The organism is Streptomyces sp. NPDC030840 (assembly GCF_055572015.1).
The window spans coordinates 173,014-227,932 of record NZ_JBVIEE010000007.1 but is presented as its reverse complement, the minus strand read 5'-3'; the positions used below and the strand labels follow the sequence as shown (position 1 = coordinate 227,932).

Genomic DNA, 54,919 nt, shown 5'->3' with positions numbered 1-54,919 from the left:
GGCCGAATGCAGCCCGACGACAAGGACGCCGTGATGCGCCGGTTCGCCGCCGGGGAGACGGATGTCCTCGTCGCGACCACCGTCATCGAGGTCGGTGTGAACGTGCCGAACGCCACCGCGATGGTGATCATGGATGCCGACCGCTTCGGTGTCTCCCAGCTCCACCAGTTGCGCGGCCGCGTCGGCCGTGGCTCGGCCCCCGGCCTGTGCCTCCTGGTCACGGAGATGCCCGAGGCGAGCGCGGCCCGTCAGCGGCTCAACGCGGTCGCCGCCACCCTCGACGGCTTCGAGCTCTCCCGCATCGACCTCGAACAGCGCCGCGAGGGCGACGTCCTCGGCCAGGCCCAGTCCGGCGCCCGCACTTCCCTGCGCATGCTCGCCGTCATAGAGGACGAGGAGATCATCGCGGAGGCGCGGGAAGAAGCGTCGGCGGTGGTGGCCGCGGACCCCGAGCTGGAGCACCTGCCGGGGCTGCGCACGGCGCTGGACGCGCTGCTGGACGAGGAGAGGGAGCAGTATCTGGACAAGGGGTGAGCCCTCTCAGCGCACCGTCCGCTTCAGGCCGCCCGGGCGTTCGAGGACTCCCACGACCCACCCGCACCACCTCGGGCTCCGGTCACCCCCCGCCCCTGCCAGACTGGATGCGTGACCGCCCCCACGACCAAGGACCCGAGATGACCCGCGTGATCGCCGGCGCGGCCGGCGGACGCCGCCTGGCCGTCCCGCCGGGCCAGGGCACCCGCCCCACCTCCGACCGGGCGCGCGAGGGCCTGTTCTCCACCTGGCAGTCCCTGCTCGGCGGCCCACTCGACGGCGAGCGCGTCCTCGACCTGTACGCCGGCTCGGGCGCCGTGGGCCTGGAAGCGCTCAGCCGGGGCGCGGGCCACGCCCTGCTCGTCGAGGCCGACGCCCGCGCGGTCCGCACGGTCCGGGAGAACGTGAGGGCACTGGGCCTGCCCGGCGCCGAGGTCAGAGCGGGCAAAGCGGAGCAGATCGTGCACACGCCGGCGTCGGCCACGCCGTACGACATCGTCTTCCTCGACCCCCCGTACCGGGTCACGGACGACGATCTTCGCGAGATCCTGCTCACACTCCGCACCGGGGGCTGGCTCGCCGCCGAAGCCCTCGTCACCGTGGAGCGCAGCACCAGAGGCGGTGAATTCCGGTGGCCCGACGGCTTCGAGGCGATCCGGGCCCGTCGCTACGGCGAAGGCACGCTTTGGTACGGTCGCGCCGCCTCTACGTGCGAAGACGCACGATGACCGGACCGGAGAGCGAGGGACCCAAGTTGCGCCGCGCCGTCTGTCCCGGGTCGTTCGACCCCATCACCAACGGACACCTCGACATCATCGCCCGTGCCTCCAAGCTGTACGACGTCGTGCACGTCGCAGTGATGATCAACAAGTCCAAGCAGGGCCTGTTCACCGTCGACGAGCGGATCGACCTGATCCGCCGGGTCACTTCCGAGTACGGCAACGTCGAGGTCGAGGCCTTCCACGGCCTCCTCGTCGACTTCTGCAAGCAGCGTGACATCCCCGCCATCGTCAAGGGACTGCGCGCGGTCAGCGACTTCGACTACGAGCTGCAGATGGCCCAGATGAACAACGGTCTCTCGGGCGTGGAGACCCTCTTCGTACCCACCAACCCCACCTACAGCTTCCTGTCGTCCTCCCTGGTCAAGGAGGTCGCGGCGTGGGGCGGCGATGTCTCGCACCTGGTGCCGCCGGAGGTCCTGCAGGCCCTGGACGAGCGTCTCAGGAAGGACTGAGGGAGACCGCACGGGCCTCCCGGCGCCTGACAGCCCGTCACCCGGTGTCGGCGGGGGCTCCTGTGGCCGTACAGTCGACCCGTCCGTCTCCAACACAGCTGTAGAGAGTGGCGAGCACAGGTGGACGTGCAGAAGAAGCTCGACGAGATCGTCGCCGCGGTCTCCAGTGCCCGGGCCATGCCCATGTCGGCCTCGTGCGTGGTCAACCGCGCCGACCTGCTCTCACTGCTCGAAGAGCTGCGCGAGGCCCTGCCCGGCTCCCTCGCGCAGGCCCAGGAGCTGATCGGCGACCGCGAGCAGATGGTCGAGCGTGCCCGCCAGGAGGCCGAGCGGATCATCGAGACCGCGCACGCCGAGCGCGGCTCCCTGATCTCCGACACCGAGGTCGCCCGCCGCTCCCAGAACGAGGCCGACCGCATCCTCGCCGAGGCCCGCAAGGAGGCCGAGGAGATCCGCGCGGAGGCCGACGACTACGTCGACTCCAAGCTCGCCAACTTCGAGGTCGTCCTCACCAAGACCCTCGGCTCCGTCGGCCGTGGCCGCGAGAAGCTCCTCGGCACCGGTCCCGGCACCGACGAGAACGGCTACGAGGACGAGGACGCCCCCGAGCGCAGCCACGACCCCGAGACCCTGCGCAAGGACGCCGACGCGTACGTGGACGCCAAGCTGGGTGCTTTCGAGGCGGTCCTCGCCAAGACCCTGGAGGCCGTCGGCCGCGGCCGGGAGAAGCTGCACGGCCGCATCGCCACGGACGACCTCGGCGCCCTCGCCCTGAACGACGACGGCACGCCCAGGCAGCACACCAGCGACGCCGACTACCTCGCCGACCTGGCCGCCCTCTCGGACACCCCGGAGCCCGCCCGGACCTCCCAGAGCCCGGCCCAGCCGCAGTACGCCCAGCAGGACGCCTACGCGTACCAGCAGCAGGACCAGTACGGCTACCAGCAGCACCAGTCGCACCAGCACCAGCCGCAGTACGGACAGCAGACCGACCCGTACGGCTACCAGGCCGACCCGTACGCCGCGTACCCGCAGCAACCCGCGTACGACCCGCACCAGGCCCAGCAGGGACACCACGATCACCAAGGGCATCAGAACCAGCACGGGCACCAGGGCCACGAAGAGCACCAGGGGCACCACGGCTACACCCAGCCCCAGCACCAGCCGACCACGCTCGACGAGACGAGCCTCTTCGACACGACCATGATCAGCGCGGAGCAGCTGCGCCGCTATGAGCAGGGCCGCTGACCGCGGATTGGGACCTGAGCGAAAGGTCCAGTATCCTGGCTGTTCGGTCGCGCGTACGTCCGCGATCAAACCTGCCCGGAACACCGCAGGGCAGCATCACCTCTGAGCTCCGAAGACCGAAAGCAGAATGGCCTTGAACGCCCGCCTCGACCACCGCAACCCCCTCGTGTTCGACACGCACGAGCTGGGCCGGCGGCCCGGTGCGCTGCAGCGCCTGACCCGTGAGGTCGACGCTCCCAAGGACCTCGGTATTCAGGGGGTCGTCGGAGTGCCGGAAGGCGCCCCGGTGGAACTCGAGCTCCGTCTGGAGTCGGTCATGGAAGGGGTGCTCGTCACGGGCACCTCCCGTGCCACGGCCAAGGGGGAGTGCGTAAGGTGTCTGGAGCCGCTGGAGCTGACGCTCGAAGCGGACTTCCAGGAGATGTTCTCGTACCCCGACGCCGACGAGCGGGGCCGCGTGATCGCGGAGCCCGACGCCGACGCCGAGGACGACGAGGACAGGCTCTTCGTCGAGGACGGCCTGTTCGACCTCGAACCAGTGCTGCGTGACGCGGTGGTGCTTGCCCTGCCGATGCAGCCGGTGTGCCAGGACGACTGCCCCGGCCTGTGCTCCGAGTGCGGAGCGAGGCTCGCGGACGACCCGGACCACCACCACGACGCCGTCGACATCCGTTGGGCGGCACTGCAGGGACTCGCCGGTTCACTCGAAGACGGCGAGAAGGACGAGATGAGCGGCGCCGAACCGGGCGTCGACGAGAAGCAGGAGAAGTAGCCGTGGCTGTTCCGAAGCGGAAGATGTCGCGCAGCAACACGCGCCACCGCCGGTCGCAGTGGAAGGCTGCGGTCCCCACCCTGGTTGCGTGCGAGCGCTGCCACGAGCCCAAGCAGCAGCACATCGCGTGCCCGTCGTGCGGCACCTACAACAAGCGCCAGGTCCTCGAAGTCTGAGCGGCCGGTGAGAGGTCTGATGTCTGACGCCAAGGCGGATACGAACGCCAGGAAGAAGGCGGAGAGCACGGCCTCGTCCCACACGCTTCTGGAAGGGCGGCTCGGCTACAAGCTCGAGTCCGCCCTTCTGGTGCGTGCGCTGACCCACCGTTCCTACGCGTACGAGAACGGCGGTCTGCCCACCAACGAGCGCCTGGAGTTCCTCGGGGACTCCGTGCTCGGCCTGGTGGTCACGGACACGCTGTACCGCACCCACCCCGACCTGCCCGAGGGCCAGCTGGCCAAGCTGCGGGCCGCGGTGGTCAACTCGCGTGCGCTGGCGGAGGTCGGTCGTGGTCTCGACCTGGGCTCCTTCATCCGGCTCGGCCGGGGTGAAGAGGGCACGGGCGGCCGGGACAAGGCGTCCATCCTCGCCGACACCCTCGAAGCGGTGATCGGCGCGGTGTACCTCGACCAGGGGCTGGACTCGGCGGCGGAGCTGGTGCACCGCCTGTTCGACCCGTTGATCGAGAAGTCCTCGAACCTCGGTGCCGGCCTGGACTGGAAGACCAGTCTCCAGGAGCTCACCGCGACCGAGGGGCTCGGCGTACCCGAGTACCTGGTCACGGAGACCGGCCCCGACCACGAGAAGACCTTTACTGCTGCCGCCCGCGTCGGAGGCGTCTCGTACGGCACCGGCACCGGCCGCAGCAAGAAGGAGGCGGAGCAGCAGGCGGCGGAGTCCGCCTGGCGTGCGATCCGCTCCGCGGCGGACGAGCGCGCGAAGGCGGCCAAGGAGGCCGCTGCCGACGACCCCGAGGGCGGCACGGCAGCCGTCGCCCCGGCCTGACGCCGAACTTCACGGAACCCCCGCCGGACCTCGGTCCGGCGGGGGTTCCGTGTACGGGCCGCGCGTCCACAGGTGAAGCCGAGCGGGCCGTCGGCCTGTTGACCGCCCCCGCGGGCGCGGGCGTCGGGCGGCGACCGGCGGTCGCGGCAGCCGCTGGGGGAGCGCGGCCGCGCCGCCGGCGCCCCCGACCACCGGGTACGCTGCGGGCGTCACCCCGTCACGCTTCCGGAGGACCCCGTGCCCGAACTGCCCGAGGTCGAGGTCGTACGACGCGGACTGGACCGCTGGGTGGCCCATCGCACCGTGGCCGACGTCGAGGTCCTGCACCCCCGTGCCATACGCCGCCACCTCGCGGGCCCCGACGACTTCGCCCACCGCCTCAAGGGCCACCGCATCGGCGAGCCCAGCCGTCGCGGCAAGTACCTGTGGCTGCCCGTGGAGGACTCCGGTACGGCCGTCCTCGCCCACCTCGGGATGAGCGGCCAACTGCTCGTCCAGCCGCACGAGGCGCCCGACGAGAAGCACCTTCGCATCCGTGTGCGCTTCGCGGACGCCCTTGCCACGGAACTGCGCTTCGTCGACCAACGCACCTTCGGCGGGCTCTCGTTGCACGACACCACGCCCGACGGGCTGCCCGACGTCATCGCGCACATCGCGCGCGACCCCCTCGACCCGCTCTTCGACGACGAGGCCTTCCACCAGGCCCTGCGCCGCAAGCGCACCACGATCAAACGGGCCCTGCTCGACCAGTCGTTGATCAGCGGCGTCGGCAACATCTACGCGGATGAGGCGCTGTGGCGAGCCCGCGTCCACTACGAGCGCCCCACGGCCGGTTTCACGCGCCCGCGCACCTTCGAACTCCTTGGCCACGTACGGGACGTGATGAACGCGGCCCTCGCCGTGGGCGGCACGAGCTTCGACAGCCTGTACGTCAACGTCAACGGCGAGTCGGGCTACTTCGACCGCTCACTCGACGCGTACGGGCGTGAGGGCCTGCCCTGCCGGCGCTGTGCCACACCGATGCGGCGGCGCCCCTGGATGAACCGCTCCAGCTACTACTGCCCGCGCTGTCAGCGGCCGCCGCGAACCTCGTCGTAACGCTCGCGTGCCCGCAGCACGTCCTCCATACGGCCTTCCACGCACTGGATGAGGGCCAGCAGACGCTCGGAGACCTCACGGCCCAGCGGGGTGAGCGTGTAGTCGACGCGGGGCGGATTCGTGGGCTGCGCCTCGCGGTGGACCAGCCCGTCGCGCTCCAGGGCGTGCAGGGTCTGCGAGAGCATCTTCTCGCTGACCCCGTCCACCCGGCGGCGCAGCTCGTTGAACCGGAACGATCCCTCGTGCAGAGCGCCCAGCGTCAGCGCACCCCAGCGCCCCGTCACGTGCTCCAGCGTTCCCCTGGAGGGACAGTCCTTCGCGAACACGTCAAAGGGGGAGGCACCCAGGGTGTCGAGTTCCATACGCACAGGATACTCGTCCGCAGCGCTAACCGACAGGTTGCACTAACCTCTGGTTAGTGCCCCTTTCCGGTCGGCGCCTTCGCGGTGGGGTCCTAGTACCCGAAGTCCTGGGTCCACCAAGGCCCGCCGGACCCCAGATGCACACCCACGCCCAGCGTCTTGAAGTCGCAGTTCAGGATGTTCGCCCGGTGGCCGGGGCTGTCCATCCACGCCTCCATGACGGCCGCCGCGGTCGCCTGTCCCCGGGCTATGTTCTCTCCGCCCAGGTCGGTTATCCCCAGTGCCGCGGCCCGGTCCCAGGGAGTGTCCCCCTCGGGGTCGGTGTGGTCGAAGAAGCCGCGCTCGGCCATGTCGTCGCTGAACGCCGTGGCCAGCTCGGTCAGCGCGCTGTTCGCGGCCACCGGGCTGCACCCGGCCTTCTCCCGCTCCACATTGACCAGGCGGAGCACCTCCGCCGCGGCCTTGGCCTCCGCGGAGACCGCCGCCGGGGCCTCCTTCTCCGACTTCCCGGGCTTCTTCGTGGCCTTGTCGGAGGGCGTCTTGGTCTTCTCCGGCTTGGTGGGCTCGGCCGGGGGCTTCTCGGAGGGCGTCTTCGACGGCGTGGGCGTCTGCGACGGGGAGGCGGACGGCGAGGTCTCGCGCTCGGAGTCGCGGCTCGCGGCCTCGTCGCCGCGGTCCGCGGTGCCGTCCGTGCCGCCCTGCTGGGACTCCGCGTTCGTCGGCGAACCGGCCGGAACGACGGTGTCGGCGCTGCCGCCACCGCTGACGGCGTACTTGTCGCCGCCGGGCAGCACCCCGGTGGCCACCGCGGCGGTGCCGATGGCGACGGCCGCGGACACGCCCAGCAGGCCGGTCTTCACGGGCGTCACGGTCTTCTTCTGTTTGCGGTGCGAACGCCCGCGGGGCGTCGTCTCGGCCTCAAGGACGGCGGCGAAGCCGTACAGGTTCTCGGGTCCGTAGCGCTCCGTGGTCGCGTTCTGCGTCTGCGCAACCCCCGTGGCGCGGCCCCTGGCGGCGCGGCCGGCGGCGGAGCGTCGGTGGCGTCCCATGTCCTGGCCTTCCTCGACCTTGCGGTCACTCTCTTCACGGAACTCACACGATCGAGTGAGTTTCATATGAGATTCGTTGGACCGGGACGGTACAGCATGGCGCAGGGGGACCGTGAGTCCTGAGAGACATTGGACCGTTAGCGTGCAGGCATGAGCGAGGATGTACGGCTGGTCGCCTGGGTGCGCGGACACGTCCAGGGTGTCGGTTTCCGCTGGTTCACCCGGGCCAGGGCCCTGGAGATCGGCGGCCTGAGTGGTTTTGCTCTCAATTTGGCGGACGGACGCGTCCAGGTGGTCGCCGAGGGGCCCCGTGAGGGTTGTCAAGGGCTGCTCGAGTGGCTTCAGGGCGCCGACACGCCCGGGCGCGTGGACGGTGTCACGGAGATCTGGGACACACCTCGCGGGGGCTACGACGGCTTCGAGGTCCGGTGAGCTCCAGACGTCGAAACGGCCGCCCGAAGCGGCCGGAAAATGCCCTTGGCACCCGCCCGGAACGGGAATGACCTGGTGGTTGCCAAGAATCGCTTGTCGTGGCAGGCTCCGCCGTGAAGAATGATCTCCTCACCTCCGGGGCCCCGTAGGAGCCGCAGCGCCGCCCGTCCGGGCCGCGCGCGCCCGGGCTGCCCGCCAACGCGGGGCGTGATCGTGTTGACCGTCAAACTTTTTGGTGAGACGCTGAAAGCCCCGCGCACCTTAGCTGTTTGGCATGGATGAACGGCAGTAAAACTCCACAGTGCCAAGCACCCGGGTGCGATTCCCTCACGAACCCACACCGCTTCGGTCAGCGGTCACTCAGTGTGGAGGACCATCCATCATGGCAAAGGCGCTTCTCGGTTACGTCGGCGGCTCCGACCCGCGACTCCTCGCCGAGATGCGACGGCTCCAGCAGCGTGTCCAGGACCTGGAATCCGAGCTCGTACGGATCCAGGCGGAGAACGACGCGCTGACGGCTGCCGCTTCTCACGACTCGCTTATCGAGAGCATCGACGCACACCAGGCGGAGCCTGCGCTCACCTGATCACTGCATCGACAACGACAGCAGTGGTTGGGCGGCTCACATCAACCGCTAAGTTGTCAGATCTGCAAGGGGCGCCTCTTCGGCGTCCCTTCTTTCTTGGCCCCCGCTCTCCGGCCCCCGCGTTCCCTCCCCACTCTCTTTAACGTTGGGTGTGCCCTGCGCGTTCATGGGCGAAACCGAGCGTTCATGGAGTGAGACAAGGCCGGAAGGTAGAGTCCAGCGGCGTGCACCTCAAGGCCCTGACCCTCCGCGGGTTCAAATCGTTCGCCTCGGCGACCACGCTGCGGTTCGAGCCGGGCATCACGTGTGTCGTGGGTCCGAACGGCTCGGGCAAGTCCAACGTCGTGGACGCGCTGAGCTGGGTCATGGGCGAGCAGGGCGCGAAGTCGCTGCGCGGCGGCAAGATGGAGGACGTCATCTTCGCCGGCACCACCGGGCGCCCCCCGCTCGGCCGCGCCGAGGTGTCCCTGACCATCGACAACTCCGACGGGGCCCTGCCCATCGAGTACGCCGAGGTCACGATCACGCGGATCATGTTCCGCAACGGCGGCAGCGAGTACCAGATCAACGGCGACACCTGCCGCCTCCTCGACATCCAGGAACTCCTCTCCGACTCCGGCATCGGCCGCGAGATGCACGTCATCGTCGGCCAGGGCCAGCTCGACTCCGTTCTGCACGCCGACCCCATGGGCCGCCGGGCCTTCATCGAGGAGGCGGCCGGCGTCCTCAAGCACCGCAAGCGCAAGGAGAAGGCGCTCAGGAAACTGGACGCGATGCAGGCCAACCTGGCCCGCGTCCAGGATCTGACCGACGAGCTCCGCCGCCAGCTCAAGCCGCTGGGCCGCCAGGCCGCCGTCGCCCGCAGGGCCGCCGTCATCCAGGCCGACCTCCGCGACGCCCGCCTCCGCCTGCTCGCCGACGATCTCGTACGGCTCCGCCAGGCGCTCCAGGCCGAGGTCGCCGACGAGGCCGCGCTGAAGCAGCGCAAGGAGGCCGCCGAGGTAGAGCTGAAGAAGGCACTCCAGCGGGAGGCGCTGCTGGAGGACGAGGTACGGCAGCTCACGCCGCGCCTGCAGCGGGCCCAGCAGACCTGGTACGAGCTCTCGCAGCTGGCCGAGCGGGTGCGCGGCACGATCTCGCTGGCCGACGCCCGGGTGAAGAGCGCCACCTCCGCGCCCGTCGAGGAGCGGCGCGGGCGCGACCCCGAGGACCTGGAGCGCGAGGCCGCCCGGATCCGCGAGCAGGAGGCCGAACTCGCAGCGGCTCTGGAGGCGGCCGAGCGCGCCCTGGAGGACACGGTCGCGCACCGGGCCGAGCTGGAGCGGGAGCTGACCGTCGAGGAGCGCCGGCTGAAGGACGTCGCCCGCGCCATCGCCGACCGACGCGAAGGCCTGGCCCGGCTGGGTGGCCAGGTCAACGCGGCCCGCTCCCGCGCGGCCTCCGCCCAGGCCGAGATCGACCGCCTGGCCGCCGCCCGGGAAGAGGCGCGGGAACGAGCCGTCGCCGCCCAGGAGGAGTACGAGGCACTCAAAGCCGAGGTCGACGGCCTGGACGCGGGTGACGCGGACCTCGCCGAGCAGCACGAGGCGGCCAAACGGGCGCTGGCCGAGGCGGAGTCGGCCCTGACGGCCGCCCGCGAGGCGGCCACCACCGCCGAACGCGAGCGGGCCGCGACCCGGGCCCGCCACGAGGCCCTGGCCCTGGGACTGCGCCGCAAGGATGGCACGGGCGCCCTGCTGACGGCGAAGGACCGTATCGGCGGACTGCTGGGCCCGGCCGCCGAACTGCTGACGGTGACCCCGGGCTACGAGGTCCCCCTGGCCGCCGCCTTCGGAGCCGCCGCCGACGCCGTCGCCGTCACGACCCCGTCCTCCGCCGCGGACGCCATCCGTCTGCTCCGCAAGCAGGACGCGGGGCGGGCGGCACTGCTGCTGAGCGGCGCCCCCGACGACGTGCCACCGCGGGAGCGCACCGACGGCCCCCCGTTCGCCGCCGACCTGGTGCGCGGACCCGCAGAACTCATGCCCGCCGTACGGCGGTTGCTGCGCGGCATCGTCGTTGTCGGCACCCTGGAGGACGCCGAGGACCTCGTCTACGCGCGGCCCGACCTGACCGCCGTCACCGCCGAGGGCGACCTGCTCGGCGCGCACTTCGCCCACGGAGGCTCCGCCGGAGCGCCCAGCCTGCTCGAAGTGCAGGCGTCCGTCGACGAGGCGGCGGCCGAGCTCGAAGAACTCGCCGTGCGCTGCGAGGAGTTGACCGAGGCTCAGCACCAGGCCACCGAACAGCGCAGGGAACGGGCCGCGCTCGTCGAGGAGCTGGGGGAGCGGCGGCGGGCGGCCGACCGGGAGAAGTCGGCCGTGGCGCAGCAGCTCGGCCGGCTCGCCGGGCAGGCCCGCGGTGCGGCCGGGGAGGCTGAGCGCAGCACCGCCGCGGCCGCCCGGGCGCAGGAAGCCCTCGACAAGGCCCTGGCCGAGGCCGAGGAACTGGCCGAGCGGCTCGCCGTCGCCGAGGAGATGCCGGTCGAGGAGGAGCCCGACACCTCCGTACGGGACCGGCTCGCCGCCGACGGTGCCAACGCGCGGCAGACCGAGATGGAGGCCCGGCTCCAGGTGCGCACCCACGAGGAGCGCGTCAAGGGGCTCGCGGGGCGTGCCGACTCACTGGACCGCGCCGCGCGCGCCGAGCGCGAGGCGCGGGCGCGGGCCGAACAGCGCAGGGCACGTCTGCGGCACGAGGCGGCCGTGGCCGAGGCCGTCGCGTCCGGTGCCCGGCAATTGCTCACCCACGTCGAGGTCTCCCTCGTCCGCGCCGATGAGGAGCGCACCGCCGCCGAGGCCGCCAAGGCGCGCCGGGAGCAGGAGCTGGCGCAGGCCCGCAACCAGGGCCGCGACCTCAAGGCGGAACTCGACAAGCTGACCGACTCGGTGCACCGCGGCGAGGTGCTCGGCGCGGAGAAGCGCATGCGGATCGAGCAGCTGGAGACCAAGGCGCTGGAGGAGCTGGGTGTGGAGCCGGCGGGCTTGATCGCCGACTACGGCCCCGACCAGCTCGTACCGCCCTCTCCGCCCGCCGAGGGCGAGGAGCTGCCCGAGGACCCCGAGCACCCGCGCAACCAGCCCAGGCGGTTCGTCCGCGCGGAGCAGGAGAAGCGGCTCAAGGCGGCCGAGCGGGCCTACCAGCAGCTCGGCAAGGTCAACCCGCTCGCGCTGGAGGAGTTCGCCGCGCTGGAGGAGCGTCACAAGTTCCTCAGCGAGCAACTGGAGGACCTGAAGAAGACGCGCGCCGATCTCCTGCAGGTGGTGAAGGAGGTGGACGAGAGGGTCGAGCAGGTCTTCACCGAGGCGTACCGGGACACGGCCCGGGAATTCGAAGGGGTCTTCAGCCGGCTGTTCCCCGGCGGTGACGGCCGGCTCATCCTGACCGACCCCGACAACATGCTCACCACGGGTGTCGATGTGGAGGCGCGTCCGCCCGGCAAGAAGGTCAAGCGGCTCAGCCTCCTCTCCGGCGGCGAGCGGTCGCTGACCGCCGTCGCCCTGCTGGTGTCGATCTTCAAGGCACGGCCGAGTCCCTTCTATGTGATGGACGAGGTCGAGGCGGCCCTCGACGACACCAACCTCCAGCGGCTGATCCGCATCATGCAGGAGCTCCAGGAGGCCTCCCAGCTGATCGTGATCACCCACCAGAAGCGCACGATGGAGGTCGCGGACGCGCTGTACGGCGTCTCCATGCAGGGCGACGGGGTGTCGAAGGTGATCAGCCAGCGGCTCCGCTGAAGGCGGGCGCCCGCAGAGCTGCTCGGTTTCCATTTCTTCAAACCTTGAACTCAAGGCTCTCACCTGCGCCTCACCGCTTGGGCAGACCCGCTTATTGACTTCGAAACTTGAAGGCATAGTCTCGGCAACGTTGGTTTTGCCTTCAGGTGTCACCACCTTGAAGGGCTCACCCCCACGCCGGCAGCGACGCCGGTGGCCCGAGGAGTACACGTGACCCGCACAGCGCAGGAATCAAGGTCTGGAGCCCGGGACGCTCATCCCGAGCATCTCTCCCACGTCATCTTCATCGCGGCGGCGGCCGCGATGGGCGGCTTCCTCTTCGGCTACGACAGCTCCGTGATCAACGGCGCCGTCGAGGCCATCCGGGACCGCTACGACATCGGCTCCGCGGCGCTGGCGCAGGTCATCGCCATCGCGCTGATCGGCTGCGCCGTCGGCGCAGCCACCGCGGGCCGCATAGCCGACCGCATCGGCCGCATCCGGTGCATGCAGATCGCGGCCGTGCTGTTCACCGTCAGCTCGGTCGGCTCGGCGCTGCCCTTCGCCCTCTGGGACCTCGCCTTCTGGCGCGTGGTCGGCGGCTTCGCCATCGGCATGGCCTCCGTGATCGGCCCCGCCTACATCGCCGAGGTCGCGCCGGCCGCGTACCGCGGCCGCCTCGGCTCCTTCCAGCAGGCCGCGATCGTCATCGGCATCGCCGTCTCCCAGCTGGTCAACTGGGCGCTCCTCAACGCCGCGGGCGGCGACCAGCGCGGTGAGCTGCTGGGCCTGGAGGCCTGGCAGGTCATGCTCGGCGTGATGGTCGTCCCGGCCGTGCTGTACGGACTGCTGTCGTTCGCGATCCCCGAGTCCCCGCGGTTCCTGATCTCCGCCGGCAAGGAGGCGCGCGCCCGCGAGGTGCTCGCCGACATCGAGGGCGAGGGCGTCGACCTGGACGCCCGCGTCGCCGAGATCAAGGGCGCCATGCGGAGCGAGCACAAGTCCACCTTCAAGGACCTGCTCGGCGGCGGCTTCCTCTTCAAGCCGATCGTCTGGATCGGCATCGGCCTGTCGGTCTTCCAGCAGTTCGTCGGCATCAACGTCGCGTTCTACTACTCCTCGACGCTGTGGCAGTCCGTCGGCGTCGACCCGACGGACTCGTTCTTCTACTCCTTCACGACGTCGATCATCAACATCGTCGGCACCGTGATCGCCATGATCTTCGTCGACCGCATCGGCCGCCGCCCGCTCGCCATCATCGGTTCCGTCGGTATGGTCGCCGGACTCGCGCTGGAGGCCTGGGCGTTCTCGTACGACCTTGTCGACGGCAGGCTGCCCGCCGCCCAGGGCTGGATCGCGCTGATCGCCGCCCATGTGTTCGTGCTCTTCTTCGCCCTGTCCTGGGGTGTGGTCGTCTGGGTCATGCTCGGCGAGATGTTCCCGAACAGGATCCGCGCCGCCGCCCTGGGTGTGGCCGCCTCCGCGCAGTGGATCGCCAACTGGGCCATCACCGCGAGCTTCCCGTCCCTGTCCGACTGGGACCTCTCCCTGACGTACGTGATCTACACGGTCTTCGCCGCGCTCTCCATCCCCTTCGTGCTCAGGTTCGTGACGGAGACCAAGGGCAAGGCGCTGGAGGAGATGGGGTAACGCGCCGGGCCGCCCACCGAACCCGGGGAGAGGGGCCAAGTCCCCGCCGCCCCTCTCCTCGTATCCTCCGCCGCCCCGTCCCGGCCACTGCCCGGGCCGGGGCGGCGTATTCAGTCCGGGATCAGGCCGAGATCAGTCCGAGAGCCGCGGCAGCACGTCCTCACAGAACAGGTGCAGGCTGCGCCAGCCCTCGTCGACCGGCATCCCGCCGGACAACGGATGCAGGACGAAGTTGTCCAGGCCCTGCGCCAGACACTCGTCAGGGGTGAGGATCCGGTACACGCCCTCGGCGCGCAGTTCGTCCACCGTCGTGGCGGACGACTTCACCGCCGAGCGGGTGTCCTCCGACTGCCACGAGGCGTACGTCCGCGCCTCGTGCAGGAAGTGCTCGCCGTACACCGCCCACGCCCGGTCCGGATCCTCGGCGACGTGCAGCAGCGGGGTCTCGGCCGCGGGTATCATGGTCCAGCCCTCGGTGCCGTACTCCACGAGCCGCTCCTTGTAGTACGCCTCCAGCTCCGGCAGGTGCGCGCTCGGGAAGAACGGCAGACCGAGACGGGCCGCCCGCCGGGCCGCCGCCTTCGACGAGCCGCCGACCAGCAGCAGCGGATGCGGCTCGGTGTACGGACGTGGAGTGACGCGGACCATGCGGCCCCGGTACGAGAACGGCTCACCCGTCCACGCCTTCAGCACCGTCTCGAGCACCTCGTCCTGGAGTCTGCCGCGCCGCTTCCACTCCACGTCGAACAGGGCGTACTCCTCCGGCCGGTACCCGATCCCGGCCACCGTCACCAGCCGGCCACCGCTCAGCAGGTCCAGCACGGCGATGTCCTCCGCCAGCCGCAGCGGATCGTGCAGCGGCCCGATGACCGCCGAAACGGTCACCGCGATCCGCCGGGTCGCCCCGAAGACCGCGCCCGCGAAGGCGAACGGTGACGGCAGCCAGTTGTTCGCGACCCCGTGGTGCTCCTCCGTCTGCACGGTGGTGATCCCACGGTCGTCGGCGTACGCGGCCATCTCGACGGCGGCCCGGTACCGGGCGCTCAGCGACGCAGGGGTCGCGCCGGGCTCGACGAGGTTGAAACGGACGACCGTGACGGGCATGGGGACCCCCTCGTGGCGTAGGTGGAGAGGGACGTTAGCTGACGGACAGTCAGGTTTCCATAGTCGCGATCGTGTGACTGTGGCGAGGGTGTGTCACGGCCCACCGCATGAGCCGTGACACACCCTGGGGACGCTGCTCGCGTACCCGACGGGATTCGCATACTGGTCCCGTTTTGAACCCTCCCCCCGTGAATGAGGGGATTCCTGGCTCACGCTGCTCGGCCGCTCAGCGAGCGATCGAGTCTCACGCGATCAGCACCAGCCGGGTTGGAACCAGCCCGGTGGGGCCTACAGCCCCGCGTGGACAACGAACAGCCGAGCCGGGCGTCACGCCATACTGGGTTGCGTTATGGAAATCCTCATCCTTGTTCTAGTCATCGCCGTGGTCGTGTTCGCCGCGATCGGCGGACTCGTCATCGGCAGCCGCAGAAAGAAGCCGCTGCCGCCGGCGCCCCCCACGACGCCCGACATCACCGCACCCCCGGCCGAGCCGCACGTCGGCGACGAGGCCGAGACGCCGCGCGACGAACCGCGCCGGACGATCGAGGAGGTGGATCTCCCCGACGGCTCGGCCGGTGTCGCCGTGGAGGAGCCGCCTTCCGTCGAAGAGCTCGTAGCTCCCGAGATCGAGATCCCCGAGCCCACCGCCGGCCGCCTGGTCCGGCTGCGCGCCCGGCTCTCCCGCTCGCAGAACGCCCTCGGCAAGGGGCTGCTCACGCTGCTCTCCCGCGAGCACCTCGACGAGGACACCTGGGAGGAGATCGAGGACACGCTCCTCACCGCCGACGTGGGCGTGCAGCCCACCCAGGAGCTGGTCGAGCGGTTGCGCGAGCGTGTGAAGGTGCTCGGCACCCGCACGCCTCAGGAACTGCGCGGGCTGCTCCGCGAGGAGCTTCTCCAGCTGGTCGGTACCGACATGGACCGCACCGTGAAGACGGAGCCGGAGACCAGCAAGCCCGGCATCGTGATGGTCGTCGGCGTGAACGGCACCGGCAAGACCACCACCACCGGCAAGCTCGCCCGGGTGCTGGTGGCCGACGGCCGCAGCGTCGTCCTCGGCGCCGCCGACACCTTCCGTGCCGCCGCCGCCGACCAGCTGCAGACCTGGGGCGAGCGGGTGGGCGCCCACACCGTGCGCGGCCCGGAGGCCGGCGACCCCGCCTCCGTCGCCTTCGACGCCGTCAAGGAGGGCAAGGAGATCGGCGCCGACGTCGTCCTCATCGACACGGCGGGCCGCCTTCACACCAAGACCGGCCTCATGGACGAGCTCGGCAAGGTCAAGCGCGTCGTCGAGAAGCAGGCCCCGCTGGACGAGGTGCTGCTGGTGCTCGACGCGACGACCGGTCAGAACGGGCTGATCCAGGCCCGCGTCTTCGCCGAGGTCGTCGACATCACCGGCATCGTGCTGACCAAGCTCGACGGCACGGCCAAGGGCGGCATCGTGGTCGCCGTCCAGCGCGAGCTCAACGTGCCGGTCAAGCTGGTGGGTCTGGGAGAGGGCGCCGACGACCTGGCGCCGTTCGAGCCGGAGGCGTTCGTGGATGCGCTCATCGGCGAGTGAGCGTGTGTACCAGCCGTACGAATTCGCGGAAGGACCCCATCACGTGATGGGGTCCTTCGCTGTTGTTCCCGGCGGGGCGAACGGTGCCGGTCGCGGCACTACGCCCGCGACCGGTGCGCCACATACGCCAGCGTGCCCAGCAGCAGGCGCGCGGCGGGTGGTTTCGTCGCCGAGTCCAGGGCGGGGGAGCGGAGCCAGCGGACCGGGCCCAGGCCCCCTCGGTCGGAGGGCGGGGCCGTGACGTACGTGCCCGGGCCCAGTCCGCGCAGGTCGAGCGAGGACGGGTCGTCCCAGCCCATGCGGTAGAGCAGCTCGGGCAGCTCGGCCGCCCCGCCCGGGGCGACGAGGAACTGGGCGCGGCCCTCGGGGGTGGCGATGACGGGGCCGAGGGGCAGGCCCATCCGTTCGAGCCGGACCAGGGCCCGGCGTCCCGCGGGGGCGGCGACCTCGATCACGTCGAAGGCGCGGCCCACCGGCAGCATGACCGAGGCGCCGGGGAACTCCGCCCAGGCCGTGGTCACCTCGTCGAGCGTCGCTCCGGCGGGCACCAGGGGCGCGAAGTCGAGGGGATGCGCGCCGGGCGTACGGCAACTCATCCGGCCGCAGGAGCACGCTCCCGCCGCGGCCCGCGCCCCGGGGACCACGTCCCAGCCCCAGAGTCCCGTGAACTCGGCCACGGCGGTGCATTCCGACGAGCGGCCGCGCCGGCGCGCGCCGGATCGCATGTCCCGAATGCCGCCGATCGTGAAGCCCATACCCCCTCCAACGGGTCCGGCGCGCCAGCGGTTACGAGACGAGACCGGATCGTGACGCTGTGCTTCCGGCCCCGTCCGGAGGGCGGCTCGTCCCGGTGGCGCTAGGTGGTGCTCCGGGTGGTGGGCTCGACGGCGCGCGCCTCTGAATGCATCGCTCCGCCCACCCCCGGCCGTCATGTGTCAAGTGAATCGCGTGAAGGCGACGATGAGTTCATTCGAAGGGGTGGCGAATGGTGGCGTTTCCGGATTGCCCATGGCTGGACGGGTGATCGTAGGATTACTGTGTGTGTACGAGTTCCCGGGGCGCATGCGCTCGTGGGTATGCCGGAGGCAAGTCGAGTTCCCGTTCGATGGGTGGCAGCGGCCGGAAGCGTGACCGCGGCGACCGGCATTCTGATAGGGCTTGGTGCACACAGCGCACAGCTTCGCGCACACAGCGCACAGGTGGTTTCAGGAATGGGGGCGTTCCAGTGGGCGGCAACGGCGGAGGCGGTACGAACGCTGACAAGCGCCCCAACGAGCTCCTGAGTTCGTGGTTCGTGCGGAGCGGCTGGTCCAAGGGTGAGCTCGCCCGCCAGGTGAACCGCAGAGCACGCCAGCTCGGCGCCAACCACATCTCCACGGACACCTCCCGCGTGCGCCGCTGGCTCGACGGCGAGAACCCGCGCGAGCCGATCCCCAGGATCCTGTCCGAGCTGTTCTCCGAGCGGTTCGGCTGTGTCGTCGCCGTCGAGGACCTGGGGCTGCGCGCCGCCCACCGGTCCCCGTCCACCTCCGGCGTCGACCTGCCCTGGACGGGCCCGCAGACCGTGGCACTGATCAGCGAGTTCTCGCGCAGCGACCTGATGCTGGCGCGGCGCGGCTTCCTCGGAACCTCGCTGGGCCTCGCTGCGGGCCCGTCCCTCATCGAACCGATGCAGCGCTGGCTGGTGCCCTCGCCCCCGGCCCCCCGCCAGGCGCCGGAGCCCGCCGGCGCCGCGCGTCGTCCGGGCAGGCTGTCCAGGCCCGAGCTGGACCTCCTGGAGTCCACCACCGTGATGTTCCGGCAGTGGGACGCCCAGTGCGGCGGCGGCCTGCGCCGCAAGGCGGTCGTCGGCCAGCTGCACGAGGTGACGGACCTCCTCCAGGAGCCCCAGCCCGAGGCCACCGCCAAGCGACTGTTCAAGGTGGCCGCGGAGCTCGCCGAGCTGGCGGGCTGGATGAGCTACGACATCGGGCTCCAGCCGACCGCCCAGAAGTACTTCGTCCTGGCCCTGCACGCCGCCAAGGAAGCGGGCGACAAACCCCTCGGGTCGTACGTGCTGTCCAGCATGAGCCGTCAGATGATCCATCTGGGCCGCCCCGATGACGCGCTGGAGCTGATCCACCTCGCGCAGTACGGCAGCCGTGACTGCGCGAGCCCGCGCACCCAGTCCATGCTGTATGCGATGGAGGCCCGCGCGTACGCCAACATGGGCCAGCCCAGCCGGTGCAAGCGGGCCGTCCGCATGGCCGAGGACACCTTCGCCGACGCCGACGAGTGGGACGAGCCGGACCCGGACTGGATCCGCTTCTTCTCCGAGGCCGAGCTGTACGGGGAGAACTCCCACTCCTACCGCGACCTCGCCTATGTCGCGGGCCGCAGCCCCACCTACGCCTCCATGGCCGAGCCCGTGATGCGCAAGGCCGTCGACCTGTTCGCGGAGGACGGCGAGCACCAGCGGTCGTACGCACTCAACCTGATCGGCATGGCCACGGTGCACCTGCTGCAGCGCGAGCCCGAGCAGGGCGCGGTGCTCGCCCGGAGGGCCATGGAGGTCGCCCGAAAGGTGCGTTCCGAGCGGGTCACCACTCGTATCCGAAAGACCGTCGACACGGCCGTACGCGATTTCGGAGATCTCGCCGAGGTCGTGGACCTCACCGACCAGCTCGCCAAGCACCTGCCCGAGACCGCCGAAGCGGTCTGACGCCCTCCGCTCCAGAGCCCGAGACTCCGGCCGCGGCCGGCCATCCCGACTACCCGACTCGGCTCCCCCATGCCAGGTCATCGGATGGCCGCCCGCGGCCGGTACGCGTGCCCTTGCCCGGGGCTTTACCGAAGGTTGCGTCACGATAACGATCGTGCGGTCCGACATCCGGCAGTTCATCAAGGCGTAACACGCGGGGTGCCTTCGTCACGGCGGCGAAACATCGAGGGGCCTCCACCGAAACCGCGCTGCGTCAATCTCGTGGCGCATAACCGGCCCACCCCTCATTCCGCTCAGGCTTCGCCCGCACGGGGCCGTACCTATTGACGAGGAGACGCCGATGGCATCAACCGCCATCACGCTAGCCGCAGAGGCGCCCAAGCTCTCTGCCGCCAACACAGGTTTCATGCTCATCTGTTCTGCCCTGGTGCTGCTCATGACCCCGGGCCTCGCCTTCTTCTACGGAGGCATGGTCCGCGTCAAGAGCACGCTGAACATGCTGATGATGAGCTTCATCAGCATGGGGATCGTCACCATCCTGTGGGTGCTGTACGGCTTCTCCATGGCCTTCGGTACGGACTCCGGCAGCATCATCGGCTGGAACTCCGACTGGCTGGGCCTCAGCAACATCGGCCTGACGCAGCTGTGGGACGGCTACACGATCCCGATCTTCGTCTTCCTGGTCTTCCAGCTGATGTTCGCGATCATCACGCCCGCCCTGATCAGCGGCGCCATCGCGGACCGCGTGAAGTTCACGGCGTGGAGCCTGTTCGTCGCGCTGTGGGCCACGGTCGTCTACTTCCCGGTGGCCCACTGGGTCTGGGGCGCCGGCGGCTGGGCCTTCGAGCTGGGTGTGATCGACTTCGCGGGTGGTACGGCGGTCCACATCAACGCGGGTGCCGCGGCGCTCGGCGTGATCCTGGTCATCGGCAAGCGCGTCGGCTTCAAGAAGGACCCGATGCGTCCGCACAGCCTGCCGCTCGTCATGCTCGGTGCCGGTCTGCTGTGGTTCGGCTGGTTCGGCTTCAACGCCGGTTCGTGGCTGGGCAACGATGACGGTGTCGGCGCGCTGATGTTCGTCAACACCCAGATCGCCACCGCCGCCGCCATGCTCGCCTGGCTGATCTACGAGAAGATCCGCCACGGCGCGTTCACCACGCTCGGTGCCGCCTCCGGCGCGGTCGCCGGTCTGGTCGCCATCACCCCCTCCGGTGGTGCGGTCTCCCCGCTCGGCGCGATCGCCGTCGGCGCCATCGCCGGTGTGCTGTGCGCCATGGCCGTCGGCCTCAAGTACAAGTTCGGCTACGACGACTCGCTGGACGTCGTCGGTGTCCACCTCGTCGGCGGTGTCGTCGGCTCCCTGCTGATCGGCTTCTTCGCCAGCGGTCACGGACAGTCCGATGTCGCCGGCCTGTTCTACGGCGGCGGCCTGGCCCAGTTCTGGAAGCAGTGCGCCGGTGTGTTCGCCGTCCTCGCCTACTCCCTGGTCGCCTCCGCGGTCCTCGCCTTCCTGATCGACAAGACGATCGGTATGCGGGTCTCCGAGGACGACGAGGTCGCCGGCATCGACCAGGCGGAGCACGCCGAGACCGCATACGACTTCAGCGGTGCGGGCGGCGGCGCCGCCAAGACCGCCGTCGCTGCCGCCGCCGCGGCCGAGAGCAAGAAGGTGGACGCATGAAGCTCATCACCGCCGTCGTGAAGCCGCACCGGCTCGACGAGATCAAGGAGGCCCTGCAGGCCTTCGGAGTGCACGGACTGACGGTCACCGAGGCCAGCGGCTACGGTCGTCAGCGGGGACACACCGAGGTCTACCGCGGCGCCGAGTACACGGTCGACCTGGTCCCCAAGATCCGCATCGAGGTGCTGGTCGAGGACGACGACGCCGAACAGCTGATCGACGTCGTCGTCAAGGCGGCCCGCACCGGCAAGATCGGTGACGGCAAGGTCTGGTCCATCCCGGTCGATACGGCCGTCCGGGTCAGGACCGGCGAGCGCGGCCCGGACGCGCTCTGACGAGAAGAACAGGAGTCGCTGGGTGACGAGTACGGACGTACGTACGGAAGCAGAGGACTCGGGACCCAGCGGCTACGCGGCGGCCCGGCTGCGCCTCCTCCAGGAGGGGGCGCGGTCCGGGCCGCCGCGCCGTGCGGCCCTCGCCGAGCTCACGGACGACTGGCTGAGCGGTCTCTTCACCGCCGGAGCCGAAGATCTGCGCGGTGTGTCGCTGGTCGCCGTCGGCGGTTACGGCCGGGGCGAGCTGTCGCCGCGCAGCGACCTCGACCTGCTGCTCCTCCACGACGGGAGCGACGCGGACGCGGTGGCCGCCCTCGCCGACCGCATCTGGTACCCGGTGTGGGACCTGGGCCTCGCCCTCGACCACTCCGTGCGCACACCCGCCGAGGCACGCAAGACCGCGGGCGAGGACCTCAAGGTGCAGCTCGGCCTGCTGGACGCGCGCCACATCGCGGGCGACCTCGGACTGACCGCGGGCCTGCGCACCGCCGTGCTGGCCGACTGGCGCAACCAGGCGCCCAAACGACTCCCGGAACTGCAGGAGCTGTGCGCCGAGCGCGCCGAGCGCCAGGGGGAGTTGCAGTACCTGCTGGAACCCGACCTCAAGGAGGCCCGCGGTGGCCTGAGGGACGCCACGGCCCTGCGCGCCGTCGCCGCCTCCTGGCTCGCGGACGCACCCCGCGAGGGCCTCGCCGACGCCAGGCGCCGCCTCCTCGACGTACGGGACGCGCTGCACCTCACCACCGGCCGCGCCACCGACCGGCTCGCCCTCCAGGAACAGGACCAGGTCGCCGCCGAACTCGGTCTGCTGGACGCGGACACGCTGCTGCGCCAGGTGTACGAGGCCGCCCGCGTCATCTCGTACGCCACGGACGTGACCTGGCGCGAGGTGGGGCGCGTGCTGCGCTCGCGCGCCGTGCGGCCGCGACTGCGCGCCATGCTCGGAGGCGGGAAACCCACCGCCGAGCGCTCCCCGCTTGCGGAGGGCGTGGTCGAGCAGGACGGCGAGGTGGTGCTCGCGCGGGCCGCCCGCCCCGAGCGCGACCCCGTCCTGCCGCTGCGCGCCGCCGCCGCTGCCGCCCAGGCCGGACTGCCCCTCTCGCTGCACGCGGTCCGCCGTATGGCGGCCGCCGCCCGTCCCGTCCCCACGCCGTGGCCCGCCGAGGCGCGCGAACAGCTCGTCACGCTGCTCGGCTCCGGCCGCCCGACCGTGGACGTCTGGGAGGCGCTGGAGGCCGAGGGCCTGATCACCCGCCTGCTGCCCGACTGGGAGAGGGTGCGCTGCCGTCCGCAGCGCAACGCCGTGCACCTGTGGACGGTCGATCGGCACCTGATCGAGACGGCCGTACGCGCCTCCGAGTTCACCCGGCGCGTCCACCGCCCCGACCTCCTCCTGGTCGCCGCGCTCCTGCACGACATCGGCAAGGGCTGGCCCGGCGACCACTCCGTCGCGGGCGAGATCATCGCCAAGGACGTGGCCGCCCGCATAGGGTTCGACCGCGACGACGTGGCCGTGCTCGCCACCCTCGTACGCCACCACCTGCTGCTCGTGGAGACGGCCACCCGGCGCGATCTGGAGGACCCGGCGACGGTCCGCTCGGTCGCCGAGGCGGTCGGCTCCCAGGGCACCCTGGAGCTGCTGCACGCCCTGACCGAGGCGGACGCGCTGGCCACGGGCCCGGCGGCCTGGTCCTCCTGGCGCGCCTCACTGGTCGCCGACCTGGTCAAGCGGGTGGCGGCGGTGCTCTCCGGCGACGCCCCCGAGGAACCCGAGGCGGACGACGAGGCGCCCACCGCCGAGCAGGAGCGGCTCGCCATCGAGGCGTTCCGCACCGGTGGCCCCGTCCTGGCCCTGCGCGCCCAGACCGAGCCGCCCGGCGAGAGTGACGACAAGTCCTCCGACGAGCCCGAGCCCCTCGGCGTCGAGCTGCTCATCGCCGTGCCCGACCAGCCGGGTGTCCTGCCCGCGGTCGCCGGCGTCCTGGCCGTGCACCGCCTGACCGTGCGCACGGCGGAGCTGCGCGCCCTGGACCTGCCCGACGCCGTCGACGGCTCCGTGCTCCTGCTGAACTGGCGGGTGGCGGCGCAGTACGGCTCCCTGCCCCAGGCCGCACGGCTCCGCGCCGACCTGGTACGGGCCCTGGACGGCTCCCTGGACATCGCCTCCCGCCTGGCCGAGCGCGACGCGGCGTACCCGCGCCGCCGCGGTGTGGTCGCGCCCCCGGCGCGGGTGACCGTCGCCCCGGCCGCCTCCCACCACGCCACGGTGATCGAGGTACGCGCCCAGGACGCGCCCGGGCTGCTGTTCCGCATCGGGCGGGCACTGGAGGACGCGAACGTACGGGTGCGGAGCGCGCACGTCAGCACGCTCGGCGCCAACGCGGTGGACGCCTTCTACGTGACCAGCGCCAAGGGGGTGCCGCTGCCGGGGGAGGAGGCCGCCGCGGTGGCACGGGCGCTGGAGGAGACGTTGCGGGGTTAGCCGACAGGGGCGCCCAGGGTTGGCCGACAGGGGCGCCCAGGCTCCGTACAGAACGGGTGGAGACCCCACCGCACCCAGACAGATACCCTGGAGGGCAACCCACACTGCCCCCGACTCCGAGGACCGAAGCCGCCGTGTTCGATACGCTCTCCGATCGCCTCTCAGCGACTTTCAAGAACCTGCGGGGTAAGGGACGCCTCTCCGAGGCCGACATCGACGCCACGGCACGTGAGATCCGCGTCGCGCTGCTCGAAGCGGACGTGGCGCTTCCGGTCGTCCGGGGGTTCATCAAGAACGTCAAGGAGCGGGCGCTCGGCGCCGAGGTCTCCAAGGCGCTGAACCCGGCCCAGCAGGTCCTCAAGATCGTCAATGAGGAGCTCGTCCAGATCCTCGGCGGCGAGACCCGGCGCCTGCGCTTCGCCAAGCAGCCGCCGACCGTGATCATGCTGGCCGGTCTGCAGGGTGCCGGTAAGACGACCCTCGCGGGCAAGCTCGGCAAGTGGCTCAAGGAGCAGGGGCACTCCCCGCTGCTGGTCGCCGCCGACCTCCAGCGCCCGAACGCGGTCAACCAGCTCAGCGTGGTCGCCGAGCGCGCCGGCGTGGCCGTGTTCGCACCGGAGCCCGGCAACGGCGTGGGTGACCCGGTCAAGGTCGCCAAGGACTCCATCGAGCACGCGAAGGCGAAGGTCCACGACATCGTGGTCGTCGACACCGCGGGCCGCCTGGGCATCGACCAGGAGATGATGCAGCAGGCCGCGGACATCCGTGACGCGGTCGGCCCCGACGAGATCCTGTTCGTCGTCGACGCGATGATCGGTCAGGACGCGGTCAACACGGCGGAGGCGTTCCGCGACGGCGTGGGCTTCGACGGTGTGGTGCTGTCGAAGCTGGACGGTGACGCGCGCGGTGGTGCGGCCCTGTCGATCGCCTCCGTCACCGGCAAGCCGATCATGTTCGCGTCGAACGGTGAGAAGCTCGAGGACTTCGACGCCTTCCACCCGGACCGGATGGCCTCCCGCATCCTCGACATGGGTGACCTGCTCACCCTGATCGAGCAGGCGGAGAAGACCTTCGACCAGGCCGAAGCCCAGAAGATGGCCGAGAAGCTGGCCTCCAAGAAGGGCCAGGACTTCACCCTCGACGACTTCCTGGCCCAGATGGAGCAGGTCAGGAAGATGGGCTCCATCTCCAAGCTGCTCGGGATGCTGCCGGGCATGGGCCAGATCAAGGACCAGATCAACAACCTCGACGAGCGGGACGTCGACCGCACCGCCGCGATCATCAAGTCGATGACCCCGGGTGAGCGGCAGGACCCGACGATCATCAACGGCTCGCGGCGTGCCCGTATCGCGCGCGGTTCGGGTGTCGAGGTCAGTGCGGTGAAGAACCTCGTCGAGCGGTTCTTCGAAGCCCGGAAGATGATGTCCCGGATGGCGCAGGGCGGGGGCATGCCCGGGATGCCCGGCATGCCGGGCATGGGGGGCGGTCCCGGCCGGCAGAAGAAGCAGCCGAAGAAGGCCAAGGGCAAGCAGCGGTCCGGCAACCCGATGAAGCGCAAGCAGCAGGAGCAGGAGGAGGCCGCCCGGCGTGCCGCCGCGGCCCAGGGGGGCGCCCCGGGCGGCGCGTTCGGCCTGCCGGGTCAGCAGGGTGGTCAGGACTTCGAACTGCCGGACGAGTTCAAGAAGTTCATGGGCTGAGGCTCTCGCGCCCCGTCAGGGGCGCGGGGAACCGTGCGACCAGCCGCGCGGGGAACCGCCGGGCTACGGCGTCGTCGCGATCAGGTAGCGGAACACGTTCGGCATCCACACCGTTCCGTCACCGCGCCGGTACGGGTGCAGGGCCTCCGCCAACTCCTTGTCGACCTGCACCTGGTCCGTGGCCGCGACGGCCGCGTCGAACAACCCGGTGGACAGCAGCCCCCGCACGGCGTTGTCGATGTCGGCGTAACCGAAGGGACACGCCACCCGCCCGGACCCGTCCGGCCGCAGGCCGGCCCGCTGGGCGACCTCCTCCAGGTCGTCCCGGAGGGCGGGACGCCAACTCCCCGCAGTACGCAACGGATCCGCCAGCTTGCCGGCCACCCGGAGCACGGACGACGTCGCGCACCGCTCCGGCGGCCCCCAGCCCACCAGCACCACGGGCGTGCCCCGCCCGGCCAGTGGTGTCGCCTCGGTGAGCAGCTCGGCGAGCCCCTCGGAGTCTCCCGCCACACAGCCGATCGGCTCGAAGGCGGTCACGAGGTTGTACGTGGTCTCACCGGAGGCACCGGCCGCTCCAGCCGCGTCCGCCGGAGTGCCGTCGATGACCCGGGAGTCCGCACGCCAGCGTGTGCCCCCCGCCTCCCGCACCAGCCTTTCCCGCGCCAGACACACCCGTTCGGGTGACTGGTCGTCGATGCCGGTGACGGTGGCACCCCGGGAGGCCGCCATTAACAGAGCGAGCCCGGAACCGCAGCCGAGCCCCAGCACCCGTGTACCGGACCCCACTTCGAGTCGCTCATAGACGGCCTCGTAGAGCGGCACGAGCATCCGTTCCTGGATCTCGGCCCAGTCACGCGCGCGTGTGCCCTGGTCCACGCGGGGTGCTGCCCCCGCGCGAGGTAGGTGCTGCCGCACGAGCGTAGGTGTCATATCGAAAGCGCCCCAATCCGCCGAGAGTTGCCCTGTGCCGTTTCCTGGCCCCCGTGCAGTGCGCTCGCACTCCCCCCGCCGTATCCCCCCGTATGCCAGGAAACTCCGCCCCTGGCGTCGCGTCCAGTGCTCACGGGCACCGGCTTGTGCGCCGAGCGGGCGCGGGGAAAAGAATTCACATCCCCGCAACGTGCCGCCGTACGATCGCGCCATGGCAAAGGCACCCGTTCTCACCCCCCGGGCGGACGACTTCCCCCGCTGGTACCAGGACCTGGTCAGCAAGGCCGAGCTGGCCGACAACGGGCCGGTGCGCGGCACCATGGTCATCCGACCGTACGGGTACGGGCTGTGGGAGCGGATGCAGGCCGAGATGGACGCCCGCATCAAGGGGACGGGCACGCAGAACGCGTACTTCCCGCTGCTGATCCCGCAGTCGTACCTCACCCGTGAGGCCGACCACGTCGAGGGCTTCGCGCCCGAACTCGCCGTGGTCACCCACGGCGGCGGCAAGGAGCTGGAGGAGCCGGCCGTCGTCCGCCCGACCTCCGAGATGATCATCAACGACTACTTCTCGAAGTGGGTGCAGAGCTACCGCGACCTGCCCCTGCTGATCAATCAGTGGGCCAACGTGGTCCGTTGGGAGCTGCGGCCCCGGCTGTTCCTGCGCACCACCGAGTTCCTCTGGCAGGAGGGCCACACCGCGCACGCCACCTACGAGGACGCGCGCGACTTCGCTTCCCACATCCACCGCGAGGTCTACGAGGACTTCATGGTGAACGTCCTGGCGATGGACGTCGTCCCCGGCCGCAAGACGGTCAGGGAGCGCTTCGCGGGAGCCGTCAACACGCTCACGCTCGAAGGCATGATGGGCGACGGCAAGGCCCTCCAGATGGCCACCAGTCACGAGCTGGGCCAGAACTTCGCCAGGGCGTTCAACACCCGCTACCTGTCCAAGGAGGGCACGCAGGAGCTCGTCTGGCAGACCTCCTGGGGCTCGACCACCCGCATGATCGGCGCCCTGGTGATGATGCACGGTGACGACAACGGACTGCGCGTCCCGCCGCGCCTCGCCCAGACCCAGGCGGTCGTCCTCGCGATCAAGGGCGACGACGCGGTTCTGGCCAAGGTCCACGAGATCGGCGAGCGGCTGAGGGCGGCGGGCGTACGCGTCCATGTCGACGACCGCACCGACACCCCCTTCGGCCGCCGTGCGGTCGACTGGGAGCTCAAGGGGGTCCCCGTGCGGATCGAGGTCGGCCCCCGCGACCTGGAGAACGGGACCGCGATGCTGGCCCGCCGCATCCCCGGAGGCAAGGAGCCGGTCTCCCTGGACTCCCTGGCAGACCTCGTCCCCACCGTCCTCGAAGAGGACCAGGCGCTCCTGCTGAGGCAGGCCCGGGAGCGCCGCGAGTCCCGTACGACGGACGTGGCGACGTTCGAGGAGGCCGTCGAGGCCGTCACGGCCGGCGGCTGGGCGCGCATCCCGTGGGCGGTCCTCGGCGCGGAGGGCGAGGCCAAGCTCGCGGACCACGCGGCGACCGTACGGTGTCTGGTCGCCGAGGACGGGTCGGTGCCCGAGGCCGAGGACGCACCGGGTAACGTCGCCGTAGTGGCGCGCGCTTACTAGAGCGGTCCCTTCCGCCGTGCGAGAGGCCGAAACGCCCCTTGCGCACCTGATGAAATCAGGCGCCCCGGCGCGCGGACCTCGTCTACGCGCTGGGGCGTATGTGCGGCTACGTACCGCCTTGGTGCCAGCTGTGAGGCTTCTCCGCAGATCGGCGCACCCGCCCTCGTCAGGTCGCATCAGCGGCAACTGACGGGTACGTGCAAATTATTTGAGATGCCCCGGAATAGGAACACAGCGGGACTCAGGCTCGTTGTCATTACGTGAGCACGACACAGACACCACCTGTTCTCGCCGCGGAGCTGGCGCAGGCGTGGGCCGACATTCAGCGGCACCACCCCGAGCTGCCGGATCTCGCCGCTCCCGAATCCCTGATCGGAGAGTCGTCGTCCGCCTGCGGGCACGAGCTCTCCTTCGAGCGACTGCTCCATGAGGCAGTCCACGGCATCGCCGCCGCCCGAGGGGTCCGCGACACCTCGCGCGCCGGCCGCTACCACAACCGCAGATTCCTCGCGATCGCCGAGGAGCTGGGCCTGGACCACCCCGAGGAGCCGCACCCCAGCAGCGGGTTCTCGCTGGTCACGCTCAACCCCGAGGCGAAGCGCCGGTACCGCCCGACCATCGAGCGGCTCCAGCGCGCGCTCAAGGCCCACTCCGCGGCCACCGCCGCCGACACGGCCCGCTCCTTCCGCGGTCCGGCCGCCCGTCACGGCTCCTCCGGGGGCGGTGTCCGGGTGAAGGCGGTGTGCGACTGCGGGCGCAACGTCCGAGTCGTTCCGTCGGTCCTGGCTCAGGCGCCCATCGTGTGCGGCGGGTGCGGAAAGCCCTTCCGTATCCCCGAGGTGGTCGGCGCGGCGGCGAGTTGAGACGACGGCTGCTCGTGGCAGCCGTACCTCCACCGTCGCAAGCGGGCAGCACGCATGGGTGTGGCGGCACCCTGCCCGGACGGCGAGCGGGACGAGCTTCGCCGGTCCGGCGCCGGGTGCCGCTCAGTCATGCCCGTAGACCCCCTCGTGGCAGGAGCGATCTCCGACGTGTGGCAGAATGGCTAGCTGTACTCGACAGCCGCACAGGACCCCTCTCTCCTCCGGCTGACGCGTCCATCGGGCACTCGGGTACCGCAACCCCACGCGGCTCTCTCGCCGTGCCCAACCACGTCAAACCAGGAGAACCCACTCCCGTGGCAGTCAAGATCAAGCTGAAGCGTCTGGGCAAGATCCGTTCGCCTCACTACCGCATCGTCGTCGCCGACTCCCGCACCCGCCGTGACGGCCGGGCCATCGAGGAGATCGGCAAGTACCACCCGACGTACCACCCGTCGGTGATCGAGGTCGACGCCGAGCGTGTCGCGTACTGGCTGGGTGTCGGCGCGCAGCCGACCGAGCCCGTGCTCGCGATCCTCAAGAAGACCGGCGACTGGCAGAAGTTCAAGGGCGAGCCCGCCCCGGCTCCGCTGCTCGTCGCCGAGGCCAAGTCCTCGCGCCCGTCCTTCGAGGCTCTCGGCGGTGACGACGAGACCAAGGGTGAGGCCATCACCCAGAAGAAGAAGGCCGACAAGAAGGACGAGGCTGTGGCTGAGTCCGAGTCGACCGAGGCCTGAGCATGCTCGAGGAGGCTCTCGAGCACCTCGTGAAGGGCATCGTCGACAACCCTGACGATGTGCAGGTCGCCTCGCGCAACCTGCGCCGCGGGCGCGTCCTCGAGGTCCGGGTCCACCCCGACGACCTCGGCAAGGTGATCGGCCGCAACGGCCGCACCGCGCGTGCCCTGCGCACCGTCGTCGGCGCCATCGGCGGCCGTGGCGTCCGCGTCGACCTCGTCGACGTGGACCAGGTCCGCTGACACAACGCAACACCGGCTCGGGCCGGGGAAGGCCACTGGGCCGTCCCCGGCCCGCAGTCGTATGACAGGAGATCTTGACAAGTGCAGCTGGTAGTCGCGCGGATCGGCCGTGCCCACGGCATCAAGGGCGAGGTCACCGTCGAGGTACGCACCGACGAGCCGGAGCTGAGGCTCGCACCCGGCGCCGTACTCCTCACGGACCCCGCCTCGGCGGGCCCGCTCACCATCGAGACCGGCCGGGTCCACAGCGGCCGGCTGCTCCTGCGCTTCGAGGGCGTACGCGACCGCAACGGCGCCGAGGCCCTGCGCAACACGCTCCTGATCGCCGAGGTGGACCCGGACGAGCTCCCCGAGGACGAGGACGAGTACTACGACCACCAGCTGATCGACCTCGACGTGGTCACCAAGGACGGCGTGGAGGTCGGCCGGATCACCGAGATCTCGCACCTGCCCTCGCAGGACCTCTTCATCGTCGAGCGGCCCGACGGGAGCGAGGTGATGGTCCCCTTCGTCGAGGAGATCGTCACCGACATCGACCTGAAGGAACAGCGGGCGGTCATCGACCCGCCGCCCGGCCTGATCGACGACCGCGCCGAGACGGCCTCGTCGAGGGACGAGGACGGGGGCGGCGACGCATGAGGCTCGACGTCGTCACGATCTTCCCCGAGTACCTCGAACCCCTGAACGTGTCGCTCGTCGGCAAGGCGCGCGCGCGTGGACAGCTGAACGTGCACGTGCATGATCTGCGTGCCTGGACGTACGACCGCCACAACACCGTCGACGACACGCCGTACGGTGGCGGCCCCGGCATGGTCATGAAGACCGACCCGTGGGGGGACGCGCTGGACTCGGTGCTGGCCGACGGCTACGAGACCGGCTCCCACGGACCCGCCCTCATCGTTCCCACGCCCAGCGGCCGCCCCTTCACCCAGGCGCTCGCCGTCGAACTCTCCGAGTGTCCCTGGCTGATCTTCACGCCGGCTCGCTACGAGGGCATCGACCGGCGCGTCATCGACGAGTACGCGACCCGGATGCCCGTCCACGAGGTGTCCATCGGCGACTACGTCCTCGCCGGCGGCGAGGCGGCCGTCCTCGTCGTCACGGAGGCCGTGGCGCGGCTGCTGCCCGGAGTCCTGGGCAACGCCGAATCGCACCGGGACGACTCCTTCGCGCCCGGAGCCATGGCGAGCCTCCTGGAGGGACCGGTCTACACGAAGCCCCCCGAGTGGCGCGGTCGCGGCATCCCCGACGTGCTGCTCAGCGGCCACCACGGGAAGATCGCGCGCTGGCGACGCGACGAGGCGCTGAGGCGTACGACGGCCAACCGGCCCGACCTCATCGAGCGCTGCGACCCCAAGGCCTTCGACAAGAAGGACCGCGAGATGCTCTCCATCCTCGGCTGGTCGCCGGACCCCGAGGGGGAGCCGCACGGCCGATTTTGGCGCAGGACAGAGGGCGTGGAAGAATAGGCCGCTGTTGTGCGTCGTCCGGCGTGCGCCCCTGCCACAGGGGGACACGACGCCCGCCCCGACACGGACAGCAAACCTCCCGAACAGCCTAGTTCCCGCCGATGACCTGTGGCATGGGCGAAGAAAGCAGACGACATGTCTCACCTGCTCGACTCCGTCGACTCCGCGTCGCTGCGCAGCGACATCCCGGCCTTCCGCCCGGGTGACACCGTCAACGTCCACGTCCGCGTCATCGAGGGCAACCGCTCTCGTGTGCAGCAGTTCAAGGGCGTTGTCATCCGCCGCCAGGGCGACGGTGTCCGTGAGACCTTCACGGTCCGCAAGGTCTCGTTCTCCGTCGGCGTCGAGCGCACCTTCCCGGTGCACACCCCGATCGTCGAGAAGATCGAGCTGGTCACCCGCGGTGACGTCCGTCGCGCCAAGCTGTACTACCTCCGTGACCTCCGCGGCAAGGCCGCGAAGATCAAGGAGAAGCGCGAGAACTGAGCGCGCGCTCAGGTGTTGCAAAGCGGGGCCGGATAGCATCTGGCCCCGATGGACACCGAAGCACACCACGTGGAGCGCGACCGCTCCTCCCGCCCTTCTGGGGACGAGACACCATCGGACAGTTCCGGCCGGACGCCGGACGGTTCCGAAGAGATCTCTGACACAGCGGAGCCGGAGGGACGGTCGCGTTTCTCGTTGGTCACCGGTGCCGCCGACTGGCTCCCCGGCGGGCGGATCACCCTGACCGCACTGTTTTGCCTGGTTTTTCTGCTGCTTCTCAACACGTTCGTGATCCAGCCGTTCCAGATTCCCAGCAGCTCCATGGAGAGCGGATTGAGGATCGGGGACCGCGTTCTCGTAAATAAGTTGGCGTACCGTTTCGGTTCCGAGCCGAGGCGGGGTGACGTCGTGGTGTTCGACGGCACCGACTACTTCGGGAACGCCGACTACATCAAGCGCGTTGTCGGCGTTGGGGGAGACCGTGTGGTCTGCTGCGACAGGGAGGGGAGGCTCGAGGTGAACGGCCGGTCGGTCGACGAGTCGGCGTTTCTGTACCCGGGGGACCACCCGTCGGACGTGCCCTTCGACGTGGTCGTGCCCGACGGCACACTGTTCGTCCTCGGTGACCACCGCAGCGATTCCAGCGACTCCCGCGACCACCTCGGGTCGCCGGGCGGCGGAATGATCCCTGTCGGCAGAGTGATCGGCAGAGCCGGCTGGATCGTCTGGCCCGCCGGCCACATGACGGTCCTGGACCACCCCGGCGCCTATGCGCGCGTGCCCCAGCCGTCCACGGCGGGCGGTGCCCATGGGTAACCGCGGCAAACCCCGCGGGATGGTCAGCAGCCCCGCCGAGAACCTGCTGCCCACCGGCGCCCGACGGGCCGGCGGAGCGGCCCGGCCGAGCCGTGTGGAGCGGCGCAAGCTCGCCCGCAAGATCAAGCGCCGCAGGCGCCGCTCGGCGCTCAAGGAGATCCCGCTCCTCATAGGTGTCGCGGTGGTCATAGCCCTGGTCCTGAAGACCTTCCTGGTCCAGGCGTTCGTGATCCCGTCGGGCTCGATGGAGAACACGATCCAGATCGGTGACCGGGTACTGGTCGACAAGCTCACCCCGTGGTTCGGCTCCGAGCCGCAGCGCGGGGACGTCGTCGTCTTCAAGGACCCCGGCGGCTGGCTGGAGGACGAGCAGACGACGGTCAAGCAGGACGACCCCGTCGTGATCAAGCAGATCAAGGAGGGACTCCAGTTCATCGGTCTGCTTCCCTCCGACAACGAACGGGACCTGATCAAGCGGGTCGTCGCGGTCGGCGGTGACACCGTCAAGTGCTGCGACACCCAGGGGCGCGTCACCGTCAACGGCATGCCGCTCAACGAGTCGTACATCCACCCCGGCAACGCGCCGTCGTCGATCAAGTTCACGGTGACGGTGCCTCAGGGCCGCCTCTGGGTCATGGGCGACCACCGCGCCAACTCCGCCGACTCGCGCTACCACCGCACCGAGTCGTACAGCGGAACCGTCGCCGAGAGCTCCGTCGTCGGCCGTGCCGTGGTCATCGCCTGGCCCATCGGGAACTGGAGTCAGCTGGAGGAGCCGGACACGTACGCGTCCGTGCCGAGCGGGTCGACCACCGCCCTCGGCACGTCGCATAGGGTGGCGTCAGCGGATCCGAACGGATTGATCCCGCTCCCGACCCCTGCGGAACTCCCGCTCGTTATGGGAGTGGTGGGCCTGCACCGGATGAGGCGTGGGCGGCGGTACGGCGTGAGGAGTGGATGTGGGGGATGTGGCGGTCGGCGCACGATCCGGACACGGTGGCCCCGAGGAGCAGCCGGAGCGGCCCGACGAAGCGGCTTCCCCGGCCGCGGAGGACGCGATGAGTCCCGGGAGCGCCCCGGGCCCTGGCGGTCCGGAAGGTTCCGCGGATTCCGGGAGTGACTCCCCGGAGGGCCCGGAGGCCTCGGGCGGCGAGGAAGGAAACACACCGAGGAAGAAGCAGCGGTCCTTCTGGAAGGAACTGCCGATTCTCGTCGGTATCGCGCTGATCCTGGCGCTGCTGATCAAGACCTTCCTGGTGCAGGCGTTCTCGATCCCCTCGGACTCGATGCAGCACACCCTCGAGCAGGGCGACCGGGTCCTCGTCGACAAGCTCACCCCGTGGTTCGGCTCCGAGCCGGAGCGCGGCGAGGTCGTCGTCTTCCACGACCCCGCCAACTGGCTCGCGGGCGAGCCCACGCCCGAGCCGAACCCCGTGCAGCGGGTGCTCAGCTGGATCGGCCTGATGCCCTCCGCCGAGGAGAAGGACCTCATCAAGCGGGTCGTCGGCGTCGCGGGCGACACCATCGAGTGCAAGGGCACCGGCCCGCTGAAGGTCAACGGCAAGGCGTTGAACGAGCCCTACGTCTACGACGGGAACACCCCGTGCAGCGTCGACGACCAGGGCGGCCAGTTCAAGGTGAAGGTACCCGCGGGCAAAATCTGGGTCATGGGTGACCACCGGCAGAACTCGCTGGACTCCCGCTACCACCAGAGCGACAAGAACAAGGGCTTCGTCCCGGTGGACAACGTCGTGGGCCGTGCCATCGTGGTCGCCTGGCCGCCCACTCGCTGGGCCACGCTGCCGGTTCCCGACACCTTCGGCCAGGATCTGAGCGCCGCCGCTCCCGGCGCGCTCGGCCTCGCGGGCGCGGTTCCGCTGGTGCTGTGGCGCCGGCGCCGCCTCCTTACCGACGGAAACCCGAGGGTTTCTGGCGGCGGTACCGCCGGGTAGGGTGCCGTCCCAGATCGCCGATTCTCCGGGGCCGCGCACGGCCGCCGCCGGGAGGTCGATTCTCCGACCTGGGGAGCACTGGGATGAGCGGGACGACACGTCGTACGGACGAGGGCCACGGACGGCTCGGCAACATGTTGTCGGGACTGGCCGTGGCCCTCGGCTGTGTGCTCTTCCTCGGCGGCTTCGGCTGGGGTGCCTTCGTCTACCGGCCGTACACCGTGCCGACCGACTCGATGTCGCCCACCATCACGGCCGGCGACCGGGTCCTCGCCGAGCGGATCGACGGCTCCGCGGTCAAGCGCGGTGACGTCGTCGTCTTCCGGGAGAAAAGCTGGGGCGAGGACATGCCGCTGGTCAAGCGGGTCGTGGCGGTCGGCGGCGACAAGGTCGCGTGCTGCACGGACGGCAAGCTGACCGTCAACGGCAAGAAGATCGACGAGGGGTACCTGGCCGAGGGCCAGGCCGCTGAGGCGATGGGCATCCCGGAGATCACGGTCCCCGAGGGGCGCCTGTTCCTCCTGGGTGACGAGCGCAGCGGCTCCCTGGACTCCACGGCCCACCTGACGGAGGCCGGCAGGGGCACGGTGCCGCGCAGCTCCGTGGACGCGCGCGTCGACGCCGTCGTGTGGCCCATGGACGGCATGCTGGCCCGCCCCACCGGCTTCGAAGCACTCGGCTCGCTGTCGTCACCGGGCCCGCTGCGGCTGATCACCGCCGCGATCGTCGTGGGCGCCGTGCTGGTCCTGGGCGGCGGGGCGTACGGGCCGATCGCCACACGCATGGCCGCCCGTCGCCGCACGGCGGCGGCGACGGAGCCCGCCGGTGCCCGCTGAGGCGCCGTACGAGGGCGGCATGCGCAAGGTGGCCAGGGTCGTGCTGCTCGACCCGCAGGAGCGTGTCCTGCTGCTGCACGGGCACGAACCGGACGATCCGGCGGACAACTGGTGGTTCACGCCCGGCGGCGGCCTTGAGGGCGCCGAGACGCGCGAAGAGGCCGCGCTGCGGGAACTCGCTGAGGAGACCGGCATCACCGAGGTCGAGCTCGGCCCGGTGCTGTGGCAGCGCAGATGTTCCTTCCCCTTCGCCGGCCGCCGCTGGGACCAGGACGAGTGGTACTACCTGGCCCGTACGCGTCAGACCGTGACGCGGGCAGCCGGTCTGACCGACCTGGAACGCCGCACTGTCGCCGGAGCGCGCTGGTGGACGTGTCAGGAACTGACCGAAGCACATGAGACGGTGTATCCGACCAGACTCGCCGAGCTGCTGCGCAGGCTGCTCGACGAAGGTCCCCCGGCCATACCCGAGGTCCTCGACACGGAAATCGTCTAGGGGCTCTCGGGGCTGGCGCACAATAGGGGGACGCACGGCTGAAGGGGAACATGCCATGAGCGCCGAGGACCTCGAAAAGTACGAGACCGAGATGGAGCTCAAGCTCTACCGGGAGTACCGCGACGTCGTCGGTCTGTTCAAATACGTGATCGAGACCGAGCGGCGCTTCTATCTGACCAACGACTACGAGATGCAGGTGCACTCGGTCCAGGGTGAGGTGTTCTTCGAGGTGTCGATGGCGGATGCCTGGGTGTGGGACATGTACCGCCCGGCCCGCTTCGTGAAGCAGGTGCGCGTCCTGACCTTCAAGGACGTGAACATCGAAGAGCTGAACAAGAGCGATCTGGAGCTGCCGAGCGGGTGACTCGCGGTGGCCGCGCTGCCCCCTTGTGGCTCTTGGGACTTGTGGCTCTTGTGACTCTTGTGGGTGACGGAGTTGTCCCCAACCGCTGAGTTGTCCACCAAGATCCACTGCGTGGAGGCGGATGCGTGAGCGTTGGCGCCGGAGGTGGTGCCGACATGAACACACGGGACGCAGGCAGCACGGGCACAGCGGGCAGCACAGAAACATCTGGCAGGACAGGAACCTCTGGCAGCACACGTAGTGGTCGCAACGCACGAAGTGGCCGCACCGCATGCAGTGGCCGCACCGCACGCGGTGCAGGCAACGCGCGCAGTGCGATCGGTGAGTACGGAGAAGAACTGGCGGCCCGGCGACTGACCCAGGCCGGGATGACCGTCCTGGAGCGCAACTGGCGCTGCGGCAGGACCGGCGAGATCGACATCGTGGCCAGGGACGGCGACGTCCTCGTCGTCTGCGAGGTGAAGACCCGCCGCGGCGGCTGCTTCGAACATCCGATGGCCGCCGTCACCCCGGTCAAGGCCGGGCGGCTGCGCGAGCTCGCCGAGCACTGGCTCCACACACACGGAGGAGCGCCACCGGGCGGCGTGCGCATCGACCTGGTGGGCGTCGTCCTGCCCGAGCGCGGAGCCGCCGTCGTCGAGCACGTGCGAGGGGTGGCCTGATGGGGTTCGCCCGTACGTGCTCGGTGGCGCTGGTCGGCGTCGAGGGGGTCGTCGTCGAGGTCCAGGCCGACCTCGAACCGGGTGTCGCGGCGTTCACGCTGGTGGGACTGCCCGACAAGAGTCTGACGGAGAGCCGGGACCGGGTCAGGGCGGCGGTGGTCAACTCCGGCGCCGAGTGGCCCCAGAAGAAGCTCACCGTCGGGCTGAGCCCCGCGTCGGTGCCGAAGGCCGGCAGCGGATTCGATCTCGCCGTCGCGTGCGCCGTCCTCGGCGCATCCGAGCGGATCGACCCGCGCGTCCTGGCGGACATCGTGATGATCGGGGAGCTCGGGCTCGACGGCCGGGTCCGGCCGGTGCGCGGCATCCTGCCCGCGGTGCTGGCCGCCGCCGACGCGGGGTACGAGCAGGTGGTGGTCCCGGAGTGCGCGGCGGCGGAGGCGTCGCTGGTGCCGGGCGTGTCGGTACTCGGGGTCCGCAGCCTGCGCCAGCTGATCGCGGTCCTCACGGACGAGCCCGTACCCGACGAGGAACCGGACGACGGGCGCCCCGACCCGCTGATGGCCGGCCTGCGCATGCCGGGGGCGGGCGCGGCCACGGGCATGCACAGCGTGGATGCCGCCCACCAGGACCACGGCCACGACCTCGCCGATGTCGTCGGCCAGCTCTCGGCACGGACCGCGGTGGAGGTCGCCGCGGCCGGCGGGCACCATCTGTTCCTTGAGGGCCCTCCCGGCGCGGGCAAGACGATGCTCGCCGAGCGCCTGCCGGCCATCCTGCCGGCGCTCAGCAGGCAGGAGTCGCTGGAGGTCACGGCTGTCCACTCGGTCGCCGGCCTGCTGCCCGCGGGCAAGCCCCTGGTCGACGTCCCGCCCTACTGCGCCCCTCACCACTCGGCCACCATGCAGGCACTCGTCGGCGGCGGCCAGGGCGTCGCCCGGCCGGGCGCGGTGTCGCTGGCTCATCGAGGGGTGCTCTTTCTGGACGAGACGCCCGAGTTCAGCAGCCAGGCACTCGACGCGCTGCGCCAGCCGCTGGAGTCGGGGCACGTCGTGATCGCTCGCAGTGCGGGGGTGGTGCGGTTCCCCGCGAGATTCCTGATGGTGCTGGCGGCCAATCCGTGTCCGTGCGGCCGCTTCTCGCAGCGGGACGACCTGTGCGAGTGCCCGCCTTCCGCGATCCGCCGCTACCAGGCCCGACTCTCCGGCCCGCTCCTCGACCGCGTGGACCTCAGAGTGGAGGTCGACCGTGTCACGCGCTCCGAACTGACCGAGCGCGGCGCGCGGGGCGAGTCCACGGCGGTGGTCGCCGACCGGGTGCGCGCGGCCCGGGAGCGGGCGGCCACGCGCCTGGCCGGCACTCCCTGGCGGTCCAACAGCGAGGTGTCCGGGCGGGAGCTGCGCAGCCGGTGGTTCGCCGCGCCGGGCGCCATGGACGAAGCCGAGCGCGGCCTGGAGCGGGGTGCGCTGACCGCGCGCGGCCTCGACCGCGTCCTGCGGGTCGCCTGGACCATCGCCGACCTCGTGGGGCACGACCGCCCGGACGCCGTGGATGTCGGACTCGCCCTGCAACTGCGGACCGGTGTGCCCCGCGGAGTGCCCATGGCGATCGGAGCGCTGTCATGAGCGGCGCCCGGCGGTCGAGCGAGGAGAAACCGTGAGCCCGGGCGGCCTGTCCGACGCCGAGCGGCTCGACCGGGTCTTCCTCTCCCGGGTCGTCGAGCCGGGGGACGAGCTCGGCGGGCGGTGGCTCCGCGAGGCCGGCGTGCGGGAGACGGTACGGCGGCTCACCGGGGACGGACCACCGCTGCCAGGGGCGTCGCAGAAGCGGTGGGCGGGGCTGCGCGCCCGCGCCGAGAGCGCGGATCCACAACGGGACCTGGCGCGGGCGCGGGACGCCGGGGCCCGGTTCGTCTGCCCCGGGGATGCCGAGTGGCCAGGCCAGCTGGACGACCTGGGCGACGCGCGGCCCGTCGGGCTGTGGGTGCGCGGGCGGGTCAGCCTGCGGATGTGGGCGTTGCGCTCGGTGGCCGTGGTGGGCGCCCGGGCCTGTACGGAGTACGGGGCCCACATGGCGGCCGTCCTCGGAGCGGGCCTCGCCGAGCGGGGATGGGTCGTCGTGTCCGGCGGGGCGTACGGCGTCGACGGAGCCGCCCATCGGGGGGCTCTCGGCGCCGGAGGCGCGACCGTGGCCGTGCTGGCCTGCGGGGTGGACCGGCCCTACCCCCGCGGGCACACCGAGCTGATCAGCAGGATCGCCGAACAGGGACTGGTGGTCGGGGAGCTGCCGCCCGGGGACCATCCGACACCCAGCAGGTTCATCCTCCGCAACCGCGTCATCGCGGCGCTCACGCGCGGGACCGTGGTCGTCGAGGCCGCCTACCGCAGCGGCGCGCTCGTCACGGCGCGGGCCGCGCAGCGGCTGGGGCGGTTCACGATGGGCGTGCCCGGACCGGCGACCAGCGGGCTGTCGGCGGGCGTGCACGAGCTGCTGCGCGGGGAGGCGGCGCTGGTCACCGACGCCGCCGAGGTCGCCGAGTTGGTCGGCGACATGGGCGAGCTCGCGCCGGACCGGTGTGGTCCCGTACTGCCGCGTGACCTGCTGGACCCCGGAGCCCGGCGGGTCCTCGACGCGCTTCCCGCCCGTGGGGCCGCGACGGCCGGCGCGATCGCCCGCGACGCCGGCACGGCGGAGGACGACGCGGTCGGCAGACTGTACGAACTCCGAGCACTTGGTTACGTCGAACGACATGGCGAGGGCTGGAAGTTGACACGCCAGGCCATGCTCTCCGGTTCATCGGACCGACGCCGATGTTGACCGTGTGTGTTCGGCCGTCCGGGCGAACGCCGACTGCCTGGGCAATTCCCGGAGTTGGTGCCTCCGCGGGGTTACCCAGCGCGACAGGTGCGACCCCGGGGAGGGTCCGGCGGAGAGGGTTCGCGTACGGGCGATACCTCGCTCTTCGCGCACTGCGACGCTCCAGTCACGCTACGCTCACGAGGATCCCGACGCGGACGGCACCTCGACATCACTCCGACAGTTCACCCAGGCACCACCAGTTCACGGCAGAACGGCACAAGGCGACGAATGCCCCAGCACACCTCCGGGTCCGATCGGGCGGCAGTTCCCCCAGCCGCCCGCGTCGACGTGCGACCGCCCGCCCCCTCGACACTCGACGAGTTGTGGCGGTCGTACAAGGCGACGGGCGACGAGCGGCTGCGCGAGCAGCTGATCCTGCACTACTCGCCGCTGGTCAAGTACGTCGCGGGCCGGGTGAGCGTCGGCCTGCCGGCCAACGTCGAGCAGGCGGACTTCGTCTCGTCCGGGGTGTTCGGGCTGATCGACGCGATCGAGAAGTTCGACATCGACCGGGAGATCAAGTTCGAGACGTACGCGATCACACGCATCCGGGGGGCGATGATCGACGAGCTGCGGGCACTGGACTGGATCCCGCGGTCCGTGCGGCAGAAGGCGCGCAACGTCGAGCGGGCCTACGCCACCCTGGAGGCGCGGCTGCGACGCACCCCGTCCGAGGGAGAGGTGGCCGCGGAGATGGGCATCGCCGTGGACGAACTCCACGCGGTGTTCAGCCAGCTGTCGCTGGCGAACGTGGTGGCGCTGGAGGAGCTGCTGCACGTGGGGGGCGAGGGCGGTGACCGGCTGAGCCTCATGGACACGCTGGAGGACACCGCCGCCGACAACCCCGTGGAGGTGGCGGAGGACCGGGAGCTCAGACGCTTCCTGGCGCGGGCCATCAACACCCTGCCCGAGCGGGAGAAGACCGTCGTCACGCTGTACTACTACGAGGGCCTCACGCTCGCGGAGATCGGGAACGTGCTCGGGGTGACCGAGAGCCGGGTCAGCCAGATCCACACCAAGTCCGTGCTTCAGCTGCGGGCCAAGCTGGCGAGTTTCGGCCGTTGATCTGGCCGGAGGACGCCCCGTCGGGCGAAGCGCCTCCCCTGGACGGTGATTCGTCCGTAAAGTGGTTGACGTGCCAAGGATTCGAGCGGCCTCCGTGGCCGAGCACCGGTCGATGCAGCGTGCCGCCCTGCTGGACGCGGCGCGCTCTTTGCTGTCCGAGGGCGGGACGGAGGCGCTGACCTTCCCCGCGCTCGCCGAGCGCACGGGACTCGCCCGGTCGTCCGTGTACGAGTACTTCCGGTCGCGGGCCGCCGTGGTCGAGAAGCTCTGCGAAGTCGACTTCCCGCTCTGGGCGGCGGAGGTCGAGGCGGCGATGGCCGTCGCGGACAGCCCCGAGGGCAAGGTCGAGGCGTACGTCCGGCAGCAGCTGGCGCTGGTCGGGGACCGGCGGCACCGGGCTGTCGTCGCCATCTCGGCCAGTGAACTCGACGCGGGGGCGCGGGAGAAGATCCGTGCCGCGCACGGCGGGCTCGTCACGATGATCGTCGAGGCGCTGGCGGGCATGGGCCACGCACAGCCCCGGCTGGCCGCGATGCTGCTCCAGGGCGTGGTCGACGCGGCCGTGCGGCGGATCGAGCTCGGCGCGGCGGAGGACCCCGAGGCGATCACCGAAGCGGCTGTCTCCATGGCGCTGCGTGGGGTCCGGGGCTGACCTTCCTGGGGCGACCTCCCCTTACTCCGGCACTCCGGTCACCGGCAGCAGACGTGACGGGCCGCGGTTCAGCAGCCAGGGTGGCAGCAAGGACAGCGGGTCGAGGTAGACGTCGCCTCTGAGCAGGCCCCAGTGCACGCACCCCGGCGGGCAGTGCGAAGCCGCCGGCTCCACGGTGCCCAGGACGTCGCCCGCCGCCACCTCGTCGCCCTTCTCCACCGAGGCCCGGACCGGCTGGAAGGTCGTCCGCAGGGGCGGCTCGCCCGTGCCCGTCAGCTCCACCGAGACGACACCGCGGCCCGCCACCCGGCCGGCGAAGGACACACGGCCCGGTGCGACGGCCCGTACCGGGGCCTCGGCGGTCGCCGCCAGGTCCACGCCCCGGTGGCCCCGGCCGTAAGCGGTCGCCGGGGGCTCCCAGCCCCGTAGAACCGAAGGGCGCAGTCCGACGGGCCAGTTCCGCCCGACGGCCGGTACCGGCAGGTCTGCGTCCGGCGGCTTCCCCCGGTCTTCCGGTGGCTTGCTTCGGCCTCCCGGCGGCGCCGTCTCAGCCGTCGGCGGGACGGCGCCCGCCAGGGACACGGCCGTGCCGTCGCGCCCGGCCGAAGCTCCTGCGCCCGCTCCCGGCGCGGTCACCGCCACGGCGACGACCGTCAGCGCCAGGAGGAGGCCCGGCCACGTCCCCGCACATCGTTTCGCTCGCATGCGAGAACCGTGCCGGACGGCGGTCGATCATGGCCGGGATCTGTGGACCACCGGCGGGTTGTGGATATCGGCGTCACCCAGGGCCTCGTGGGTCCCGTACACTTCTGATGGCGACCCGGGCCACCGGGTCGACTTCGCACGCCCCGATACGAGGCCCTTCTGTGGTCCGTATCAGCGCCCCTCGGTCCTTAGCGGCACGGCGCGTCGTGGGCGTCAGGCGCGGGTGCCGTCCGGCACACGCGGCACAACCGAGAAACACAAGGAGAACGGCCATGGCCGTCGTCACGATGCGGGAGCTGCTGGAGAGCGGCGTCCACTTCGGTCACCAGACCCGCCGCTGGAACCCGAAGATGAAGCGCTTCATCTTCACCGAGCGCAACGGCATCTACATCATCGACCTGCTCCAGTCGCTGTCGTACATCGACCGCGCCTACGAGTTCGTCAAGGAGACCGTCGCCCACGGCGGCACGGTCATGTTCGTCGGCACGAAGAAGCAGGCGCAGGAGGCCATCGCCGAGCAGGCCACCCGCGTCGGCATGCCCTACGTCAACCAGCGCTGGCTGGGCGGCATGCTCACCAACTTCTCGACCGTCTACAAGCGTCTGCAGCGCCTCAAGGAGCTCGAGCAGATCGACTTCGAGGACGTCGCGTCCTCCGGTCTGACCAAGAAGGAGCTGCTGGTCCTCTCCCGCGAGAAGGCCAAGCTGGAGAAGACCCTCGGTGGTATCCGCGAGATGCAGAAGGTGCCCAGCGCCGTCTGGATCGTGGACACCAAGAAGGAGCACATCGCGGTCGGTGAGGCCCGGAAGCTCAACATCCCGGTCGTCGCCATCCTCGACACCAACTGCGACCCCGACGAGGTCGACTACAAGATCCCGGGCAACGACGACGCGATCCGCTCCGTCACCCTGCTCACCCGCGTGATCGCCGACGCCGTCGCCGAGGGCCTCATCGCCCGCTCGGGCGTCAAGACCGAGGGCGAGAAGGCCGCGGGCGAGCCGCTCGCCGAGTGGGAGCGCGACCTGCTCGAGGGCGGCGAGAAGAAGGCCGAGGAGAAGGCCGAGGAGACCCCGGCCGCCGAGGCCGAGAAGCCGGCCGAGGCTCCGGCCGCCGAGGCTCCGGCTGCCGAGGCTCCGGCCGCCGACGCCGAGCAGGCCTGACCCAGGGCGTTGACGGCGGGGGCGGCACCGCATCCCACAGCGCCTCCGGCGCGGTGAAGTCCGCTCCCGCCGTTCACCCGTAGGTCAACGGCGTGTCAGGGATCCACGGCTGACTGTGGACCGCAGACCCCGTAGATCTTCGATCCTCCAGACTTCGAGAAAGATTCACAGACTCATGGCGAACTACACCGCCGCCGACGTCAAGAAGCTCCGCGAGCTCACCGGCGCCGGCATGATGGACTGCAAGAAGGCGCTGGACGAGGCCGAGGGCAACGTCGAGAAGGCCGTCGAGGCGCTCCGCATCAAGGGCCAGAAGGGCGTCGCCAAGCGCGAGGGCCGCTCCGCCGAGAACGGCGCCGTGGTCTCCGTCCTCGCCGACGACAACTCCTCCGGTGTCCTGGTCGAGCTGAAGTGCGAGACGGACTTCGTCGCCAAGGGCGAGAAGTTCCAGGCCGTCGCCGCCGCCATCGCCGAGCACGTCGCCAAGACCTCCCCGGCCGACATCGAGGCGCTGCTCGCCTCCGAGATCGAGGCCGGCAAGACCGTCCAGGCGTTCGTGGACGAGGCCAACGCCAACCTCGGCGAAAAGATCGTCCTGGACCGCTTCGCGCAGTTCGCCGACGGCTTCGTGACGGCGTACATGCACCGCACGATGCCCGACCTGCCCCCGCAGATCGGTGTGCTCGTCGAGCTCGACAAGCCGAACGCCGAGGTCGCCAAGGGCGTCGCCCAGCACATCGCCGCCTTCGCGCCGAAGTACCTCTCCAAGGAGGACGTCCCGGCCGAGGTCGTCGAGTCCGAGCGCCGCGTCGCCGAGGAGACCACCCGCGCCGAGGGCAAGCCCGAGGCCGCCCTGCCGAAGATCGTCGAGGGTCGCCTCAACGGCTTCTTCAAGGACGCCACGCTGCTCGGCCAGCCGTACGCGCTGGACAACAAGAAGTCCGTCCAGAAGATCCTGGACGAGGCCGGTGTCACCCTGAAGCGCTTCACGCGCATCAAGGTCGGCATCTGAGTCTGAGTCCGTACCGCGATCGACGCGCGACCCCGCTAGGGTCGACAGCAGTCGTCCGTGTCGTTCGCGTATGCCGTCCCGCACACGCGTGACGGACGACCACGGACGACAGCAGATCTGACGAGGAGGCCATTGCCGCGCATGGGATGCGAACCACTCCCCACCGGCAATGGCCTTCTTCGCATGTGCGACAGGTACAAAGAGGCGGGATCCCGATGACCACCAAGGCCCAGAAGAGCGACGACGGCAAAGTACGCGGCCGGTTTCTGCTGAAGCTGTCCGGAGAGGCCTTCTCCGGCGGCGGGGGCCTGGGCGTGGACCCCGACGTGGTGCACAAGATCGCCCGCGAGATCGCGGCCGTCGTACGGGACGGGGCGCAGATCGCCGTCGTCATCGGCGGCGGCAACTTCTTCCGCGGCGCCGAACTCCAGCAGCGCGGCATGGACCGCGCCCGCTCCGACTACATGGGCATGCTCGGCACCGTGATGAACTGCCTCGCGCTCCAGGACTTCCTGGAGAACGAGGGCATCGACAGCCGGGTCCAGACCGCCATCACCATGGGCCAGGTAGCCGAGCCCTACATCCCGCTGCGCGCCGTGCGCCACCTGGAGAAGGGCCGCGTCGTCATCTTCGGCGCCGGTATGGGCATGCCGTACTTCTCCACCGACACCACCGCCGCCCAGCGCGCCCTGGAGATCGACGCCGAGGCGCTGCTGATGGGCAAGAACGGCGTGGACGGGGTCTACGACTCCGACCCCAAGACCAACCCGGACGCGGTCAAGTTCGACTCCCTCGGATACGGCGAGGTCATCACCCGCGACCTCAAGGTCGCCGACGCCACCGCGATCACCCTGTGCCGCGACAACAAGCTGCCGATCCTCGTGTTCGAGCTGCTGGCGGAGGGAAATATCGCGCGGGCCGTCAAGGGTGAGAAGATCGGCACTCTCGTGGGCGAACAGGGCAGCCGGGCCTGACCTGGGACCACCCCTGCCCGGGGGACGGACCCTGACCGGGGGATGGACAATGTTCTGATGGTCGGGAACCGTGCAGGAAGAAGACGCGACGCAGCCGGCCGCCGACGTGACAGAGAACAGCAGCCGGGCCTACTCAAGACACGCAGGAGCAAGTGGTGATCGAAGAGACCCTCCTCGAAGCCGAGGAGAAGATGGAGAAGGCCGTCGTGGTCGCCAAGGAGGACTTCGCCGCGATCCGCACCGGTCGTGCGCACCCGGCGATGTTCAACAAGATCGTGGCGGACTACTACGGAGCGCTGACGCCGATCAACCAGCTGGCTTCGTTCTCGGTGCCGGAGCCGCGCATGGCCGTGGTGACACCGTTCGACAAGAGCGCGCTGCGCAACATCGAGCAGGCGATCCGCGACTCCGACCTGGGCGTCAACCCGAGCAACGACGGAAACATCATCCGAGTGGTGTTCCCTGAGCTCACCGAGGAGCGCCGCCGCGACTACATCAAGGTCGCCAAGACCAAGGGCGAGGACGCCAAGGTGTCCATCCGCTCCGTCCGCCGCAAGGCCAAGGACGCGATCGACAAGCTCGTCAAGGACGGCGAGGTCGGCGAGGACGAGGGCCGTCGCGCGGAGAAGGAACTCGACGACACCACCTCGAAGTACGTCGCCCAGGTGGACGAGCTCCTCAAGCACAAGGAAGCGGAGCTGCTCGAAGTCTGATGAACGAGTCTTCCTGGGGGGCGCCGCCACAAGCCGGGTACTGGGGGCCGTCCGACCACGGGCCTGTCCAGGGGGCTGCCCCGGCGGGTCCCGCATACGATGCGCCTGGGGCCCCGCACACTCGGCCCATGCCCATCGTGCCCGACGTGCCCGCGCATGGCGGAAACCAGGATGACGACCGGGGGGCCGCTCGGACGGGCGGCCCCCCGGTCCACAACGAGACACCGTCGGCGCAGCCCCACGGGGCCGTGCCGCAGAAGCCGGAGCCCATGCCCGACGCCCCTCAGCCCGCCCCGCAGAAGAAGAGCGCGGGCCGTGACCTGAGTGCCGCGATAGGGGTCGGCGTCGGGCTCGGGGCGGTGATCGTCGCCTCGTTGTTCGTCGTCAAGGCCGTCTTCGTCGGCGTCGTCGCGGTCGCCGTGGTGGTGGGCCTGTGGGAGCTCACGTCGCGTCTGCAGGAGCGCAAGTCCATCAAGGCGCCCCTCGTACCGCTCGCGGTCGGGGGCGCGGCGATGGTCGTCGCCGGGTACGTGCGGGGCCCCGAGGGCGCGTGGGTGGCCATGGCGCTGACCGCACTCGCGGTACTGGCCTGGCGGATGACGGAGCCGCCGGAGAACTACCTCAAGGACGTCACGGCGGGCGTCTTCGCGGCCTTCTACGTCCCGTTCCTGGCCACGTTCGTCGCGCTGATGCTGGCCGCCGACGACGGCCCGCAGCGGGTGTTCATGTTCCTGCTGCTGACGGTCGTCAGCGATACGGGCGCCTACGCCGTCGGCTGGCGCTTCGGCACGCACAAGCTCGCCCCGCGCATCAGCCCCGGCAAGACCCGCGAGGGCCTGCTCGGCGCGATCGCGTTCGCCATGGTGGCGGGCGCCCTGTGCATGCAGTTCCTCATCGACGACGGCACCTGGTGGCAGGGCCTCCTCCTCGGTCTCGCGGTCGCCGCGAGCGCCACGCTGGGCGACCTCGGCGAGTCGATGATCAAGCGCGACCTGGGCATCAAGGACATGGGCACCCTGCTGCCGGGCCACGGCGGGATCATGGACCGCTTGGACTCGCTCCTGCCCACGGCTCCCGTGGTGTGGCTGCTGCTCGTCCTCTTCGTGGGATCCGGCTGACTCCCGTACCGCCTGCTCTCGTCACCACCCCTTCCGTTCGTAGGATCACCGCACGAGGATCCGCTTGACGGGAGGGGTGGTGGCGTATGCGGGACCCGCGGAGCCTGGACGAACTCCAGGAGTGGCTGGCGAGCAACGGCATTCCGTACGAGTCCTGGGGCGTCGGCGCCGCCAAATCCGTACGGAACCTGTGGGACGAGATCACCGCCGGCGAGGCCACCCTCTCGGACGAGCCACCGCTGCGCCGGGTCTCTGTCGTCAGCGTGCGCATCGTGGTGGACGGCAGGCAACTCACGGAAGTCGGGCAGCTGATGGCGACCGGCGCTGTGCGACAGAGGAACTCCCCACCCACCGAGAAGATGAAGCCGGGGGAAACGGCGATCGCGGCGGCGCTGCGGTGCCTGGCCGAGGAACTCGGGGTGCGGGCAGCGGACGTGACCATCGATCCGCGGTCCCTGTCCGTGGCCGTCGAGAAGGTCGCCTCGCCGTCGTATCCCGGCCTGCAGAGCGAGTACCGCCTCCACACGGTCGACGCCCAGGTCTCCGGCCTCCCCGGAACGAGCTTCACGACCCAGGAGGCCCCCGGCGACGGCGATCCGGTGATCTCCACGCACTACTGGGAGTGGCGGTAGCGGGCGGACACAGCCCTTGACCAGCTCTTCAGCGGCAGTGGACCGACAGGTATGGTCTGGCCATGGGGCGGGCACGCTTGGGCGACGACGGCAGATATCACGGCGATCTGCCGTGCAGATGGTGCGACACACTCATCGACCAGGCCGGTCGGCGCAAACCCCGGCTGTACTGCCGCTGGTCCCACCGCTGGAAGAACTACGGCGCCTGGGCCGTCGGCGTGGTCGGCGGCTTCTTCTGAGGCCGGGTCCGGATGAGCCGGGCCGGGCGTCCGCCGCCGTGATCGCCGTGCGGGGCCCGGGAGTCGATCTGCGACACTGGTTGAGCCATGCCAAAACCCGGAGAACTGATGTGCTCCGGGCACGAAGAAGCCCCCTACCAGCGATGTTGCCGCCAGTAGGGGGCTTACTTGTGCCCCGTGGGCCGTCTCCGGGCCGTCAGGGCTCGTGGGCCGTGCCGAAGACACCATCCAGAGCCCGGCGGGCTCGCTCGCTGCTGCTGGGCATCAGGTGGGCGTACACCCGCAGCGTCATCGCCGGATCGGAGTGCCCGAGGTATTCGCTCACGGCCTTGATGCTCTCGCCCGCGTCCAGGAGGACCGAGGCGTAGAAGTGGCGGAGGGCGTGCATCCCGTGCTGCCGGGCGGAGACGTACGGCTTGCCGGGTTCGGGCGTCGGGATGAGGCCGGCCGCCGCAAGGGCGGGCTTCCACTCCTGGATGTTGAAGTTGCTTCGCCAGACGATTCCGTCGGCCGTGTTCGTGAAGATCAGACGCCGTTCGGTGAGCGGGCCGTCAGGCTTGCCCCACGGCAGCTTGATGCCCACGGGCGGGTGACTCTTCATGTGCTGCCGCAGGGCGGAGGCCACCGAGGATGGCAGCGGTACGTCACGCTCCTTGTTGCCCTTGGGCGGAGCGAAGACGGCTACGCCCCGAATCAGCTTGACCTGAGCGGTGACACGAAGGGTGTCGCTGTGGAGCTGCAGAGTGTCTTCGGCCAGACCGATGATCTCGCCCTGTCGGAGGCCGCAGCCGCTGCCTACGTCGACCATGGCTTGGTATCGCTCGGGCAGAGCATCGCGGACCGCTCGAACCTGGGAGGGGAGCCAGGGCACGACTCGGGCCGAGGAGGCGGAGGGTGGGCGGACCGACGCAGCCGAGCACGGGTTCCGGGCGAGGTGGCCGTCATCCACGGCGGCCGACAGCACCGCGCGGACGTTGGCGTAGATGTTGCGGGCGTAGGTGCCGCCGATTGAGTCGTTCTCCAGGGCGCGCACGAACTCGCGGATGTGGACCGGGCGGAAAGACCCGAGCGGACGCGCCCCGATACGAGGGAAGGCATGCAGACGAAGACGGGTTTCCGCTCCGATGCGTGTGTTCAGGTCGGTCGTCAGCCCGGCGAGCCAGCGTTCCGCGTACTGCTGGAAGGTGGTCTGTGCAGCCTTGGGATCGACGTACTGACCACGGGACATGTCGGCAGCCGTCTCGGCCAACCACTCTTCCGCCCGGCGCTTTTGGCGATCTGGGAAGGACTTGCTCTTTTCGGTGCCGTCCGGGCCGACGTATCGGGCCCGGTAGCGAAGCCCGTTGCCGTAGCGCTCGGTCTTGACCCTCACTGGCCTGCCGTCCGGACCAGGTTCGGTCTTGTACCAGCGGTCTTGGACGTGTCCGGCCATCAGGCAGCCTCCCCAAGCTGAGAATCCACCCAGGCCCGTATGTCGCTCGGGTCGAAGCGAAGGTGCCGGCCGACACGGAAGCCGCGGGGACCGGTGCGCTTGCGCCGCCACTGGTAGACGGTCTCGACGCTGGGAAGCTCGAACATCTCGACCAGGTCCTCAGGGGTCAGGAACCGGTTAGGCAGCTCTGAGGCCAAGGTCAGCGCTCCCTTTCGTCGGCGAGTTGATCGCGTAGGGCTTCGCGGGCGGTTTCGCGGTTGAGCTGGAGGTCGCGGGCGATGGTGGCGGCGAGGGCGGATTCGCCGGGGGTGTGGCCGTGCCCGGCGTATTGCCAGTCGGCGAGGACGAGCACGGTGTCCGGCTCGCGGTCGTCCAGGCCGAGGGCTTCGCGTTCTTGGGCAGCGCGGTAGTCGGCGCGGGCCTGGCGGAGGGCGCTGAGGGTTGTGGAGTAGCGGCGGGACTTGGAGGAGAAGTGGCCCCGGAAGCCGAGCATGTGAGCCCAGGCCCACAGGCGGCGGTCCGGGTACAGGGGGTCGAGCGTCTTGCAGGCTTCGATCAGGCGGCGGGTGTGGTCGGGGACCTGGTGGCGGTCGAGTTCGGAGAGTTCGCCGATGCGGCGGTCGAGGGTGCCGGTGTTCTCGGCGGCTTTGGTGGCGTACTTGGCGACGTAGGAGGCGACCGCTTGTTCGGTGATGTCGGAGCCGTCGCCGAAGGCTTTCACGGGGCGTATGTCGAGCTGGGTGCCCCAGCGGAAGGTGCGGGCCGGTTGGTCCTCGGCGGCCGGGACGGAGACGGAGGTGTAGGAGTGTGCGGCGGCGGCGCGGATCGCGTCGGCGAGGAGATCGACCGTGGCCCAGGAGGGTGGGGCGGTGTCCGGCCCGTCGGGGCCGTCTATGCGGATGATCGCGTGGAAGTGCAGGGCTCCGCGCTTTTGGAACTCGGCGACCTTGCCGTACGAGAGGCGAGCGGACTCCTTGAGTTCCCGCTGGGTGAGGCCTGCGCGGGCGGCGATCTCGCGGCGGAGCCGGTTGGTGAAGCGCTGCCACAGCTGGCCCGCGTGGTTGTTGAAGAGGACGGCGCCCGCGTAGTCGTAGGTGGCTGGGTCGAGGGCGGTGCCGAGGGCGGGGTCGTCGGCGGTGTGGTGGGTGCCGCAGCGGCAGGCGCCTCGGTCGGGGCGGTTGTGGACCGGGCCGAAGGACGGGGCGGTGAGGGTGGCGAAGACGCGCGGGTGATCGCGGACGGTGGCGGGGATGTCGCGGCGGTCGTCTCCTGCGAGTCCGGCGCGGATGAGGTGGTAGGTGTCGCCCGCGTAGGTCCAGGCGCAGGCCGGGCAGCGGGAGGCGCGGCGGTTGCCGCAGGCGACGCGGAGGCGTCCGCCGGGTTCGTTCTCGGTGGTGTAGTGGTGCAGGGTCTCGCCGGTGACCTTGTCTTTGGCGATGGTCCAGCCGGTGAGGTGGATGGGGTCGGCGCAGCCTCCGGTGCGGCGGATCTGTTCGTGCCAGCGGTCGTAGTCGGAGGCCGAAGCCACCCTCAGCAGGTCGCCGAGGGTGGTCGGGTCGAGCAGCAGTTCAGGCACGTGCACCCTCCCTAACGCGGACGGCACGGGTGCCGGTGCCGTGGCAGGCCGGGCAGCCGGCGGTGACGGTGCGCAGGTTGCCGTGGTGGTCGCGGCCGCCGGTGGTGATGGCGGCGGAGGCGAAGCCGTCGCAGTTGGGGCAGATGCGGGGCGTGGGTGTGGTGTGGTCGGTCATGCTGGGGGTTCCTTCCGGATCGCTGGTTCGGACAGGGGCACGGCTCCCGGGCGGCGGATGCTTGGCGGTATCGAGGCCGCCCGGGGGCCGGTCAGCGGCGCTTGGCGTCGGTGTTGACGAGCGAGCGGATCACCAGGGCGCAGATGGCGAGCGAGGCGCCGGTGATGGCGACGGCGAGCAGCATCGAGACGAGGACGGCGCCGACGACCAGGACCACGGCGGTGCCGCCGCCGACGAGGGCGAGCGCGGTGCCGGGGGTGAGCTGCACGACCGGCCGGGACGGTGCCTGAGTCGTCGGGGCGGGCGGCGGGGTCTGTGCGCTGGGCATGATGGCGGTCGGCTCGGCGACGGCGGGCGGGGTCACCTGGCCAGTCGGGGTGGGCATGGTCGGGATCTTCGGGCGGAACATTGGTGAACTCCCTTCAGTGGCGGGCTACTTGACGAAGCTGTTGATGACCGGGGCCAGGACGCTGTCGGCGATGAGGTAGCCGCCGAGGAGGAGCACGGCGACGAGCCACCAGGGCGGGCGGATGAGCTTGACGCCGAGCCAGCCGACGACGATCAGGGCGAGCCAGAGCGGGACGTCCATGGGGGTCTCCTCAGCGGACCTTGCAGCGGTGGGTGCGGGCGGCGAGCTGGGCGGCGGACTGGCTGGAGTAGTCGGCGGACCAGCCGCAGCGGTCGGCGGTGCACACGGCGGCGTACTTCGTGTGGCCGTTGCGGTCGCGGTGGGTGCCGATCTGCACGGGGCCGATCCGCATCACGGAGTGGAAGTGGTCGCGGGCAGGCATGACGGGTGGTGCTCCCTTCTGGTCAGGCGAGCTGGGCGGCGATGGCGTCGGCCAGCTGAGGTGGGACGCCGAGGCGGGCGCGGAGGGTGTCGGTGTCGATGGGCGATCCGGTCCGGGTCTGGTGGTCGTCGGCGACCTTGCGGGCGTGGTCGACCAGCGCGGCCGGGACCGGCACAGCCGGAGCAGCGGGCGGAGCCGGGACCGGCTCAGGGGCGGGAAGCGCGGGAGCTTCCTCGACCGCAGACGCAGGGGAGGCGTCCAGCTCCTCTGCTTCGGCGACCGGTTCGGGGTCGGTGTCGCGTGCTGGGGTCGGATCGCTCGCGGGTGCCGGCGGATCCGGCACCCGGTCTGCGGCCGAGTGAGCGAGGAGGGTGCCGCCCATGAAGGCCAGCGCGGGCCAGGCGGCGACGAGGATGCGCAGCCAGGCCGGAACCTGGGTGAGGTCTAGGAGTCCGGCGGTGGCGACGTTGGCGCCGAGCGACGCCACCAGGGCGATCACGAACCAGGACCAGGCCAGCCGGGACGGCCCATCGGTGCGCAGCCGTCGCCAGGCGGCGACCAGGAGCAAGTCGACACTGACCGGGTAGGCCCAGGCCTTCCAGCCGTCCTGTCCGGCAGCGGCAGCCAGGTCGTGCAGGTGGGCGAAGGACAGCGCCCCGGCGATGACCGCCTGGACCAGGACGGCGTCGATGCGCAGTCGCGCGGCCATCACCGTCACCTCGCCGTGGGTCGGCCGTTGGTTTCGGCGATGGCTGTCAGGACCCGTTCGAGGTTGGTCGCGTCCAGGCCGGTGACGGCGTCGCCGAGCGGGATGCGGGCGGCGGTGTCGGCCAGCGAGGCGGCGATGGCAAGGATGCGCAGTTCCCCGCTGGAGGCGGGCAGGTCCTTCGCGGCCAGGGCCTCGACGACCTTGAGCCAGTCGACGCCGTACGGCTCGGGCGTGGGCCCGGAGTAGTCGATCAGGAGCAGGCCGGGCCGTTCGGCGAGGCGCTTGATCCACAGGCCGTGGTCGACGAGGAGGCCGATCGCGGCCCGCAGGGACGGGGAGCCGTCGGCCATCCTCTGGAGGACGTCGGCCAGCTCGACCGGGTCGATGGTCACGGCGCCGTTGTCGGTGTCGTACCAGGGGCAGTCACGTTCGTCGTGGTCGATGCCGGTCTCGTCGCCGTCGATGTCGCCGCAGTGCTCGCAGAACACGGGGCGCTCCTTCCTGTCAGGCATGGCAGGGGTAGGGACTTGGCGCGAAGGCGGTCGCGCCGACCGGGGAAGAGGGGGTGTCAGGCTGTGGCGGGAGCTGTCTTGGACAGCGGCACCGGGGCCGAGGGCAGCGCGGCGACAGCGGGCCGGTAGGCCGCCAGGGCGGGCAGGTCCGGGGTGCGCTCGGCGTGCTTGTTGCAGATGTTCACGGCCTCGCGCAGCGAGGTGTGCGGGGCGCGGATACGGGCCCAGCCGCCGGAGGCGTCACCCGTGACGGCGATACCGGGGGTGTCGGTCGGGATCTGGATCGCGGCGAGGACGGCGTCCGGCGAGATGTCACCGAAGGCCATGTTGGCGGATGTCTCGTCGTTGACGCGGTGCGCGGTCCGGCCGGTGAGCTGGGCCCGCAGCATGGTGATGCCCTTGCCGAGTTCGGAGCCGAAGCGCTGCCCGCAGATCTCCAGGTAGATACCGGCGGCGCGGCCGAGCTGGGCGAGCCGGACCAGGGCGGTGATGATCCGGTCCCGTCGCTTCTCCTCCTCCTTGGTGGCGAACAGGGCGAGTTCGGCGACCTCGTCGACCAGGACCACCACCGGCACCGGACGCACGTCCTCGGGCAGGTCCCAGATGTCGGCGGCGATCTCCGCATCCGGCACGGCGACACTGATGCGCTGCTGGGCGCGGATGAGGTGATACACCTCCTCCATGTGCGTGACGAGCGCTTCGAGCAGCTCCAGGGCGGTGTCGGGGTTGTCGGCGAGGGCGGAGAACCGGCGAGCCAACGGGAAAAGCTCGACGCCCTGTTTGCAGTCGATGCCGACCAGGGCCACGTCGTGCGGAGCCAGACCGGCCACCAGGTTGCGCTGGTGGACGGACTTGCCGGACTCCGTGGCACCCAGGGTCAGACCGTGCGGAACGCTGCGGTAGTCGCGGTAGTGCACCGAGCCGTCCTCCCGCAGCGCGACCGGGATGCGCATGGGCGCCGGGTCAGTCTTGGCGGGCATCTGCACCCGCTTCAGCACGTCGTAGCCGGTCATCCGCAACTCGACGACCCCGGACTTCAGTTCGCGGGAGGTCACGCCGTACAGGCCGAAGGAGTGGCGCAGCCGGTCCGTGGCGGCCGAGACGTCGAAGGCGTCCTGTCCGGGGCGGAGCTTGAGCCGCAAGACCAGGCCGGTCCGGGTGGGGCGTATCCGCCGGATACGCGGGGCACGGGACTCCGGCACCGGCCGGTTGGTCGTCCGGGCCAGGGCGAGCCGCCAGCGCGAGGGCGGAACGGTCAGCCCGCAGGCGTCCATCACGTTGGCGTAGCGGACCAAGACCCGCAGCGTGGCGAGGGTGACCCCGAAGGTCAGCCAGTACCAGGCGGGGCGCCGCCACCGCAGGAGACCCGCAGTGGCGACGACCAGCACCAGAGCGACCGGGAACCAGGTCATGATCAGGCCGCCTCGGACACCGAGCCAGCACCGGCCAGCGAGGTGACCGCGACCGCGCGGAAGGCGATGCCGTGCCGCTTCTGACCGTTGAACTCGTTCTCCCACGCCGAAGCGACCAAGCCGGTCAGGGCGACCGGGGTTCCCATGGTCAGGTCCTCGGAGACGCCCGGCTGCGGAACGGTGAGCTTGAGGATCTCGACCTCGTCGGCCGTGGAGAACATGACCTCCACGGTCATGAGGGTGACGCCGTCCTTGTCGGTGGCGATCTCGCCGGTACGGCGGTCCTTGACCTTCGGCTGCGGGGCCTTGGCGACCATCACGGTCGCGGCGGAGGTGTCGACGGGAATCTGACGCACAGCAGATCACTCCTCTATAGAGGCTGGACTCCGTCACTCATGTATATGAGTGACATGAAGA

The 54,919-nt window shown here is 70.6% G+C and carries 59 protein-coding genes and 1 pseudogene (1 of these 60 cut by a window edge); 43 read left to right on the top strand and 17 right to left on the bottom strand.

Features of this window, described 5'->3' with window-relative positions; genetic code table 11:
* The 8 genes from recG to mutM all read left to right on the top strand — a co-directional run.
* Nucleotides 1-534, top strand: partial view of an ATP-dependent DNA helicase RecG gene (gene recG, locus ACZ49J_RS18125; RefSeq protein ID WP_467449130.1) — the final stretch only. 1,689 nt of this gene lie to the left of the window's left edge; the window shows 534 of its 2,223 coding nt (coding positions 1,690-2,223); the start codon falls outside the window, past its left edge; it ends in the stop codon at nucleotides 532-534.
* Between the two features lie 107 nt (nucleotides 535-641).
* The gene (gene rsmD / locus ACZ49J_RS18120; RefSeq protein WP_467449128.1) at nucleotides 642-1,262 is read left to right on the top strand and encodes a 16S rRNA (guanine(966)-N(2))-methyltransferase RsmD; all 621 of its coding nucleotides are present in this window, start codon (nucleotides 642-644) and stop codon (nucleotides 1,260-1,262) included.
* Complete coding sequence (coaD, locus tag ACZ49J_RS18115) at nucleotides 1,259-1,768, top strand: pantetheine-phosphate adenylyltransferase (RefSeq protein ID WP_467449127.1); 510 nt, start codon at nucleotides 1,259-1,261, stop codon at nucleotides 1,766-1,768. The genes rsmD and coaD overlap by 4 nt, the downstream gene beginning before the upstream one ends.
* 120 nt (nucleotides 1,769-1,888) lie before the next feature.
* Nucleotides 1,889-3,016, top strand: a complete 1,128-nt coding sequence (locus ACZ49J_RS18110) for an ATP synthase F0 subunit B (protein ID WP_467449126.1) — start codon at nucleotides 1,889-1,891, stop codon at nucleotides 3,014-3,016.
* Nucleotides 3,017-3,143: 127 nt separating this feature from the next.
* Nucleotides 3,144-3,788 carry a YceD family protein gene (locus ACZ49J_RS18105; RefSeq protein ID WP_467449125.1) on the top strand — a complete coding sequence of 215 codons (645 nt, stop codon included), beginning with the start codon at nucleotides 3,144-3,146 and terminating at the stop codon, nucleotides 3,786-3,788.
* Nucleotides 3,789-3,790: 2 nt separating this feature from the next.
* Complete coding sequence (rpmF, locus tag ACZ49J_RS18100; protein ID WP_003951102.1) at nucleotides 3,791-3,964, top strand: 50S ribosomal protein L32; 174 nt, start codon at nucleotides 3,791-3,793, stop codon at nucleotides 3,962-3,964.
* Between the two features lie 19 nt (nucleotides 3,965-3,983).
* Complete coding sequence (gene rnc / locus ACZ49J_RS18095; protein WP_467449124.1) at nucleotides 3,984-4,793, top strand: ribonuclease III; 810 nt, start codon at nucleotides 3,984-3,986, stop codon at nucleotides 4,791-4,793.
* Between the two features lie 237 nt (nucleotides 4,794-5,030).
* Nucleotides 5,031-5,891 (top strand): bifunctional DNA-formamidopyrimidine glycosylase/DNA-(apurinic or apyrimidinic site) lyase, encoded by an 861-nt coding sequence (gene mutM / locus ACZ49J_RS18090; protein WP_467449123.1) that lies wholly within the window; start codon nucleotides 5,031-5,033, stop codon nucleotides 5,889-5,891.
* Here the strand turns inward: mutM and ACZ49J_RS18085 are convergent.
* Both ACZ49J_RS18085 and ACZ49J_RS18080 read right to left on the bottom strand, forming a co-directional pair.
* A complete protein-coding gene (locus tag ACZ49J_RS18085) occupies nucleotides 5,864-6,253 on the bottom strand; it encodes a winged helix-turn-helix transcriptional regulator (protein ID WP_467449122.1) in 390 nt (129 codons plus the stop codon). The two genes, mutM and ACZ49J_RS18085, sit on opposite strands and share 28 nt — an antisense overlap.
* Nucleotides 6,254-6,345: 92 nt before the next feature.
* Nucleotides 6,346-7,302: a CAP domain-containing protein gene (locus tag ACZ49J_RS18080; protein ID WP_467449121.1), complete on the bottom strand. Its 957-nt coding sequence runs from the start codon at nucleotides 7,300-7,302 to the stop codon at nucleotides 6,346-6,348.
* Nucleotides 7,303-7,452: 150 nt separating this feature from the next.
* Between ACZ49J_RS18080 and ACZ49J_RS18075 the strand changes: the two genes are divergently transcribed.
* The 4 genes from ACZ49J_RS18075 (at nucleotide 7,453) to ACZ49J_RS18060 (ending at nucleotide 13,728) form a co-directional block, all read left to right on the top strand.
* Nucleotides 7,453-7,734 carry an acylphosphatase gene (locus ACZ49J_RS18075; protein WP_467449120.1) on the top strand — a complete coding sequence of 94 codons (282 nt, stop codon included), beginning with the start codon at nucleotides 7,453-7,455 and terminating at the stop codon, nucleotides 7,732-7,734.
* Between the two features lie 382 nt (nucleotides 7,735-8,116).
* Nucleotides 8,117-8,320 (top strand): hypothetical protein, encoded by a 204-nt coding sequence (locus ACZ49J_RS18070; protein ID WP_131558399.1) that lies wholly within the window; start codon nucleotides 8,117-8,119, stop codon nucleotides 8,318-8,320.
* Between the two features lie 224 nt (nucleotides 8,321-8,544).
* Nucleotides 8,545-12,099, top strand: coding sequence for a chromosome segregation protein SMC (smc, locus tag ACZ49J_RS18065; protein ID WP_467449119.1), 3,555 nt, complete (start codon nucleotides 8,545-8,547; stop codon nucleotides 12,097-12,099).
* Between the two features lie 210 nt (nucleotides 12,100-12,309).
* Nucleotides 12,310-13,728 (top strand): sugar porter family MFS transporter, encoded by a 1,419-nt coding sequence (locus ACZ49J_RS18060; protein ID WP_467449118.1) that lies wholly within the window; start codon nucleotides 12,310-12,312, stop codon nucleotides 13,726-13,728.
* Between the two features lie 132 nt (nucleotides 13,729-13,860).
* Here ACZ49J_RS18060 and ACZ49J_RS18055 read toward each other — a convergent pair whose 3' ends face one another.
* Nucleotides 13,861-14,832 carry an LLM class flavin-dependent oxidoreductase gene (locus ACZ49J_RS18055; RefSeq protein ID WP_467449117.1) on the bottom strand — a complete coding sequence of 324 codons (972 nt, stop codon included), beginning with the start codon at nucleotides 14,830-14,832 and terminating at the stop codon, nucleotides 13,861-13,863.
* 349 nt (nucleotides 14,833-15,181) lie between these two features.
* Between ACZ49J_RS18055 and ftsY the strand changes: the two genes are divergently transcribed.
* Nucleotides 15,182-16,393 (top strand): signal recognition particle-docking protein FtsY, encoded by a 1,212-nt coding sequence (ftsY, locus tag ACZ49J_RS18050; RefSeq protein WP_467449116.1) that lies wholly within the window; start codon nucleotides 15,182-15,184, stop codon nucleotides 16,391-16,393.
* A gap of 98 nt (nucleotides 16,394-16,491) precedes the next feature.
* Here the strand turns inward: ftsY and ACZ49J_RS18045 are convergent, their stop codons facing one another.
* Nucleotides 16,492-17,148 carry a bifunctional DNA primase/polymerase gene (locus tag ACZ49J_RS18045; protein ID WP_467449115.1) on the bottom strand — a complete coding sequence of 219 codons (657 nt, stop codon included), beginning with the start codon at nucleotides 17,146-17,148 and terminating at the stop codon, nucleotides 16,492-16,494.
* 470 nt (nucleotides 17,149-17,618) lie between these two features.
* On the opposite strand from ACZ49J_RS18045, the gene nsdA reads away from it, so the two are divergent.
* From nsdA to ffh, 5 genes are all read left to right on the top strand, one after another.
* Nucleotides 17,619-19,094, top strand: a complete 1,476-nt coding sequence (nsdA, locus tag ACZ49J_RS18040; protein ID WP_467449114.1) for a transcriptional repressor NsdA — start codon at nucleotides 17,619-17,621, stop codon at nucleotides 19,092-19,094.
* Between the two features lie 340 nt (nucleotides 19,095-19,434).
* A complete protein-coding gene (locus tag ACZ49J_RS18035; RefSeq protein WP_467449113.1) occupies nucleotides 19,435-20,775 on the top strand; it encodes an ammonium transporter in 1,341 nt (446 codons plus the stop codon).
* Complete coding sequence (locus ACZ49J_RS18030; RefSeq protein ID WP_003993253.1) at nucleotides 20,772-21,110, top strand: P-II family nitrogen regulator; 339 nt, start codon at nucleotides 20,772-20,774, stop codon at nucleotides 21,108-21,110. The genes ACZ49J_RS18035 and ACZ49J_RS18030 overlap by 4 nt, the downstream gene beginning before the upstream one ends.
* A 22-nt stretch (nucleotides 21,111-21,132) precedes the next feature.
* The gene (locus ACZ49J_RS18025) at nucleotides 21,133-23,592 is read left to right on the top strand and encodes a [protein-PII] uridylyltransferase (RefSeq protein ID WP_467449112.1); all 2,460 of its coding nucleotides are present in this window, start codon (nucleotides 21,133-21,135) and stop codon (nucleotides 23,590-23,592) included.
* 134 nt (nucleotides 23,593-23,726) lie between these two features.
* On the top strand, nucleotides 23,727-25,289 hold the full coding sequence (gene ffh / locus ACZ49J_RS18020) for a signal recognition particle protein (RefSeq protein WP_467449111.1): 1,563 nt from the start codon (nucleotides 23,727-23,729) through the stop codon (nucleotides 25,287-25,289).
* Between the two features lie 63 nt (nucleotides 25,290-25,352).
* On the opposite strand, the gene ACZ49J_RS18015 is transcribed toward ffh, so the two are convergent.
* Nucleotides 25,353-26,222, bottom strand: coding sequence for an SAM-dependent methyltransferase (locus ACZ49J_RS18015; RefSeq protein WP_467449110.1), 870 nt, complete (start codon nucleotides 26,220-26,222; stop codon nucleotides 25,353-25,355).
* Between the two features lie 211 nt (nucleotides 26,223-26,433).
* Between ACZ49J_RS18015 and proS the strand changes: the two genes are divergently transcribed.
* The 18 genes and pseudogenes from proS (at nucleotide 26,434) to ACZ49J_RS17925 (ending at nucleotide 41,342) form a co-directional block, all read left to right on the top strand.
* Nucleotides 26,434-27,849: a proline--tRNA ligase gene (gene proS, locus ACZ49J_RS18010; RefSeq protein WP_467449108.1), complete on the top strand. Its 1,416-nt coding sequence runs from the start codon at nucleotides 26,434-26,436 to the stop codon at nucleotides 27,847-27,849.
* 260 nt (nucleotides 27,850-28,109) lie between these two features.
* Nucleotides 28,110-28,712, top strand: a complete 603-nt coding sequence (locus ACZ49J_RS18005) for a hypothetical protein (RefSeq protein WP_322723047.1) — start codon at nucleotides 28,110-28,112, stop codon at nucleotides 28,710-28,712.
* 314 nt (nucleotides 28,713-29,026) lie between these two features.
* Entirely contained in the window at nucleotides 29,027-29,446 is a 420-nt protein-coding gene (gene rpsP / locus ACZ49J_RS18000) for a 30S ribosomal protein S16 (RefSeq protein ID WP_467449106.1), read from the top strand.
* Between the two features lie 2 nt (nucleotides 29,447-29,448).
* Nucleotides 29,449-29,688: an RNA-binding protein gene (locus tag ACZ49J_RS17995; RefSeq protein ID WP_014176063.1), complete on the top strand. Its 240-nt coding sequence runs from the start codon at nucleotides 29,449-29,451 to the stop codon at nucleotides 29,686-29,688.
* Between the two features lie 81 nt (nucleotides 29,689-29,769).
* Nucleotides 29,770-30,327: a ribosome maturation factor RimM gene (rimM, locus tag ACZ49J_RS17990; RefSeq protein WP_467449105.1), complete on the top strand. Its 558-nt coding sequence runs from the start codon at nucleotides 29,770-29,772 to the stop codon at nucleotides 30,325-30,327.
* Nucleotides 30,324-31,157, top strand: a complete 834-nt coding sequence (trmD, locus tag ACZ49J_RS17985) for a tRNA (guanosine(37)-N1)-methyltransferase TrmD (RefSeq protein WP_467449103.1) — start codon at nucleotides 30,324-30,326, stop codon at nucleotides 31,155-31,157. The genes rimM and trmD overlap by 4 nt, the downstream gene beginning before the upstream one ends.
* A 135-nt stretch (nucleotides 31,158-31,292) precedes the next feature.
* Nucleotides 31,293-31,643, top strand: a complete 351-nt coding sequence (gene rplS, locus ACZ49J_RS17980) for a 50S ribosomal protein L19 (RefSeq protein WP_467449102.1) — start codon at nucleotides 31,293-31,295, stop codon at nucleotides 31,641-31,643.
* Nucleotides 31,644-31,691: 48 nt separating this feature from the next.
* Nucleotides 31,692-32,459: a signal peptidase I gene (gene lepB, locus ACZ49J_RS17975; RefSeq protein ID WP_467449101.1), complete on the top strand. Its 768-nt coding sequence runs from the start codon at nucleotides 31,692-31,694 to the stop codon at nucleotides 32,457-32,459.
* Nucleotides 32,452-33,579, top strand: coding sequence for a signal peptidase I (lepB, locus tag ACZ49J_RS17970; protein ID WP_467449099.1), 1,128 nt, complete (start codon nucleotides 32,452-32,454; stop codon nucleotides 33,577-33,579). The genes lepB (ACZ49J_RS17975) and lepB (ACZ49J_RS17970) overlap by 8 nt, the downstream gene beginning before the upstream one ends.
* Nucleotides 33,518-34,411 (top strand): signal peptidase I, encoded by an 894-nt coding sequence (gene lepB, locus ACZ49J_RS17965; RefSeq protein ID WP_467449098.1) that lies wholly within the window; start codon nucleotides 33,518-33,520, stop codon nucleotides 34,409-34,411. Before lepB (ACZ49J_RS17970) ends, lepB (ACZ49J_RS17965) begins: the two co-directional genes overlap by 62 nt.
* Nucleotides 34,412-34,494: 83 nt before the next feature.
* Nucleotides 34,495-35,247 carry a signal peptidase I gene (gene lepB, locus ACZ49J_RS17960; protein ID WP_467449097.1) on the top strand — a complete coding sequence of 251 codons (753 nt, stop codon included), beginning with the start codon at nucleotides 34,495-34,497 and terminating at the stop codon, nucleotides 35,245-35,247.
* A gap of 19 nt (nucleotides 35,248-35,266) precedes the next feature.
* Entirely contained in the window at nucleotides 35,267-35,743 is a 477-nt protein-coding gene (locus ACZ49J_RS17955; protein ID WP_467449322.1) for an NUDIX hydrolase, read from the top strand.
* A 55-nt stretch (nucleotides 35,744-35,798) separates the two neighbouring features.
* Nucleotides 35,799-36,107: a DUF2469 domain-containing protein gene (locus ACZ49J_RS17950; protein ID WP_003993268.1), complete on the top strand. Its 309-nt coding sequence runs from the start codon at nucleotides 35,799-35,801 to the stop codon at nucleotides 36,105-36,107.
* A 302-nt stretch (nucleotides 36,108-36,409) separates the two neighbouring features.
* Nucleotides 36,410-36,769, top strand: a pseudogene (locus ACZ49J_RS17945) (YraN family protein); the annotation flags it as partial.
* Nucleotides 36,769-38,391 (top strand): YifB family Mg chelatase-like AAA ATPase, encoded by a 1,623-nt coding sequence (locus ACZ49J_RS17940; RefSeq protein ID WP_467449096.1) that lies wholly within the window; start codon nucleotides 36,769-36,771, stop codon nucleotides 38,389-38,391. The pseudogene ACZ49J_RS17945 and the gene ACZ49J_RS17940, both read left to right, overlap by 1 nt.
* Before the next feature lie 31 nt (nucleotides 38,392-38,422).
* A complete protein-coding gene (dprA, locus tag ACZ49J_RS17935; RefSeq protein WP_467449095.1) occupies nucleotides 38,423-39,583 on the top strand; it encodes a DNA-processing protein DprA in 1,161 nt (386 codons plus the stop codon).
* Nucleotides 39,584-39,853: 270 nt separating this feature from the next.
* The gene (whiG, locus tag ACZ49J_RS17930) at nucleotides 39,854-40,690 is read left to right on the top strand and encodes an RNA polymerase sigma factor WhiG (protein ID WP_467449094.1); all 837 of its coding nucleotides are present in this window, start codon (nucleotides 39,854-39,856) and stop codon (nucleotides 40,688-40,690) included.
* A gap of 94 nt (nucleotides 40,691-40,784) precedes the next feature.
* Complete coding sequence (locus ACZ49J_RS17925) at nucleotides 40,785-41,342, top strand: TetR/AcrR family transcriptional regulator (RefSeq protein WP_467449321.1); 558 nt, start codon at nucleotides 40,785-40,787, stop codon at nucleotides 41,340-41,342.
* Between the two features lie 21 nt (nucleotides 41,343-41,363).
* Here ACZ49J_RS17925 and ACZ49J_RS17920 read toward each other — a convergent pair whose 3' ends face one another.
* On the bottom strand, nucleotides 41,364-42,047 hold the full coding sequence (locus ACZ49J_RS17920; protein WP_467449093.1) for a peptidoglycan DD-metalloendopeptidase family protein: 684 nt from the start codon (nucleotides 42,045-42,047) through the stop codon (nucleotides 41,364-41,366).
* 272 nt (nucleotides 42,048-42,319) lie between these two features.
* Here ACZ49J_RS17920 and rpsB point away from each other — a divergent pair, with 272 nt between their 5' ends.
* The 7 genes from rpsB to ACZ49J_RS17885 all read left to right on the top strand — a co-directional run bounded on the left by rpsB (nucleotide 42,320) and on the right by ACZ49J_RS17885 (nucleotide 47,895).
* Nucleotides 42,320-43,207 carry a 30S ribosomal protein S2 gene (gene rpsB, locus ACZ49J_RS17915; protein WP_467449092.1) on the top strand — a complete coding sequence of 296 codons (888 nt, stop codon included), beginning with the start codon at nucleotides 42,320-42,322 and terminating at the stop codon, nucleotides 43,205-43,207.
* Nucleotides 43,208-43,382: 175 nt separating this feature from the next.
* Complete coding sequence (tsf, locus tag ACZ49J_RS17910; protein WP_467449090.1) at nucleotides 43,383-44,219, top strand: translation elongation factor Ts; 837 nt, start codon at nucleotides 43,383-43,385, stop codon at nucleotides 44,217-44,219.
* 215 nt (nucleotides 44,220-44,434) lie between these two features.
* On the top strand, nucleotides 44,435-45,193 hold the full coding sequence (pyrH, locus tag ACZ49J_RS17905; RefSeq protein ID WP_467449089.1) for a UMP kinase: 759 nt from the start codon (nucleotides 44,435-44,437) through the stop codon (nucleotides 45,191-45,193).
* 155 nt (nucleotides 45,194-45,348) lie between these two features.
* Nucleotides 45,349-45,906, top strand: coding sequence for a ribosome recycling factor (frr, locus tag ACZ49J_RS17900; protein ID WP_467449088.1), 558 nt, complete (start codon nucleotides 45,349-45,351; stop codon nucleotides 45,904-45,906).
* Nucleotides 45,906-47,024, top strand: a complete 1,119-nt coding sequence (locus ACZ49J_RS17895) for a phosphatidate cytidylyltransferase (RefSeq protein WP_467449086.1) — start codon at nucleotides 45,906-45,908, stop codon at nucleotides 47,022-47,024. Before frr ends, ACZ49J_RS17895 begins: the two co-directional genes overlap by 1 nt.
* Before the next feature lie 86 nt (nucleotides 47,025-47,110).
* Entirely contained in the window at nucleotides 47,111-47,656 is a 546-nt protein-coding gene (locus ACZ49J_RS17890) for an NUDIX domain-containing protein (RefSeq protein WP_467449085.1), read from the top strand.
* A 62-nt stretch (nucleotides 47,657-47,718) separates the two neighbouring features.
* Nucleotides 47,719-47,895, top strand: coding sequence for a hypothetical protein (locus ACZ49J_RS17885; RefSeq protein ID WP_467449083.1), 177 nt, complete (start codon nucleotides 47,719-47,721; stop codon nucleotides 47,893-47,895).
* A gap of 196 nt (nucleotides 47,896-48,091) precedes the next feature.
* On the opposite strand, the gene ACZ49J_RS17880 is transcribed toward ACZ49J_RS17885, so the two are convergent.
* From ACZ49J_RS17880 to ACZ49J_RS17830, 11 genes are all read right to left on the bottom strand, one after another.
* Entirely contained in the window at nucleotides 48,092-49,327 is a 1,236-nt protein-coding gene (locus ACZ49J_RS17880) for a tyrosine-type recombinase/integrase (protein WP_467449081.1), read from the bottom strand.
* Complete coding sequence (locus ACZ49J_RS17875) at nucleotides 49,327-49,524, bottom strand: helix-turn-helix transcriptional regulator (protein WP_152786833.1); 198 nt, start codon at nucleotides 49,522-49,524, stop codon at nucleotides 49,327-49,329. The genes ACZ49J_RS17880 and ACZ49J_RS17875 overlap by 1 nt, the downstream gene beginning before the upstream one ends.
* Nucleotides 49,525-49,526: 2 nt before the next feature.
* Nucleotides 49,527-50,903 (bottom strand): replication initiator protein RepSA, encoded by a 1,377-nt coding sequence (gene repSA / locus ACZ49J_RS17870; protein ID WP_467449079.1) that lies wholly within the window; start codon nucleotides 50,901-50,903, stop codon nucleotides 49,527-49,529.
* Entirely contained in the window at nucleotides 50,896-51,078 is a 183-nt protein-coding gene (locus ACZ49J_RS17865; RefSeq protein ID WP_467449078.1) for a hypothetical protein, read from the bottom strand. The genes repSA and ACZ49J_RS17865 overlap by 8 nt, the downstream gene beginning before the upstream one ends.
* Before the next feature lie 91 nt (nucleotides 51,079-51,169).
* Entirely contained in the window at nucleotides 51,170-51,487 is a 318-nt protein-coding gene (locus tag ACZ49J_RS17860; protein ID WP_467449076.1) for a SpdD-like protein, read from the bottom strand.
* Between the two features lie 24 nt (nucleotides 51,488-51,511).
* Complete coding sequence (locus ACZ49J_RS17855; protein WP_467449075.1) at nucleotides 51,512-51,667, bottom strand: hypothetical protein; 156 nt, start codon at nucleotides 51,665-51,667, stop codon at nucleotides 51,512-51,514.
* Between the two features lie 10 nt (nucleotides 51,668-51,677).
* Entirely contained in the window at nucleotides 51,678-51,869 is a 192-nt protein-coding gene (locus ACZ49J_RS17850) for a mobile element transfer protein (RefSeq protein ID WP_467449073.1), read from the bottom strand.
* Between the two features lie 22 nt (nucleotides 51,870-51,891).
* Nucleotides 51,892-52,578, bottom strand: a complete 687-nt coding sequence (locus ACZ49J_RS17845) for a DUF2637 domain-containing protein (protein ID WP_467449072.1) — start codon at nucleotides 52,576-52,578, stop codon at nucleotides 51,892-51,894.
* 5 nt (nucleotides 52,579-52,583) lie between these two features.
* The gene (locus tag ACZ49J_RS17840) at nucleotides 52,584-53,090 is read right to left on the bottom strand and encodes a hypothetical protein (RefSeq protein WP_467449070.1); all 507 of its coding nucleotides are present in this window, start codon (nucleotides 53,088-53,090) and stop codon (nucleotides 52,584-52,586) included.
* A gap of 56 nt (nucleotides 53,091-53,146) precedes the next feature.
* Nucleotides 53,147-54,502 (bottom strand): FtsK/SpoIIIE domain-containing protein, encoded by a 1,356-nt coding sequence (locus tag ACZ49J_RS17835; protein WP_467449068.1) that lies wholly within the window; start codon nucleotides 54,500-54,502, stop codon nucleotides 53,147-53,149.
* A gap of 2 nt (nucleotides 54,503-54,504) precedes the next feature.
* Entirely contained in the window at nucleotides 54,505-54,858 is a 354-nt protein-coding gene (locus ACZ49J_RS17830) for an SCO3933 family regulatory protein (protein WP_467449066.1), read from the bottom strand.
* Between the last annotated feature and the right edge of the window lie 61 nt (nucleotides 54,859-54,919).

Bases quoted from the DNA above. Each gene is read 5' to 3' on its own strand.
- ACZ49J_RS17950 (WP_003993268.1), top strand. From the start codon at position 35,799: ATGAGCGCCGAGGACCTCGAAAAGTACGAGACCGAGATGGAGCTCAAG.
- ACZ49J_RS18015 (WP_467449110.1), bottom strand. From the start codon at position 26,222: ATGACACCTACGCTCGTGCGGCAGCACCTACCTCGCGCGGGGGCAGCA.
- ACZ49J_RS17840 (WP_467449070.1), bottom strand. From the start codon at position 53,090: ATGCCTGACAGGAAGGAGCGCCCCGTGTTCTGCGAGCACTGCGGCGAC.
- ACZ49J_RS17885 (WP_467449083.1), top strand. From the start codon at position 47,719: ATGGGGCGGGCACGCTTGGGCGACGACGGCAGATATCACGGCGATCTG.
- ACZ49J_RS17995 (WP_014176063.1), top strand. From the start codon at position 29,449: ATGCTCGAGGAGGCTCTCGAGCACCTCGTGAAGGGCATCGTCGACAAC.
- ACZ49J_RS17835 (WP_467449068.1), bottom strand. From the start codon at position 54,502: ATGACCTGGTTCCCGGTCGCTCTGGTGCTGGTCGTCGCCACTGCGGGT.
- ACZ49J_RS18055 (WP_467449117.1), bottom strand. From the start codon at position 14,832: ATGCCCGTCACGGTCGTCCGTTTCAACCTCGTCGAGCCCGGCGCGACC.
- ACZ49J_RS17955 (WP_467449322.1), top strand. From the start codon at position 35,267: ATGCGCAAGGTGGCCAGGGTCGTGCTGCTCGACCCGCAGGAGCGTGTC.
- proS (WP_467449108.1), top strand. From the start codon at position 26,434: ATGGCAAAGGCACCCGTTCTCACCCCCCGGGCGGACGACTTCCCCCGC.
- lepB (WP_467449101.1), top strand. From the start codon at position 31,692: ATGGACACCGAAGCACACCACGTGGAGCGCGACCGCTCCTCCCGCCCT.
- rnc (WP_467449124.1), top strand. From the start codon at position 3,984: ATGTCTGACGCCAAGGCGGATACGAACGCCAGGAAGAAGGCGGAGAGC.
- ACZ49J_RS17845 (WP_467449072.1), bottom strand. From the start codon at position 52,578: ATGGCCGCGCGACTGCGCATCGACGCCGTCCTGGTCCAGGCGGTCATC.
- ACZ49J_RS18080 (WP_467449121.1), bottom strand. From the start codon at position 7,302: ATGGGACGCCACCGACGCTCCGCCGCCGGCCGCGCCGCCAGGGGCCGC.
- ACZ49J_RS17880 (WP_467449081.1), bottom strand. From the start codon at position 49,327: ATGGCCGGACACGTCCAAGACCGCTGGTACAAGACCGAACCTGGTCCG.
- rplS (WP_467449102.1), top strand. From the start codon at position 31,293: ATGTCTCACCTGCTCGACTCCGTCGACTCCGCGTCGCTGCGCAGCGAC.
- rsmD (WP_467449128.1), top strand. From the start codon at position 642: ATGCGTGACCGCCCCCACGACCAAGGACCCGAGATGACCCGCGTGATC.
- ACZ49J_RS17860 (WP_467449076.1), bottom strand. From the start codon at position 51,487: ATGTTCCGCCCGAAGATCCCGACCATGCCCACCCCGACTGGCCAGGTG.
- ACZ49J_RS18045 (WP_467449115.1), bottom strand. From the start codon at position 17,148: ATGGGCTTCACGATCGGCGGCATTCGGGACATGCGATCCGGCGCGCGC.
- ACZ49J_RS18035 (WP_467449113.1), top strand. From the start codon at position 19,435: ATGGCATCAACCGCCATCACGCTAGCCGCAGAGGCGCCCAAGCTCTCT.
- ACZ49J_RS17855 (WP_467449075.1), bottom strand. From the start codon at position 51,667: ATGGACGTCCCGCTCTGGCTCGCCCTGATCGTCGTCGGCTGGCTCGGC.
- ACZ49J_RS17895 (WP_467449086.1), top strand. From the start codon at position 45,906: ATGAACGAGTCTTCCTGGGGGGCGCCGCCACAAGCCGGGTACTGGGGG.
- ACZ49J_RS17865 (WP_467449078.1), bottom strand. From the start codon at position 51,078: ATGACCGACCACACCACACCCACGCCCCGCATCTGCCCCAACTGCGAC.
- ACZ49J_RS17850 (WP_467449073.1), bottom strand. From the start codon at position 51,869: ATGCCTGCCCGCGACCACTTCCACTCCGTGATGCGGATCGGCCCCGTG.
- lepB (WP_467449099.1), top strand. From the start codon at position 32,452: ATGGGTAACCGCGGCAAACCCCGCGGGATGGTCAGCAGCCCCGCCGAG.
- lepB (WP_467449098.1), top strand. From the start codon at position 33,518: ATGAGTCCCGGGAGCGCCCCGGGCCCTGGCGGTCCGGAAGGTTCCGCG.
- ACZ49J_RS18105 (WP_467449125.1), top strand. From the start codon at position 3,144: ATGGCCTTGAACGCCCGCCTCGACCACCGCAACCCCCTCGTGTTCGAC.
- ACZ49J_RS17890 (WP_467449085.1), top strand. From the start codon at position 47,111: ATGCGGGACCCGCGGAGCCTGGACGAACTCCAGGAGTGGCTGGCGAGC.
- pyrH (WP_467449089.1), top strand. From the start codon at position 44,435: ATGACCACCAAGGCCCAGAAGAGCGACGACGGCAAAGTACGCGGCCGG.
- ACZ49J_RS18030 (WP_003993253.1), top strand. From the start codon at position 20,772: ATGAAGCTCATCACCGCCGTCGTGAAGCCGCACCGGCTCGACGAGATC.
- whiG (WP_467449094.1), top strand. From the start codon at position 39,854: ATGCCCCAGCACACCTCCGGGTCCGATCGGGCGGCAGTTCCCCCAGCC.
- ACZ49J_RS18070 (WP_131558399.1), top strand. From the start codon at position 8,117: ATGGCAAAGGCGCTTCTCGGTTACGTCGGCGGCTCCGACCCGCGACTC.
- ACZ49J_RS18075 (WP_467449120.1), top strand. From the start codon at position 7,453: ATGAGCGAGGATGTACGGCTGGTCGCCTGGGTGCGCGGACACGTCCAG.
- lepB (WP_467449097.1), top strand. From the start codon at position 34,495: ATGAGCGGGACGACACGTCGTACGGACGAGGGCCACGGACGGCTCGGC.
- ftsY (WP_467449116.1), top strand. From the start codon at position 15,182: ATGGAAATCCTCATCCTTGTTCTAGTCATCGCCGTGGTCGTGTTCGCC.
- trmD (WP_467449103.1), top strand. From the start codon at position 30,324: ATGAGGCTCGACGTCGTCACGATCTTCCCCGAGTACCTCGAACCCCTG.
- coaD (WP_467449127.1), top strand. From the start codon at position 1,259: ATGACCGGACCGGAGAGCGAGGGACCCAAGTTGCGCCGCGCCGTCTGT.
- ACZ49J_RS17940 (WP_467449096.1), top strand. From the start codon at position 36,769: ATGGGGTTCGCCCGTACGTGCTCGGTGGCGCTGGTCGGCGTCGAGGGG.
- ACZ49J_RS17920 (WP_467449093.1), bottom strand. From the start codon at position 42,047: ATGCGAGCGAAACGATGTGCGGGGACGTGGCCGGGCCTCCTCCTGGCG.
- rpsB (WP_467449092.1), top strand. From the start codon at position 42,320: ATGGCCGTCGTCACGATGCGGGAGCTGCTGGAGAGCGGCGTCCACTTC.
- tsf (WP_467449090.1), top strand. From the start codon at position 43,383: ATGGCGAACTACACCGCCGCCGACGTCAAGAAGCTCCGCGAGCTCACC.
- ACZ49J_RS18085 (WP_467449122.1), bottom strand. From the start codon at position 6,253: ATGGAACTCGACACCCTGGGTGCCTCCCCCTTTGACGTGTTCGCGAAG.